This is a genomic window from Methylobacterium phyllosphaerae, from assembly GCF_001936175.1.
Classification (GTDB): domain Bacteria; phylum Pseudomonadota; class Alphaproteobacteria; order Rhizobiales; family Beijerinckiaceae; genus Methylobacterium; species Methylobacterium fujisawaense.
Genome location: NZ_CP015367.1, coordinates 1 through 56,742 on the forward strand (window position 1 = coordinate 1; position 56,742 = coordinate 56,742).

General features: G+C 69.1%; 52 protein-coding genes (1 of these 52 only partly in view). 24 read left to right on the forward strand and 28 right to left on the reverse strand.

Annotated elements, in window-relative coordinates; translation table 11 throughout:
- The 4 genes from MCBMB27_RS30375 to MCBMB27_RS00020 all read left to right on the forward strand — a co-directional run bounded on the left by MCBMB27_RS30375 (position 1) and on the right by MCBMB27_RS00020 (position 7,823).
- Positions 1–711: a P-loop NTPase family protein gene (locus MCBMB27_RS30375; protein WP_043350885.1), complete on the forward strand. Its 711-nt coding sequence runs from the start codon at positions 1–3 to the stop codon at positions 709–711.
- Between the two features lie 105 nt (positions 712–816).
- Entirely contained in the window at positions 817–3,195 is a 2,379-nt protein-coding gene (locus tag MCBMB27_RS00010) for an RNA degradosome polyphosphate kinase (protein WP_043383697.1), read from the forward strand.
- Between the two features lie 82 nt (positions 3,196–3,277).
- On the forward strand, positions 3,278–4,831 hold the full coding sequence (gene ppx / locus MCBMB27_RS00015) for an exopolyphosphatase (protein ID WP_043383698.1): 1,554 nt from the start codon (positions 3,278–3,280) through the stop codon (positions 4,829–4,831).
- Between the two features lie 532 nt (positions 4,832–5,363).
- Entirely contained in the window at positions 5,364–7,823 is a 2,460-nt protein-coding gene (locus MCBMB27_RS00020; RefSeq protein ID WP_236952853.1) for a methyl-accepting chemotaxis protein, read from the forward strand.
- Between the two features lie 110 nt (positions 7,824–7,933).
- Here MCBMB27_RS00020 and MCBMB27_RS00025 read toward each other — a convergent pair whose 3' ends face one another.
- Complete coding sequence (locus MCBMB27_RS00025; protein ID WP_075379590.1) at positions 7,934–9,376, reverse strand: acetamidase/formamidase family protein; 1,443 nt, start codon at positions 9,374–9,376, stop codon at positions 7,934–7,936.
- An 82-nt stretch (positions 9,377–9,458) separates the two neighbouring features.
- Positions 9,459–11,789 (reverse strand): NADP-dependent malic enzyme, encoded by a 2,331-nt coding sequence (locus MCBMB27_RS00030; RefSeq protein WP_075379591.1) that lies wholly within the window; start codon positions 11,787–11,789, stop codon positions 9,459–9,461.
- A 78-nt stretch (positions 11,790–11,867) separates the two neighbouring features.
- Here MCBMB27_RS00030 and MCBMB27_RS00035 point away from each other — a divergent pair, with 78 nt between their 5' ends.
- Positions 11,868–12,518 carry a CatB-related O-acetyltransferase gene (locus tag MCBMB27_RS00035; RefSeq protein ID WP_051044887.1) on the forward strand — a complete coding sequence of 217 codons (651 nt, stop codon included), beginning with the start codon at positions 11,868–11,870 and terminating at the stop codon, positions 12,516–12,518.
- The gene (locus tag MCBMB27_RS00040) at positions 12,515–12,766 is read left to right on the forward strand and encodes a DUF3297 family protein (protein ID WP_043353490.1); all 252 of its coding nucleotides are present in this window, start codon (positions 12,515–12,517) and stop codon (positions 12,764–12,766) included. The genes MCBMB27_RS00035 and MCBMB27_RS00040 overlap by 4 nt, the downstream gene beginning before the upstream one ends.
- Here the strand turns inward: MCBMB27_RS00040 and MCBMB27_RS00045 are convergent.
- From MCBMB27_RS00045 to aspS, 4 genes are read right to left on the reverse strand one after another with little or no spacing between them, the layout of a single operon-like run.
- Positions 12,736–13,068 carry a type II toxin-antitoxin system HicA family toxin gene (locus MCBMB27_RS00045; RefSeq protein ID WP_078946998.1) on the reverse strand — a complete coding sequence of 111 codons (333 nt, stop codon included), beginning with the start codon at positions 13,066–13,068 and terminating at the stop codon, positions 12,736–12,738. The two genes, MCBMB27_RS00040 and MCBMB27_RS00045, sit on opposite strands and share 31 nt — an antisense overlap.
- Positions 13,065–14,141, reverse strand: coding sequence for an acyltransferase family protein (locus MCBMB27_RS00050; protein WP_043755604.1), 1,077 nt, complete (start codon positions 14,139–14,141; stop codon positions 13,065–13,067). The genes MCBMB27_RS00045 and MCBMB27_RS00050 overlap by 4 nt, the downstream gene beginning before the upstream one ends.
- Positions 14,138–15,010, reverse strand: coding sequence for a glycosyltransferase family 2 protein (locus MCBMB27_RS00055; protein ID WP_075379592.1), 873 nt, complete (start codon positions 15,008–15,010; stop codon positions 14,138–14,140). Before MCBMB27_RS00055 ends, MCBMB27_RS00050 begins: the two co-directional genes overlap by 4 nt.
- Before the next feature lie 34 nt (positions 15,011–15,044).
- A complete protein-coding gene (aspS, locus tag MCBMB27_RS00060; protein ID WP_043760740.1) occupies positions 15,045–16,889 on the reverse strand; it encodes an aspartate--tRNA ligase in 1,845 nt (614 codons plus the stop codon).
- A gap of 144 nt (positions 16,890–17,033) precedes the next feature.
- Here aspS and MCBMB27_RS00065 point away from each other — a divergent pair, with 144 nt between their 5' ends.
- The 6 genes from MCBMB27_RS00065 (at position 17,034) to xoxJ (ending at position 23,212) form a co-directional block, all read left to right on the forward strand.
- On the forward strand, positions 17,034–17,432 hold the full coding sequence (locus MCBMB27_RS00065) for a hypothetical protein (protein ID WP_083683774.1): 399 nt from the start codon (positions 17,034–17,036) through the stop codon (positions 17,430–17,432).
- Positions 17,433–17,527: 95 nt separating this feature from the next.
- On the forward strand, positions 17,528–18,715 hold the full coding sequence (rnd, locus tag MCBMB27_RS00070) for a ribonuclease D (protein ID WP_075379593.1): 1,188 nt from the start codon (positions 17,528–17,530) through the stop codon (positions 18,713–18,715).
- A gap of 110 nt (positions 18,716–18,825) precedes the next feature.
- Complete coding sequence (locus tag MCBMB27_RS00075; protein ID WP_043356694.1) at positions 18,826–19,113, forward strand: hypothetical protein; 288 nt, start codon at positions 18,826–18,828, stop codon at positions 19,111–19,113.
- Positions 19,114–19,817: 704 nt separating this feature from the next.
- Complete coding sequence (gene xoxF1 / locus MCBMB27_RS00080) at positions 19,818–21,623, forward strand: lanthanide-dependent methanol dehydrogenase XoxF1 (RefSeq protein WP_043356691.1); 1,806 nt, start codon at positions 19,818–19,820, stop codon at positions 21,621–21,623.
- A gap of 132 nt (positions 21,624–21,755) precedes the next feature.
- Positions 21,756–22,367, forward strand: a complete 612-nt coding sequence (locus MCBMB27_RS00085; RefSeq protein ID WP_043383711.1) for a c-type cytochrome, methanol metabolism-related — start codon at positions 21,756–21,758, stop codon at positions 22,365–22,367.
- Positions 22,352–23,212 (forward strand): rare earth element methanol dehydrogenase accessory protein XoxJ, encoded by an 861-nt coding sequence (xoxJ, locus tag MCBMB27_RS00090; RefSeq protein ID WP_043356681.1) that lies wholly within the window; start codon positions 22,352–22,354, stop codon positions 23,210–23,212. Before MCBMB27_RS00085 ends, xoxJ begins: the two co-directional genes overlap by 16 nt.
- A gap of 46 nt (positions 23,213–23,258) precedes the next feature.
- Here the strand turns inward: xoxJ and folK are convergent, their stop codons facing one another.
- The 16 genes from folK to MCBMB27_RS00170 form a co-directional block, all read right to left on the reverse strand.
- Positions 23,259–23,729, reverse strand: a complete 471-nt coding sequence (gene folK / locus MCBMB27_RS00095) for a 2-amino-4-hydroxy-6-hydroxymethyldihydropteridine diphosphokinase (protein ID WP_075379594.1) — start codon at positions 23,727–23,729, stop codon at positions 23,259–23,261.
- Positions 23,726–24,103, reverse strand: coding sequence for a dihydroneopterin aldolase (gene folB, locus MCBMB27_RS00100; protein WP_075379595.1), 378 nt, complete (start codon positions 24,101–24,103; stop codon positions 23,726–23,728). Before folB ends, folK begins: the two co-directional genes overlap by 4 nt.
- Before the next feature lie 2 nt (positions 24,104–24,105).
- On the reverse strand, positions 24,106–24,942 hold the full coding sequence (gene folP / locus MCBMB27_RS00105; protein ID WP_075381835.1) for a dihydropteroate synthase: 837 nt from the start codon (positions 24,940–24,942) through the stop codon (positions 24,106–24,108).
- An 85-nt stretch (positions 24,943–25,027) separates the two neighbouring features.
- On the reverse strand, positions 25,028–25,390 hold the full coding sequence (locus tag MCBMB27_RS00110; protein ID WP_043383718.1) for a hypothetical protein: 363 nt from the start codon (positions 25,388–25,390) through the stop codon (positions 25,028–25,030).
- Positions 25,371–26,096 carry a hypothetical protein gene (locus MCBMB27_RS00115; RefSeq protein WP_043383720.1) on the reverse strand — a complete coding sequence of 242 codons (726 nt, stop codon included), beginning with the start codon at positions 26,094–26,096 and terminating at the stop codon, positions 25,371–25,373. The genes MCBMB27_RS00110 and MCBMB27_RS00115 overlap by 20 nt, the downstream gene beginning before the upstream one ends.
- The gene (gene pqqE / locus MCBMB27_RS00120) at positions 26,093–27,238 is read right to left on the reverse strand and encodes a pyrroloquinoline quinone biosynthesis protein PqqE (protein ID WP_053608688.1); all 1,146 of its coding nucleotides are present in this window, start codon (positions 27,236–27,238) and stop codon (positions 26,093–26,095) included. Before pqqE ends, MCBMB27_RS00115 begins: the two co-directional genes overlap by 4 nt.
- The gene (gene pqqC / locus MCBMB27_RS00125; protein WP_075379596.1) at positions 27,235–28,317 is read right to left on the reverse strand and encodes a pyrroloquinoline-quinone synthase PqqC; all 1,083 of its coding nucleotides are present in this window, start codon (positions 28,315–28,317) and stop codon (positions 27,235–27,237) included. Before pqqC ends, pqqE begins: the two co-directional genes overlap by 4 nt.
- Before the next feature lie 352 nt (positions 28,318–28,669).
- Entirely contained in the window at positions 28,670–29,569 is a 900-nt protein-coding gene (pqqB, locus tag MCBMB27_RS00130; protein WP_075379597.1) for a pyrroloquinoline quinone biosynthesis protein PqqB, read from the reverse strand.
- Positions 29,570–29,601: 32 nt separating this feature from the next.
- Positions 29,602–29,691, reverse strand: coding sequence for a pyrroloquinoline quinone precursor peptide PqqA (gene pqqA / locus MCBMB27_RS00135; protein WP_012317526.1), 90 nt, complete (start codon positions 29,689–29,691; stop codon positions 29,602–29,604).
- Between the two features lie 224 nt (positions 29,692–29,915).
- A complete protein-coding gene (locus tag MCBMB27_RS00140; protein WP_043357098.1) occupies positions 29,916–30,620 on the reverse strand; it encodes a response regulator transcription factor in 705 nt (234 codons plus the stop codon).
- Complete coding sequence (locus MCBMB27_RS00145) at positions 30,617–32,248, reverse strand: sensor histidine kinase (RefSeq protein WP_075379598.1); 1,632 nt, start codon at positions 32,246–32,248, stop codon at positions 30,617–30,619. Before MCBMB27_RS00145 ends, MCBMB27_RS00140 begins: the two co-directional genes overlap by 4 nt.
- A 66-nt stretch (positions 32,249–32,314) precedes the next feature.
- A complete protein-coding gene (locus MCBMB27_RS00150) occupies positions 32,315–32,521 on the reverse strand; it encodes a hypothetical protein (protein WP_043357102.1) in 207 nt (68 codons plus the stop codon).
- 84 nt (positions 32,522–32,605) lie between these two features.
- Positions 32,606–33,400, reverse strand: a complete 795-nt coding sequence (locus MCBMB27_RS00155; RefSeq protein WP_053608691.1) for a formylmethanofuran dehydrogenase subunit C — start codon at positions 33,398–33,400, stop codon at positions 32,606–32,608.
- Positions 33,401–33,403: 3 nt separating this feature from the next.
- Positions 33,404–34,351 carry a formylmethanofuran--tetrahydromethanopterin N-formyltransferase gene (gene fhcD, locus MCBMB27_RS00160; RefSeq protein ID WP_075379599.1) on the reverse strand — a complete coding sequence of 316 codons (948 nt, stop codon included), beginning with the start codon at positions 34,349–34,351 and terminating at the stop codon, positions 33,404–33,406.
- A 27-nt stretch (positions 34,352–34,378) separates the two neighbouring features.
- Complete coding sequence (locus MCBMB27_RS00165; RefSeq protein WP_053608692.1) at positions 34,379–36,025, reverse strand: formylmethanofuran dehydrogenase subunit A; 1,647 nt, start codon at positions 36,023–36,025, stop codon at positions 34,379–34,381.
- Positions 36,019–37,089 (reverse strand): molybdopterin-binding domain-containing protein, encoded by a 1,071-nt coding sequence (locus tag MCBMB27_RS00170; RefSeq protein WP_043357109.1) that lies wholly within the window; start codon positions 37,087–37,089, stop codon positions 36,019–36,021. Before MCBMB27_RS00170 ends, MCBMB27_RS00165 begins: the two co-directional genes overlap by 7 nt.
- 469 nt (positions 37,090–37,558) lie before the next feature.
- Here MCBMB27_RS00170 and MCBMB27_RS00175 point away from each other — a divergent pair, with 469 nt between their 5' ends.
- The 8 genes from MCBMB27_RS00175 to MCBMB27_RS00210 all read left to right on the forward strand — a co-directional run bounded on the left by MCBMB27_RS00175 (position 37,559) and on the right by MCBMB27_RS00210 (position 44,979).
- Positions 37,559–38,536, forward strand: a complete 978-nt coding sequence (locus tag MCBMB27_RS00175) for a beta-ribofuranosylaminobenzene 5'-phosphate synthase family protein (RefSeq protein WP_075379600.1) — start codon at positions 37,559–37,561, stop codon at positions 38,534–38,536.
- An 86-nt stretch (positions 38,537–38,622) separates the two neighbouring features.
- Positions 38,623–39,516, forward strand: a complete 894-nt coding sequence (locus MCBMB27_RS00180; protein WP_043357114.1) for an NAD(P)-dependent methylenetetrahydromethanopterin dehydrogenase — start codon at positions 38,623–38,625, stop codon at positions 39,514–39,516.
- A 21-nt stretch (positions 39,517–39,537) separates the two neighbouring features.
- Complete coding sequence (locus MCBMB27_RS00185; protein WP_053608695.1) at positions 39,538–40,689, forward strand: ATP-grasp domain-containing protein; 1,152 nt, start codon at positions 39,538–39,540, stop codon at positions 40,687–40,689.
- Positions 40,686–41,660 carry a methenyltetrahydromethanopterin cyclohydrolase gene (mch, locus tag MCBMB27_RS00190; RefSeq protein WP_043383730.1) on the forward strand — a complete coding sequence of 325 codons (975 nt, stop codon included), beginning with the start codon at positions 40,686–40,688 and terminating at the stop codon, positions 41,658–41,660. The genes MCBMB27_RS00185 and mch overlap by 4 nt, the downstream gene beginning before the upstream one ends.
- 111 nt (positions 41,661–41,771) lie before the next feature.
- On the forward strand, positions 41,772–42,680 hold the full coding sequence (locus tag MCBMB27_RS00195; protein WP_053608696.1) for an ATP-grasp domain-containing protein: 909 nt from the start codon (positions 41,772–41,774) through the stop codon (positions 42,678–42,680).
- Positions 42,677–43,525 carry a triphosphoribosyl-dephospho-CoA synthase gene (locus MCBMB27_RS00200; RefSeq protein ID WP_075379601.1) on the forward strand — a complete coding sequence of 283 codons (849 nt, stop codon included), beginning with the start codon at positions 42,677–42,679 and terminating at the stop codon, positions 43,523–43,525. Before MCBMB27_RS00195 ends, MCBMB27_RS00200 begins: the two co-directional genes overlap by 4 nt.
- A gap of 238 nt (positions 43,526–43,763) precedes the next feature.
- A complete protein-coding gene (fae, locus tag MCBMB27_RS00205) occupies positions 43,764–44,276 on the forward strand; it encodes a 5,6,7,8-tetrahydromethanopterin hydro-lyase (protein WP_043353182.1) in 513 nt (170 codons plus the stop codon).
- Between the two features lie 373 nt (positions 44,277–44,649).
- Positions 44,650–44,979, forward strand: coding sequence for a hypothetical protein (locus MCBMB27_RS00210; protein WP_236952855.1), 330 nt, complete (start codon positions 44,650–44,652; stop codon positions 44,977–44,979).
- Positions 44,980–45,085: 106 nt separating this feature from the next.
- On the opposite strand, the gene groL is transcribed toward MCBMB27_RS00210, so the two are convergent.
- Both groL and groES read right to left on the reverse strand, forming a co-directional pair.
- Positions 45,086–46,726 carry a chaperonin GroEL gene (gene groL, locus MCBMB27_RS00215; RefSeq protein WP_043755635.1) on the reverse strand — a complete coding sequence of 547 codons (1,641 nt, stop codon included), beginning with the start codon at positions 46,724–46,726 and terminating at the stop codon, positions 45,086–45,088.
- A 74-nt stretch (positions 46,727–46,800) separates the two neighbouring features.
- Positions 46,801–47,091, reverse strand: a complete 291-nt coding sequence (gene groES / locus MCBMB27_RS00220) for a co-chaperone GroES (RefSeq protein WP_010682002.1) — start codon at positions 47,089–47,091, stop codon at positions 46,801–46,803.
- 213 nt (positions 47,092–47,304) lie between these two features.
- On the opposite strand from groES, the gene MCBMB27_RS00225 reads away from it, so the two are divergent.
- Complete coding sequence (locus MCBMB27_RS00225) at positions 47,305–48,291, forward strand: CorA family divalent cation transporter (protein WP_043351732.1); 987 nt, start codon at positions 47,305–47,307, stop codon at positions 48,289–48,291.
- A 206-nt stretch (positions 48,292–48,497) separates the two neighbouring features.
- Complete coding sequence (locus MCBMB27_RS00230) at positions 48,498–49,958, forward strand: methyl-accepting chemotaxis protein (protein WP_075379602.1); 1,461 nt, start codon at positions 48,498–48,500, stop codon at positions 49,956–49,958.
- Between the two features lie 116 nt (positions 49,959–50,074).
- Here MCBMB27_RS00230 and pdeM read toward each other — a convergent pair whose 3' ends face one another.
- The 3 genes from pdeM to MCBMB27_RS00245 form a co-directional block, all read right to left on the reverse strand.
- Entirely contained in the window at positions 50,075–50,788 is a 714-nt protein-coding gene (pdeM, locus tag MCBMB27_RS00235; RefSeq protein ID WP_075379603.1) for a ligase-associated DNA damage response endonuclease PdeM, read from the reverse strand.
- A 41-nt stretch (positions 50,789–50,829) separates the two neighbouring features.
- The gene (locus MCBMB27_RS00240; RefSeq protein WP_043755642.1) at positions 50,830–53,427 is read right to left on the reverse strand and encodes a ligase-associated DNA damage response DEXH box helicase; all 2,598 of its coding nucleotides are present in this window, start codon (positions 53,425–53,427) and stop codon (positions 50,830–50,832) included.
- A gap of 122 nt (positions 53,428–53,549) precedes the next feature.
- Positions 53,550–54,506: an alpha/beta hydrolase gene (locus MCBMB27_RS00245; protein WP_043383200.1), complete on the reverse strand. Its 957-nt coding sequence runs from the start codon at positions 54,504–54,506 to the stop codon at positions 53,550–53,552.
- A gap of 287 nt (positions 54,507–54,793) precedes the next feature.
- On the opposite strand from MCBMB27_RS00245, the gene MCBMB27_RS00250 reads away from it, so the two are divergent.
- Entirely contained in the window at positions 54,794–55,147 is a 354-nt protein-coding gene (locus tag MCBMB27_RS00250; RefSeq protein ID WP_043351744.1) for a DUF6460 domain-containing protein, read from the forward strand.
- A gap of 130 nt (positions 55,148–55,277) precedes the next feature.
- Positions 55,278–56,636, forward strand: a complete 1,359-nt coding sequence (locus MCBMB27_RS00255) for an MATE family efflux transporter (protein WP_236952856.1) — start codon at positions 55,278–55,280, stop codon at positions 56,634–56,636.
- Positions 56,637–56,670: 34 nt separating this feature from the next.
- Here the strand turns inward: MCBMB27_RS00255 and MCBMB27_RS00260 are convergent, their stop codons facing one another.
- Positions 56,671–56,742, reverse strand: the end of a protein-coding gene (locus MCBMB27_RS00260) for a hypothetical protein (protein WP_075379605.1). Its footprint extends 270 nt past the window's final position; only the last 72 of its 342 coding nucleotides appear in the window; the start codon falls outside the window, past its right edge — the gene reads right to left on this strand; it ends in the stop codon at positions 56,671–56,673.

Genomic DNA, 56,742 nt, shown 5'->3' on the forward strand with positions numbered 1-56,742 from the left:
ATGCGCGAGAACGCACCACCCCGACAATTGGCCTTCGACCTGCCCCTCGACCCCCGCTATGGGCGCGAGGATTTCCTCGTGGGACCGGCCAACGAGGCCGCCTACGCGCTGATCGAGGCTTGGCCGGACTGGCCGGACAGTGTCCTGGTCCTCACCGGTCCCTCGGGCAGCGGCAAGAGCCATCTCGCGGCGATCTGGGCAGAGCGCGCCCATGCCTGGACCCTCCCAGCTGCCGAGCTGGGGGCCGACGCGATCCAGCACCTCATCTCGAATGGCGCTCTGGTCATCGAGGATATCGACCGGACGGAACGGCTCGACGAAGCGGCGCTGTTCCATCTGCTCAACCGGGCGCGGGAGCGCGCCTGCCCGATCCTGCTGACGAGCGGCACCGGGATCGACGCCCTCGGCCTCGCCACGCCGGACCTGCGCTCGCGGCTCCGGCTGGCGCCGCGCATCGCCATCGAGGCGCCGGACGACGCCCTGCTGCGGGCGGTCCTGGTCAAGCTGTTCGTGGACCGTCAGCTAGTGGTCGATCTCGGGGTAATCGATTCGCTGGCCCTGCGCATCGACCGGTCGCTGGGCCGCGCCCGGGACGTCGTCGCCGAGCTCGACCGCGACGCCCTCGGGCGCGGACGCCGGATCAGCCGGCCGCTCGCGCTGGCCGTCCTGCGGCGCATGGGACTGGACGACGAGCCCGATCCGGCCGGCTGAACGCGGAATGCGGCGGCCGTCACGAAACTGTCGTGAAGGCCGCCGGTCTAGGGTGATACACGCTCCGCCGCCGCGAGGAGCGACGCGTAGAGACAGGGATCGGGGATGGAATCGACGCAGAAGCCCGTGGACCGCGACGCCGCCGACGAGGCAGCCGAGCCCCGTCGGCGCGCGGCGGCCAATCCGACGACGCGGCGCGCGCCCGCGACCCGGCGCACGCAGACCGACTCGATCGCCGCCGGGGCCGCTCCGGCAGCCGCCGCCGACGCCAGTGACGAGTGGCCGGCAGCCGCGGCTCCGGCGGAGCCCGTTGCCGGCGCGGCCCGCGAGCCGGTGCTGGAGGCCGGGCGGTCCCTCCGCCACTCGCCGGAGCGCTTCGTGAACCGCGAGCTGTCCTGGCTGCAGTTCAACCGGCGCGTTCTGGAGGAGGCGTCGAACCCGAATCATCCGCTGCTGGAGCGCCTCCGCTTCCTGTCGATCTCGGCCAACAACCTCGACGAGTTCTTCATGGTCCGCGTGGCCGGCCTGATCGATCAGGTGCGGGCCGGGATCACGGTCCCGTCGCAGGACGGCCTGTCGCCGTCCGAGCAGCTGGCCCGGATCGGCGTGGAGGTCTCGCGCCTCGCCGCCGACCAGCAGGCCCGCTGGCGTGAACTGCGCGCGGAGCTGCACGCCGCCGACATCGACATCGTCGAGCCCGCCGCCCTCTCGGCCGATCAGGCGGCGTGGCTGGAGGAGTATTTCCTCAACCACGTCTTCCCGGTCCTGACGCCGCTCGCGATCGATCCGGCCCACCCGTTCCCGTTCATCCCGAATCTCGGCACCACCATCGCGCTGATGCTGGTGCGTCCCAAAGACGGCCGGCTGCTGCGCGCCCTCATCCGCCTGCCCGGCGTGATCGACCGCTTCGTGCGCCTGCCGGTGAGCGACAGCGAGACCGCGGCGCGGCTGATCACGATCGAGCAGGTGATCGGGATGTTCACCGGGCGGCTCTTCCCGGGCTACCTCGTCAAGGGCAGCGGCGCATTCCGCGTCGTCCGCGACTCCGATCTGGAAATCGAGGAGGAGGCGGAGGACCTCGTCCTGCATTTCGAGACGGCCCTGAAGCAGCGGCGCCGGGGCGTCGTGATCCGGCTCGAGGTCGAGGCGGGCATGTCGGAGGATCTGCGCAGCTTCGTCGCCGACGAGCTGGAGATCGCCGCGGACGCGATCTTCATCGTGGAGGGCATGCTCGCCCTGAACGAGCTGTCCCAGGTGGTCGGGATCGACCGGCCGGACCTGAAGTTCAAGCCCTACAATCCCCGATTCCCGGAGCGCATCCGCGAGAGCGGCGGCGATGTCTTCGCGGCGATCCGACAGAAGGATTTCATCGTCCACCACCCCTACGAATCCTTCGATTCGGTGGTGCAGTTCCTCGCGCAGGCCGCCCGTGACCCGAACGTGGTCGCGATCAAGCAGACGCTCTACCGGACCTCGTCCAACTCGCCGATCGTCGCGGCGCTCGCCGAAGCCGCGGAGCTGGGCAAGTCCGTCACCGCGCTGGTGGAACTGAAGGCGCGCTTCGACGAGGAAGCGAATATTCGCTGGGCGCGCAACCTTGAGAAGGCCGGCGCGCAGGTGGTCTTCGGCTTCGTGGAGCTGAAGACCCACGCCAAGCTGTCGCTGGTGGTCCGTCGGGAGGGCGACAAGCTGGTCACCTACTGCCACGTGGGCACCGGCAACTACCACCCGATCACCGCACGGGTCTACACGGACCTGTCCTTCTTCACGGCGGACCCCGCCATCGCGCGGGACGTGTCGCGCATCTTCAACTTCATCACCGGCTACGCCGAGCCCGCGGAGCTGGAGCGGATGGCGGTCTCGCCATTGACGCTGAAGAATCGCCTCCTCGAGCACATCGACGCGGAGGTCGCCCATGCGAAGGCGGGTCGCCCGGCGGCGATCTGGATCAAGTGCAACTCGCTGGTCGACAGCCAGATCATCGACGCGCTCTACGACGCCTCGGAAGCCGGGGTTCAGATCGACTGCGTGGTCCGCGGCATCTGCTGCCTGCGGCCCGGCATCCCGGGCCTGTCGGAGACGATCCGGGTGAAGTCGATCGTCGGGCGCTTTCTGGAGCACGGGCGCATCTACGCCTTCGGCAACGGCGTCGGGCTGCCGCACCCGAAGGCCACGGTCTACATCTCCTCCGCCGACCTGATGAGCCGGAACCTCGACCGCCGCGTGGAGGCGCTGCTGCCGATCACCAATCCGACGGTGCATCAGCAGGTGCTCGATCAGATCATGCTGGCCAACCTGCTCGACAACCGTCAGAGCTGGCGCCTGCTGGCTTCGGGCGGCTGCGAGCGGATCCAGCCGGCCGATGGCGAGGAGCCGTTCAATGCCCACAAGTACTTCATGACCAACCCCAGCCTCTCGGGACGCGGGAAGGCCTCGAAGAAGTCGAGCCCGCGCGCCCTGAGCCGGCGCGCGCAGCGCAGCTGAGTTTCGCCGCGCAGCGACACTGGGCTAAACCTCCCGCACGGCGCGCCGGCAGGCGCACCGGGCTCATGAAGGACTCGGACGCTTGGGCAGCCCTCGTGCCAACCTCACCCTCGCGCATGATGCGGAGACGATCGGCAGCGCCGCGCATCAGCCGGTGGCAATCATCGATATCGGCTCCAATTCGGTGCGGCTCGTCGCCTATGACGGCCTGACGCGGGCACCGACGCCGCTCTACAACGAGAAAGTGCTGTGCGGTCTGGGCCGCAACGTCCTGACGACCGGTCGGCTGAACGAGGAGGCGGTGACCCGGGCGCTCGCCGCCCTCGCGCGGTTTCGGGTGCTGTGCGAGACGATGCGCGTGGGCCAAGTGTTCGTGCTCGCCACGGCGGCGGCCCGGGACGCCGAGAACGGTCCGGATTTCCTGCGCGCCGCGGAGGCGGCCTGCGGCCAGGAGATCCAGCTGCTCTCCGGACGGCGCGAGGCAGAATTGTCGGCGCTCGGCGTCGTCTCGGGCTTCCACGCGCCGAACGGGGTCGTGGGCGACATGGGCGGCGGCTCCCTCGAACTCGTGGACGTTCGCGGGACCGTGGTCGGTCAAGGGGTGACCATGCCCCTCGGCGGCCTAGCCCTCCAGGATCTGTCCGGCGGCTCGCTCAAGAAAGCATCGAAGATCGTCCGCGAGTATATGCGCAAGGCCGCGCCGCAGCTCGAGACCCTGCGCGGGCGGACCTTCTACGCGGTCGGCGGCACCTGGCGGGCGATCGCGCGGCTTCACCAGGCGGCCCGCGGCTACCCCGTCCACGTGATGCATGGCTACGCGGTGGAGCCGAGCGACGAGCTGAGTTTCCTGCAGGTCGTCGAGCAGACGGATGTGGCGCTGCTGCAGGACGTCGACGCGATCTCGGAAGCACGGCGCCCGCTGCTCGCCTACGGCGCCGTCGTGTTGGAGGAGATCATCCGGGTCGGACGCCCGCGGGAGGTGGCGATCTCGGCATCGGGGGTCCGCGAGGGCCTGCTGTTCGAGCAGCTCGACCGCGACACCCGGCTGCTCGATCCGCTTCTGGCCTCGGCTTCGGAGTTCAATGTTCTCCGGGCGCGCTCGCCACGCCACGGGGAAGAGTTGATCGCCTGGACGGACCAGTTCGTCGCGACGCTCGACGGTCACGAGACCGCCGACGAGCGCCGTCTGCGCCATGCGGGCTGCCTGCTGTCGGATGTCGGCTGGCGGGCACATCCCGATTATCGCGACGAGCAGAGCATCGCGGTGATCCAGAACGCGGCGTTCGTCGGTGTCGACCATCCGGGGCGGGCCTATCTCGCCCTGGCGGTATCGCTGCGGCATACCGGGCTCGCCCCGGAAAAGGCGAACCCGATGCTCCGGAGTGTGGCCGGTCCGCGCCTGTTCGAACGGGCCCGTCTGCTGGGCGCGTTGCTCCGCGTCGCCTTCCCGATCTCCGCCGGCATGGACGGTGCCCTCGGGCGGGCCCCGCTGGCCGTCGAAGACGGCCGCGTGGTGCTGCGGCTGCCCCATGCCTGGGAGGCCTTGAGCGGCGACCGCCTGTTGAACCGCGTTCGCGGTCTCGGACGCATCATCGGCCTCGACGGGCGCGTCGAGATTACGGGCGGATCCTTCTGATCTGATCCAGGCCGGGACCGGACGGAGCGACAGCGCACCTACGAGTCCGCCGCCGCAGGTCGGGTGAGCGACGCGGCGGATTCTTCGCCCTCGGGAATGCGGCGCGTCGCGTTCCTGCGCGCCCTCGTCGCGAACGCGCGATACGCCTCACCGCGACCCAGGCCTCGCAGGCAGCAGTTCCGAAGATAGGCAGACCGGCGCAGGCCGGTTCTCGGACGCGATGGGCATTCCCCCTTAGAACGAGCACGACACAGCGAAGCATTGCGCTAGATATCGCATCTCTTGAGATTTCATTTTTTCGTTTTCAATTTCTATAGGGACAGAATTACTCATAAGGCCGCTTAATAACAGTCGTAATTATCGATACGACCTCGTCAAACCAAGAACGATTCATTTTTAGCGCGTGCAATCGGCAGATTATTCCGCTAAGAGGCTGGAATAAATTTCTCCCAGAACGATCTTGGAATAAATCGGCATGAATTTGCTCGGCAAATTTTCAATTAGAGCAATGATGCTCACGATCATAATTGTAATGGCCGTTATGCTTCTGGGCTATTCGGGAGATAATCTGGTCTCTGCACACCTGACGGCGCAGCAGGCCCGGGAAGCTGTCAGTCTGTCCCGCGCGAGCCGGCACCTGCTCAAGACGATTCTTCCAGTACGGCTCGAACGGGGCTCCTCTCTTACCCTCGGCGGTGAGGACGTCGCCGACAATGACAGCCTCGCCGCCATCGCCACGAACCGCGAGGCGATGATCACAAACCTCAAGGTCGTCCTGGACCTGCTGCGGGACCAGAACGTGCCCGCCGTGACTGCAACACTCAACCGTCTCCATGCGGCTCAGGAGGCCGTGAACGCGCTCCGTCCCCGCGTGGATGCCGCCCTGCGTGTCCCGAAGGCGCAGCGAGACCCCACGCTGCTGCCGATGGTCCTCACCGCCTTTCAGGAACTTCTCGACGCGCTGACGGCGACCACGGACGCCGTGGATGCGGCGATCCCGCGCTCCGACGCGATCCTGCAGCGCTATCTCGTCCTCAAGCGGTCCGCCTGGACGACCCGCGTCGCAATCGGGAACGTCGCCCTGCGGGTCCAGACATCGTTGGCCGCCGGAACCTCTTGGTCGCTTCCCGAGACGGTGGCCGCGGCCGAGGAGCGGGCTCAGGTCCGGACAGCCTGGCTGAACACGAGCGAGGCTGCCGCCGACCTGTCGGAGACCGCGCGCGCGGCGTTCGAGAAAGCCAAGCACAACAATTTCGAGGGTGAGGCCGCCGCCGGGGCCAAAACGATCTTCGATGCCCTGAGCCAGCAGCGGCCCGCGCCCTACACGTTCCAGCAAGTGCGGCGACGGAACACCGCCGAGCAGATGACCATCGTCAATCTCGCCGATTCGGCCCTGGACGAGATGGTCGCCCGCGCCGAGACCCTTTCGGACTTGGCACGCCACGGTGTTCTGCGCAATGCCGCAGCCCTCCTGGCGGCCGCGCTGCTCGTCGTCCTGGGGCTCATTGCCCTGGTCGGGGGCGTGCTGCGGCCACTCCGGATCGTCGCCGGCGCGATGCGGTCGCTGACTACCGGCGAAACGACGGTCGATCTTCCCGTGGCCGCGTATCGGAACGAGTTCGCCCCGATCATGGCGGCCGTGCAAGCGTTCCGGGACAACCTGACCCGCACCCGCGAATTGGAGGTCGAGGCCGAGCGGGCGCGCCTGGATGCCGATGACCAGCGGCGGGAGAGCCTGCGCCAGATGGCCCAGCGCTTCGAGCAGGCGGTCGGCGGCATGATCGGCCAGGTCGGGACGTCAGCCTCCGCACTGCAGGTGACGGCGCAGACGATGACCGCGACCGCCACGCAGACGGCCGGACAATCGGCAACGGTCGCGGCCGCCGCCGAGCGGGCGTCCAAGAACGTCAACACCGTCGCGGTCGCCGCCGAGGAACTGGGTGCATCCGTGCAGGAGATCGGGCGTCAGGCCGATGGTTCGGCGGAGCTCGCGCAGGTGGCTGCGGCCGAGGCCGATCGGACCGCGGCGCGCGTGCGAGAGTTGAGCAGCGCCGTGGACAAAATCGGCGACGTCGTGGGGCTCATCTCATCGATCGCCGAGCAGACCAATCTGCTGGCCCTCAACGCCACGATCGAGGCCGCCCGCGCCGGCACCGCCGGTCGGGGCTTCGCGGTCGTGGCCTCCGAGGTCAAGGCACTGGCTGAGCAGACGGCCAAGGCCACGGCGGAAATCTCCGGCCAGATCGCGGCGGTCCAGGCGTCCACCGGTCAGGCGGTCGAAGCCATCGGGGCGATTACCGCCCGGATCCAAGAGATCAACGGCGTGGCGACCTCGATCGCGGCGGCCGTGGAAGAGCAGGGCGCGGCGACCCAGGAGATCGTGCGCAACGTCGGGCAAGCCGCCGTCGGAACCGGGGAGGTCACCAGCAATATCACCGGCGTCGCTCAGGCGGCGGAGAGCACCGGACAGGCCGCGAGTCAGGTTCTCGATGCGGCCTCCGTCCTGTCGAATCAGTCCGAGCACCTGACCGCCGAGGTCGGACGATTCCTGGCCAGCGTCCGCGTGTCCTACGCCGTTTCGGCCGCGCAGGTCAGGCTGGTGCAGGACAGCTTCGCGAAGGTGCAATCGCTGGGCGACACCGCCTCGGACTTGTTCTACGGGCGCCTCTTCGAGACCGCCCCCCAGGTCCGCTCGCTCTTCCCGAACGATATGAGCGCGCAGAAGCGGAAGCTGATGGCCATGCTGGCCCTGACGGTGGCGAACCTGGATAAGCCGGAAGCTTTGGTCGCGACGGTGCGCGACCTCGGGGATCGGCACGTCGGCTACGGCGCCCTGCAGGCTCATTACGAGCCCGTCGGCGCCGCGCTGCTGTGGACCCTGGAACAGGGTCTGGGCTCGGACTTCACGCCGGAGATCCGACAGGCATGGTCCGAGACTTATCGGGTCATCACCGGTCTGATGACCATGGCCGGAACCGCGAAGGCCGCATGAGCCGGTTTCCCTGCGCAGGCTCGATCGACATCGGCCTCTCCGCGCGCATGATCGCCCGGAGATGACCTGGAGAAGCGCGACGCCGTCCGTGATCGGGGCGTCGCCGCATCTCAGGCGACCCGATCGGAGAAGATCGCCTTCTTGACCACGGCGTGGACGCCCCAATTGCCGTCCACGACCTGCGTGATCCCGAAATCGACCGCCACCGACATCAGCGAGATGGCCTCGTCCTCGGTGAGCCCCTTCGCGTGCATCAGGAACTGGCGCATCTTCCGGAAGGCGTCGCGCATGGCGAGGTCGATGGAGGATTTCTGAAAGATCGCAGTCTGTGCGTCCGGGCCGAGATCGCGCAGGTAGTTCGGGTAGCTGAAGCCCGACAGCACCCAGTCTTCCCGGGTTTCGATCATCGGGAAATCGAGCGCTTCGAGCGGCGTTCCGGGCAGGTCGGCCTTCTTGTGCAGGATGAACTGAAAGGTGCCGGTGAGCGAGCACTCGATCGCGGTGCCGCACAATTCGGAATCGCCCTGGCTGGCATGGGGGTCCCCCACAGAGAACAGGGCGCCCGGCACCGCCACAGGAAAGTACAGCGTCGCGCCCTTGCCGATCCGCCAATTGTCGATGTTGCCGCCGGTATAGCTCGGCGGGATCGTGTTGACCCGGTCGGCCTCGGCCGGCGCGACGCCCATGGTGCCGAAGTGCGGACGGATCGGTACCCGGATGCCCTTGAGAACCTCGTAGGTTTTCTGCGTCTTGGAATGATCGACCGGCAGGCCGGGATAGTCGATGGTCGGGTGTGAGACGCCGAACGGATCGGTGAACCCGGGCCAGCGGAAGCTGTAGACCGCCCGGGCCCAGTCGCGCTCGCCGGTGGCGTCGACCTCGTAGATCGTGACGACCTCGCGCGGTTTATCGCCGGTGATCAGGTCGTTGTAATGATAGCCCCACCAGGCTGCCGCGTTGCTGCCGAAGGCGAGACCCTTGTATTTGGGATTGGCGCAGGGGCGGGGCGCCACGTCGAGGATCCGCACTTCCAACACGTCGCCGGGCTCGGCGCCGCGCATCGCCACCGGGCCGGTGCAGATATGGACGCCCTGACCGCCGCCGGGGCCGATCTTCGCGTCGAGGGCGCCGGCACCACGGGGCGAGACGCCCATCTTGTCCTTGGTCCAGAGATAGACGCTCTCGGCGCCCGGATCGCCCTGGATCATCCGCTCGGCATCGTCGCTCGCCTGATGGGTGAGCGTCTCGATGGTGACGAAGTCCCCTGAGCCGATCTCGACCTTCGGCTTGAGGCTGCGGCTGAAGAAGCCCCAATGGACGGTCTCGGCATTCGCCGGCAGGTGATAATGCGCGGTGGCGGCGATCTTGGCCCCGCTCGCCTGGGCCAGGGCCGGGCTCACCAGCGAGGGGCCGCCGGCCGCGAAGGCCGCGGCGGCGCCGGTCGCCGCGAAGCTGCTCTTCAGGAACGCGCGCCGTTCCGGTTCCAGATCCCGCCGGAACCGGCGGCGATGCTCCTCGAAGGCGTGGCAGGTTGGATCGTCGCCCGCGCACATAGCGTCTTCTCCCGTTGGTTTCGTAACCGCGGGAGCGGTAAGCAAATCGACGGCCACGCTCGCGGCCGTCGACCGGCGTTCCTCATTCGGAGATCATGCCGACGCCGCTCTCTTCGACCCTGGCCAAAACGGCCTCGTCCGCCTGAGCCTCGACGACGGCCGCAGCCGTGACGTTGACGATGCCGCGCGCGGTCACCGAGGGCGTCAGGATGTGGGCGGGCTTGGCCGGCCCGATCAGCAGGGGGCCGACCGGCAGGGCATCCGCCAGCACCTTGGCGAATTGGAACGCGATGTTGGCCGCGTCGAGATTCGGGAAGATCAGCACATTGGCCGCGCCCTTCAGCCGCGACCCCGGAAGCACGCGCTCCCGGACCATCTCGCTCAGCGCCGAATCCGCCTGCATCTCGCCGTCGACCTGAAGCTCCGGGTCGCGCCGCTGCAGGAGCGCGAGGGCGTCGCGCATCTTCATCGCGGAGGGCGAATCCGACTGGCCGAAATCGGAATGGCTCAGGAGCGCGATCTTCGGGGTCATCCCGAAGCGGCTGACATGGCTGGCACAGGCCTGCGCCACGTCGGCGATCTCCTCGGCGGTGGGGTTCTGGCGGACATGGGTGTCGGCCAGGAAGTAGGCGCCGTTATGGGTCACCACGAGGCTCATCGCCGCGCATTGCTCCACGCCCGGCGCGAGCCCGATCACGTCGCGGATGATGCGCAGCCGGGTCTCGAACCGACCCTCCAGGCCGCAGATCAGCGCGTCGGCCTCGCCCCGGCGCACCGCGATGGCGCCGATCACGGTGTTGTTGGTGCGCACCAGCGTGCGGGCCGCGTCCGGCGTGATGCCGCGCCGGCCCGCGACCTCGAGATAGGTCTGTACGTAGGCGCGGTAGCGGGGATCGTCCTCGGGATCGATCAGCTCGAAGTCGCGGCCGTGCTCGATCGACAGGCCGAAGCGCTTCAGCCGGGTCTCGACCACCCGCGGACGGCCGACCAGGATCGGCCGCGCGACCTTGTCCTCGACGATCGCCTGGACGGCGCGGAGCACCCGCTCGTCCTCGCCCTCGGCGTAGATCACGCGCTTGGGCTCGACCTTCGCCTTCGAGAAGAGCGGCTTCATGATCAGGCCCGACCGGTGCACGAACCGGTCGAGGCTGTCGACATAGGCATCGAAATCCGCGAGCGGCCGGCCGGCCACGCCCGAATCCATGGCCGCCTTGGCGACCGCCGGGGCGATGCGCAGGATCAGCCGCGGGTCGAAGGGGCTCGGGATCAGGGATTTCGGCCCGAACGGCCGAGCCTCGCCGCCATAGGCGCGGGCGACCACATCGGAGGTGGTCTCGTGGGCCAGACCCGCGATCGCCTTCACGGCGGCCTTCTTCATCTCCTCGTTGATCTTGTGGGCGCCGACATCCAGCGCGCCGCGGAAGATGTAGGGGAAGCAGAGGACGTTGTTGACCTGGTTCGGGAAATCCGACCGCCCGGTGCAGATCATCGCGTCCGGCCGCTCCTTCTCGGCCAGATCCGGCATGATTTCCGGATAGGGATTGGCGAGCGCCATGATCAGCGGCTTCTCGGCCATCTCCTTCAGGTATTCGGGCTTCAGCACGCCGCCGGCCGAGAGGCCGATGAACACGTCGGCACCCGGGATCACCTCGGCGAGCGTGCGCTTGTCGGTCTCCTGGGCGTAGATGTCCTTCCAGCGGTCCATCAGCTCCGGGCGGCCCTTGTAGACCACGCCCTTGATGTCGGTGACCGTGATGTTCTCGCGGGTCGCGCCGAGCGAGACGAGCAGGTTCAGGCAGGCCAGGGCCGCCGCGCCCGCGCCGGAGGTGACGATCCGGACGTCCGACAGGTTCTTGCCGGCGAGTTCCAGGCCGTTGAGGACGGCGGCCGCCACGATGATCGCGGTGCCGTGCTGGTCGTCGTGGAAGACCGGGATGTTCATCCGGGCCCGGCACTGCTCCTCGACCTCGAAGCATTCGGGAGCCTTGATGTCCTCGAGGTTGATGCCGCCGAAGGTCGGCTCAAGGGCACAGACCACATCGACGAGCTTGGACACGTCCTTCTGGTCGACCTCGATGTCGAAGACGTCGATGCCGGCGAATTTCTTGAACAGGACGGCCTTGCCCTCCATCACGGGCTTCGAGGCGAGCGGACCGATATCGCCCAGGCCCAGCACGGCCGTGCCGTTGGAGAGCACCGCCACGAGGTTCTGGCGGATCGTGAGGGTCGCGGCCTCCTGGGGATCGTCGTGGATCGCCATGCAGGCGGCGGCGACGCCCGGAGAATAGGCCAGGGCGAGGTCGCGCTGGTTGCCCAGCGGCTTGGTTGCCTGGATCTCCAGCTTCCCGGGCTTGGGCAGGCGGTGGTAGACGAGCGCCCCGGCCTTGAGGTCCTCGGACATGTTATCGGCCATCGCCCACGCTCCCGCTCACCTTTTTCACCGAGGACGACGCGGTCGCGCCTCGCACGGGCTCGCGTCTTGACCGGTCTGTTGCACCGGCTGCGCAGGGGGCGCAACCCGCACAACGAGACGCGGCTCCACCTCGCCAAACTGGCGAGGACCTACGGCTTCTCCATAGGCGCCTATTCGTATGGGCGTCCAAAAGTCCGCTTCCCGGAGAGCGGGCGGCGGCTGACGATCGGCCGGTATTGTTCCATCGCCGACAAGGTCGAGATCCTTCTCGGCGGCGACCACCGGCTCGACTGGGCGTCGACCTATCCATTTGCGGCCATGCGCGGGCTGTTCCCGGATGCCCGGGCGCCCGAGGATTACCATGCCTCCCGGGGCGACGTGGTGATCGGGCACGATGTCTGGCTCGGGTCCGGCTGCATGATCCTGTCCGGCGTCACGGTCGGGCACGGGGCCGTGGTGGCGGCACGGGCCGTCGTGACGCGCGACGTGCCGCCCTACGCCATCGTGGCGGGCAACCCGGCGCGGGTGGTGCGGCACCGGTTCGACGCGGCCACGGTGGCGGCGCTCGTGGCGGCGGCGTGGTGGGATCGGCCGCACGACACGGTCACCCGGCTGGTGCCGCTGCTGCAGAGCGGCCGGATCGCGGATCTGCTCGCGGCGTTGCGCGTCAGCGCGGATTCCCGTACCGGCGGGGCCCAAATCGACGACGACCCGAGACCTGGACGATGACCGACACGCCTCCCGACCGCCTCGCCGCCAACCCCAACAGCCCGTTCTACGACGAGAAGGCGCTGGAGCGCGGAGTCGGTGTCCGATTCAAAGGGGTCGAGAAGACCAACGTCGAGGAATATTGCGTGAGCGAGGGCTGGGTCCGGCTCTCGGCCGGCAAGACCCTCGACCGGGCCGGCAACCCGATGACCGTGAAGCTGAAGGGTACGGTGGAGCCTTATTTCCGGGACCCGTCCGCGGAGGCCTGATCGCCCTTCCTGGCAAGAGCGCCCTGGAAGTTGCGCACGGCCTCTGCGACGAGAATCCGAAGTCGCTCCGGGGAGCGCGGTCCGTCGATGATGAGGCTTGCGAGAATATCGGTGCGGCGGGACCGTTGCTTGGCAGTGCGCGGGTGGTTCGACACGCGCAGGTGCCACGGGCCATCGGGCCGCTTCAGATACAGGCTGTCGCCGCGTTCGTTCCGGGCGACGACCGTGAAGCCGTTGGCCTCCAGCATCCGCGCCGCGAGGTCCAGCGCCTTCAGCGGCGAGAGAGGCCCGTCGGCGCTCACGATCCGGCGGGCTCGATCGTGCCGAGGCGACGCCGCCCCAGCGCCCGCACCTTGAGCGCCAGGGCCGGCCGCTCGATTCCGTACCAAGACACGGCGGCGACCGGTACGGTCAGGGCGAGGGCGGGGGCCAGCAATGCGGCTCCCGAGACGTCCGGCCACAGGGCATGCAGGCTCTGCTGGATCGGCCAGCCGTAGAGATAGATCCCGTAGGACAGGTCGGCCGGCGGATCGAACGGTCCACGCGCCAACGGGCCGAGGGCGAGCCAGACCACGCCGTAAGCCTCGGCCAGGAACAGCAGGGCCGGATAGGCCGGTGTCCGCGCGAGGACGAACGCGCCGAAGGCCAGGCAGGCGAGGGCGGCGGCCGAGACCCGCAGGCGGGCGCGCCACAGATAGAGCCCGGCCCCGGCCGCGAAGATCATCGGCAGGCGCAGTGCCGTCTCGGTGCCCTTGGGCAGGTCGAGGCCCCGCAGGGCGCCCATGACGACCAGCGCCAGCGCCAGGCCCACGACAATGATCAGGGCCGACCAGCGCCGCCGGAGCAGACCGCACAGGGCGGCGACGAGAACGCCGAGATAGCACAGCACCTCGTATTTCAGCGTCCAGACCGTTCCGAGGGGCGCCCGGTACGGGTTGCTCTCGAAGACGCCGGGGAGGGCGGCGTTGCTCTTGAAGGTCGTCAGCGTCCCACGGATGAACGACCACAGGCCGGGGTCGCCCAGATACGCGGAGACGGGCAGGCGGGTCATGGCCGCGCCGAGCCCCAGCGATACGACCAGCGTCGCCGCCACGAGTCCCGGCAGGATCCGCAGGGTCCGGGCGATGGCGTAGTCGCGGATGCCGCGGCGGTCGCAGCTCATGGTGACGAGGAAACCCGACACGGCGAAGAAGCCGTTCACCGCGTGCTCCCCGAGCGTGTAGCCGGTCAGACGGGCGAGAGGCTCGTCGCCGGCCGCGCCGGTCGCGACGCTGAACGCGTGGGACACGACGACCGCCAGGGCCAGCATCAGCCGCAGGCCGGTGAAGCCGTTGCGCTGGGCTTCGAGTGCGGCCGCGATCGTCGAGGCGCTCATTCGGTCAGGCCCTCTTGGGCCAGGGCGTCGCGGCCGCGCAGGAAGGCGAGGGCGCCCGCGGCCGAGCCGCCGTAGCGCTCCAAGCCCGACCGGCGCAGAACCAGCGCCGACAGCAGCGCCTTCGGGACGTTGGTCATCAGGGTGGCGCGGCTCGGGTCGGGAAGGCCGTACTTGCGGCTGACATAGGCGCGCGACCAAGCCTGATGCCAGCGCGATCGGAACACGCGGCCCGGCTCCGGCGCCGAGGACCGGCCGCGACCGTGCAGCGCTTCGGCACCATGGACATGGATCAGCGCTCGGCCGCGATCGGCGACGCGCCGGCAGAGATCATCGTCCTCGTAGAACAGGAAGATGTTCTCGTCGAAGCCGCCGAGATCCAGGAACAGGGCGCGCGGCATCATCAGGCAGGCCCCGGAGAGGAACGGTGCGCAGGCATCGCCCTGGGGCGGCGCGGGCCGGCCGCCGGGATTAGCGAGATAGGGCGCCAGCAGCGAGCGTGCCTGGAAGAAGAAGCGCCCATCGGATTCGACGAGGCGCGGGGCCAGAAGGCCCGCATCGGGCCACATCCGGGCGGCCTCCAGCAGGGCATCCACCGCCCCCGGACGCAGGACCACGTCCGGGTTGACGATCAGGATGTGCTCCGCCGTCTCGGCGGCCCGGACGCCCCTGTTGTTGGCGCGGCCGTAACCCTCGTTGCGGGCGTTGCGGATCACCTGCGCGCCGGCGGCTTCCGCGACCGCCGCGGAGGCGTCGCGGCTGGCATTGTCGACCACGATCGCCGGGACGTGCTGACCGGCGAGCGCGGCGAGGCAGCCGGGCAGCACCGCGGCGCTGTCGTGGGCGACGACGATCGCGACGAGGCTCGGCACCGCGCGGCCGGTCCGAGGCCGGTCTAAGCGGACCTCAGGCCTTCTTCTCGGGCAGGTTGAGGCGGATGTGCAGCTCGCGCAGCTGCTTCGGGGTCGCCTCGGAGGGCGCACCCATCATCAGGTCCTCGGCGCGCTGGTTCATCGGGAACAGCACCACCTCACGGATGTTCGGCTCGTTGCACAGGAGCATGACGATGCGGTCCACACCCGGCGCGATGCCGCCGTGCGGCGGGGCGCCCATGCGGAGCGCATTCAGCATGCCGCCGAACTTCTGCTCCAGCACCTCGTGGCCGTAGCCGGCGATGGCGAAGGCCTTCTCCATCACGTCCGGGCGATGGTTGCGGATCGCGCCCGAGGACAGCTCCACGCCGTTGCAGACGATGTCGTACTGGAAGGCCTTGATCCCGAGGATCCGCTTGGTGTTCGCGCCGTTCTCATCCTCGCTGGCGAGGGCGTCGAGGTCGAGCGCCAGGAACTCCTCGCGGTCGATGTTCGGCATCGAGAACGGGTTGTGGGAGAAGTCGATCCGCTTCTCCTCCTCGCTCCACTCGTACATCGGGAAGTCGGTGATCCAGCAGAACGCGTACTGGTCCTTGTCGCAGAGGCCCAGCTCGTCGCCGATGCGGATGCGCGCCTTGCCGGCAAGGCCGGCGGCCTTGGCCTCGGGACCGGCGGAGAAGAACACCGCGTCGCCGGCCTTCGCGCCCGCCCGCTCGGCGATCAGCGCCTGAACCTCGGCCGGGATGAACTTGGCGATCGGCCCCTTGCCGGAGAGCTGGCCGTTCTCCTCCTCGAACACGACGTAGCCGAGGCCCGGCGCGCCCTCGGAGCGGGCCCAGTCGTTGAGCCTGTCGAAGAACGAGCGCGACTGCGCCGCCGCGCCAGTCGCCGGAATCGCCCGGACCGCGCCGCCGGAGGCGATCACGCCCTTGAACGCCTTGAACGCCACGTCATCGCGGGCGAACAGGTCGGTGACGTCGGCGATGATCAGCGGGTTGCGCAGGTCCGGCTTGTCGACGCCGTATTTCAGCATCGAATCCGCGTAGGTGATGCGCGGGAATTCCTTCGTGACGCGCTTGCCGTCGGCGAACTCCTCGAACACCCCGCGCAGGACCGGCTCCACCGCCTGGAACACGTCCTCCTGGGTGACGAAGCTCATCTCGATGTCGAGCTGGTAGAACTCGCCCGGCGAGCGGTCGGCGCGGGCGTCCTCGTCGCGGAAGCAGGGCGCGATCTGGAAATAGCGGTCGAAGCCCGCGATCATCGTCAGCTGCTTGAACTGCTGCGGCGCCTGCGGGAGGGCGTAGAACTTGCCGGGATGGACCCGCGACGGCACGAGGTAGTCGCGGGCGCCCTCGGGCGAGGAGGCGGTCAGGATCGGGGTCTGGAACTCGAAGAAGCCGCCGTCGCGCATCCGGCGGCGGAGCGAATCGATGATCGCGCCACGCTTCATGATGTTGGCGTGGAGCTTCTCCCGGCGCAGGTCGAGGAAGCGGTACCGCAGCCGCGTCTCCTCGGGGTATTCGAGGTCTCCGAAGACCGGCAGGGGCAGCTCGCCCGCCGGGCCGAGCACCTCGAGGTCGTCGATGTAGACCTCGACCGCGCCGGTCGGCAGCTCGGCATTCTCGGTGCCGGCCGGGCGCGTGCGGACGCGGCCGTCGATCCGCACGACCCATTCCGAGCGCACCGCCTCGGCGGCCTTGAAGGCCGGGGAATCGGAATCGATCACGCACTGCGTCAGGCCGTAATGGTCCCGCAGATCCACGAACAGCACGCCCCCGTGGTCGCGGATGCGGTGGCACCAGCCGGAGAGGCGGACACTCTGCCCGACGTCGGACGGGCGGAGCGCCCCGCAGGTGTGGGAACGGTAACGGTGCATGATGGGCTTCTTCTGAGGGAAGGCCGGCACCATTCACGCAAGGCCCCCCAAGTCAAGCGCGCGGCAAGCAGGACCGCTCCGAAAGCCGCGCCGCAATCGCCGTGCGGCCTACCGGGCGGACCCTCGAATCCCCATATGATGTCCATGACCGACAACGTTTTTTTCGCGCCGGAGCGACCCGCGAGGCCCGCGCCCGGAAGCGCTCCTGCCGGGTGGCGGACCCTGCCCCTCGCAGGCCATTTCGACCTCGTCTACGAGGACGCGGCCGGCGCCTGGAGCAACCGCTCCCTCGACGCGCGCGAACTCAGGCTCGGTCCGGGCCGGACACTGCTCGGCGGCATCGACGCGCGACGCGGCGGCTATCGCGGGTTCCGGGTCGACCGGATCCGCCGGCTCGTCGATGGGGCGACCGGTGAGCGTATCGAGACCGGGATCCTCGACCGTCTGCTCGGGCGCGCGGAGGCGCAGCGACGGGCCGACGCCCTGCGGATCCGCCGGCAGACGCGGCTGCGCCGAAAGGCGGCTGTGGGGTCTCCGGCGTGACGAACGTCGCGCGGCGGTAACGGAACGCGCGCGAAAGATGGGGACCCGAGCGGGTGCGTCTCCCCATGTCGACTGCGGTTGCGTATAGCCGATGCATGGACCTGATCACCACCACTGACGCGCTGCGCCAGATCTGCACACGTCTCGCCGAGCAACCCTTCGTGACCGTCGACACGGAGTTCATGCGCGAGACGACGTACTATCCGAAACTCTGCCTGATCCAGATGGCGGCCCCGGACGGCACAGGCGTCTTGGTCGATCCGCTGGCGCCGGGGCTCGACCTCGAACCCTTCATCGCGCTCATGGCCGACGAGCGTACGGTCAAGGTGTTCCATTCCGCCCGGCAGGATCTGGAGATTATCTGGCTGATCGGCGGGATCCTGCCGCATCCGTTCTTCGATACGCAGGTCGCCGCCATGGTCTGCGGCTACGGCGATTCCGTCTCGTACGAGCAGCTCGTCAACGACGTCGCCAAGGCCAAGATCGACAAGTCTTCGCGGTTCACCGACTGGTCGCGGCGACCGCTCTCCGAGGCGCAGTTGAGCTACGCGCTGTCGGACGTCACCCACCTCGTGAAGATCTACGAGGTTCTCGTGGCCGAGCTGCTGCGCACCGACCGGGGCGCGTGGCTCGACGAGGAAATGGCAGTGCTGACCTCGCCCGAGACGTACCGTGCCGATCCCGCCCAGGCGTGGCGGCGGCTCTCCGGGCGGATGCGCAAGCCGCGGGAAATCGCCGTGCTGATGGAAGTGGCCGCGTGGCGCGAGAGCGAGGCGCAGGCGCGCAACGTTCCGCGCGGGCGGATCCTGAAGGACGAAGCGGTCATCGATATCGCATCCGCGGCGCCTCGGAACGCCGAGGCGCTCGGGCGGCTGCGGACGATCCCGGCGGGATTCGAGCGGTCCCGGACCGGGGCCGACATCGTCGCTGCCGTGGAGCGCGGCCTCGCTCGCGACACCAGCGCCGTCCGGATGCCCGAGCGGGTGCGGCGGAGCGGGGGCAACGGGGCCATCGTCGAGTTGCTGAAAGTGCTGCTCAAAGCGGTCTGCGAGACGGAGGGCGTCGCGCCCAAGATCATCGCGACGGTCGACGACCTGGAGGCGATCGCCGATGACGATACCGCCGAGGTTCCGGCCCTCCAGGGCTGGCGGCGGACCCTGTTCGGGGACAAGGCCCTGGCTCTGAAGCAGGGGCGTCTGGCGCTCTCCGTCGAGGCCGGCCGCATCGTGGTGCGCCCGCCCCAGGGTGACACCGCGCCGGACGGCGTCGAGCGGGCCGGATGACAGCGCCGAGCCGGCAACGGGACAAATGACGCGCTCGGGCGTGACTCGCAGAAGGGCCGGGATTAAATGGCAATCGGATTGCCGCTTAGTCCCGCCCTTGCGCCCCGCGTATGTTCGAATCCAACGAGATCCTGAAGACGCTGACGGGGCGCGGTCTCGTATCGGCGGAGGGCTGTGAACCGGCCCGCGTCCGCTACCGGCTCGTGGTCGAGCGGCGCGAAGGCGGCATCGTCGCGTACGGCAACCTCTACGGCAGTTCAGCAGGCCTCCGGCCGATATGGCTCGAGCCGGATGCCCAGCTCAGGCTCTCCAACGGCCGCCGGCTCAACATCTCCGTGACGGATCTGGTCGGCGACGTCGCCGAGTTCGAGAGCACGGGACCGGTCGGCGCGCTCTGACGCCCCGCCCAGCACAGCACTTCTGAGAGTTAGGCGCCCGGCGGCCTCGGGCTGGCCGAAAACCGATCGTTCCGGACCCGGGACGATTCGGCAATTTGTCGCGCCTGACGCAGACTGCGACGAACGGGATCCGCGAAAAATTCGGATGCGGCGACTGGGCGCAGACGGGCAAACCGGGAAAATTCGGCAATGAACGGGCGTCGGACCATTCTGCAGTGCAGTTGACTCGCCGACGTCCCGCGCGTTCCTTTCGACCCGCTATGCGGCCAGACCAAGCGGGCGACGCATGCAGACACCCAGCAAAGCTTGTTCGTTTGCAAGATCCGCATGGGAGGCGCCGACGTCTCCGTCAGTTCTGCCTCAAAGAACGGCAAGCTCCTTGTGCATCGCAGCATTTCTTTTCGCAAACGCATGACATCGCCCGTGCCTTTGTCATGCGAAGAGAAGCTTTCACCGTGTGACCACAGCCCTCGAACGGCGAGTTGACGGCGCTCAAAAATCTCTTAAGGTCCGTTCAAGCCTCGGTTTCGAGGGAGCCGCCTCAGGGATGGCGGTTCCTGGCTAGGGGATCAGTAGATCTCCTCGAAGTCCACTATGCCCGCTACCGAGGCGTCCATCCCTGTCGCAAACAGTCAGGTCGGAGTCCGCGTGACGCCGTTATCGCTGCGCGTCGCAAATACTCTCAAGACTTGTCGGAGGAACCCATGAGAGCGGTACATCTCCTTGCGCTCGGCGCAGGTGTCGCGGCCGTCGCCGCGCCGGCGCTGGCCAATGAAAGCGTCATGAAGGGCATCGCCAACCCGGCGGAACAGGTTCTTCAGACGGTTGATTACGCGAATACGCGTTATTCGAAGCTCGACCAGATCAACGCCAAGAACGTCAAGGATCTCCAGGTCGCCTGGACGTTCTCGACCGGCGTTCTGCGCGGCCACGAGGGCTCGCCGCTCGTCGTCGGCAACATCATGTACGTGCACACGCCGTTCCCGAACATCGTGTACGCCCTCGACCTCGACCACGAGGCGAAGATCATCTGGAAGTACGAGCCGAAGCAGGATCCGTCCGTGATCCCGGTCATGTGCTGTGACACGGTCAACCGTGGCCTGGCCTACGCCGACGGCGCCATCCTCCTGCACCAGGCCGACACCACCCTCGTGTCGCTCGACGCCAAGACCGGCAAGGTCAACTGGTCGGTCGTGAACGGCGATCCGAAGAAGGGCGAGACCAACACCGCCACGGTTCTGCCCGTGAAGGACAAGGTCATCGTCGGCATCTCCGGCGGCGAGTTCGGCGTGCAATGCCACGTCACCGCCTACGACCTGAAGACCGGCAAGAAGGTGTGGCGCGGCTACTCCGAGGGCCCGGACGATCAGATGATCGTGGACCCGGAGAAGACCACGTCGCTCGGCAAGCCGATCGGCAAGGACTCCTCGCTGAAGACCTGGGAAGGCGATCAGTGGAAGACCGGCGGCGGCTGCACCTGGGGCTGGTTCTCGTACGACCCGAAGCTCGACCTGATGTACTACGGCTCGGGCAACCCCTCGACCTGGAACCCCAAGCAGCGTCCGGGCGACAACAAGTGGTCCATGACCATCTGGGCGCGTAACCCGGATACCGGCATGGCCAAGTGGGTCTACCAGATGACCCCGCACGACGAGTGGGACTACGACGGCATCAACGAGATGATCCTCACGGATCAGAAGGTTGACGGCAAGGACCAGCCGCTTCTGACCCACTTCGACCGTAACGGCTTCGGCTACACGCTGAACCGCGAGACCGGCGCCCTGCTCGTCGCCGAGAAGTTCGACCCGGCCGTCAACTGGGCGTCCAAGGTCGACATGGACAAGGGCTCGAAGAACTACGGCCGTCCGCTGGTCGTGTCGAAGTACTCGACCGAGCAGAACGGTGAGGACACCAACTCCAAGGGCATCTGCCCGGCGGCGCTGGGCACCAAGGATCAGCAGCCTGCGGCCTTCTCGCCGAAGACCAACCTGTTCTACGTGCCCACCAACCACGTCTGCATGGACTACGAGCCGTTCCGGGTGACCTACACCCCGGGCCAGCCCTACGTCGGTGCGACCCTCTCGATGTACCCGGCCCCGAACTCGCACGGCGGCATGGGCAACTTCATCGCGTGGGATGGCGTCAACGGCAAGATCAAGTGGTCCAACCCCGAGCAGTTCTCGGTGTGGTCCGGTGCTCTGGCCACCGCTGGCGACGTCGTGTTCTACGGCACGCTTGAGGGCTACCTGAAGGCGGTCGACGACAAGACCGGCAAGGAGCTGTTCAAGTTCAAGACCCCGTCGGGCATCATCGGTAACGTGATGACCTACCAGCACAAGGGCAAGCAGTACGTGGGCGTCCTGTCGGGCGTCGGCGGCTGGGCTGGCATCGGCCTCGCGGCCGGCCTGACCGACCCGAACGCCGGCCTCGGCGCGGTGGGTGGCTACGCGGCTCTGTCGCAGTACACCAACCTCGGCGGCCAGCTGACGGTCTTCGCCCTGCCGAACTAATCGGCCGCAGGGTTAGACGTGAAAAACGATGCCGGCGCGGGTTCCCGCGCCGGCATCCTTGTGATTAGACTTTCTCGCAAGAGGCTGCGGCTCGAGGGAGACGAAGAGCCTCGATCCAGGGAGACACATGCGTTGCTCAACCTCAGCAAGATCGTAACGCGGCCGGTTATCGCCGCCCTCGCCCTAGCGACCGTCTCGACGGTTGCCGTACATGCTGAGGATGCCAAGCCCGCCGACCCCAAGCTCGCCAATTCCTTGAACGCGAACGACAAGACCGCCGAGCAGGATCCCAAGCTGCTGAAGCAGGATGCTGCGACGAAGGTCGAGGACGGCAAGTATTTCGATGCCGACGGCCACCCGACGTTCCACGTGACCCAGGACGGCAAGATGCTCGACTGGTACACCTACTCGGGCTACCGCCGCTATCACGCCGAGTGCCACGTCTGCCACGGTCCGGACGGCATGGGTTCGACCTACGCGCCGGCGCTGAAGGATTCGCTGAAGCACCTCTCCTACGAGGAGTTCATCGGCATCCTGGCGGGCGGCAAGCAGGAGGTGAACTCCGCCGAGCAGAAGGTGATGCCGGCCTTCGGCGACAACAAGAACGTCATGTGCTACTCGGACGACCTGTACGTCTACCTCAAGGCGCGCGCCGCCGGGGCGATCGGGCGTATCCGTCCGTCGGATCATGAGGACAAGCCCGACACGGCCAAGAAGGCCGAGAAGGAATGCATGGGCGGCTGATGTCGTCTCTTGCCCGGATCGCCGTCCTCTGCGCCCTGACATTCACCGGGGCGCAGGGGGCTCTCGCCCAGCATCTGCCGGATACGGTCACCACGGACGTGCTGCGCGTCTGCGGGGATCCGGGCAACATGCCGTTCTCCGAACGCAAGGAGGACGGCTTCGAGAACAAGATCGCGGCGATCATCGCCGACGAATTGAAGATCAAGGTCCGCTACTACTGGCTGACCCAGGGTCCCGGCTTCGTGCGCAACACGCTCGGGACCGGCCTCTGCGATCTGATCATGGGTCAGGCCTTCGGCAGCGACCTCGTCCAGACCACCAATCCCTATTATCGGTCTGCCTATACGCTGGTCACGCGCAAGGGTGAGTACGAGGGCGTGACCGCCCTCGACGATCCGCGCCTGAAAGGCAAGAGCATCGGCGTGATCGCCGGGACGCCGCCGGTCAACCGCATGGGAGATCTCGGCCTCGTCTCGACCATGAAGGCCTACGCCCCCTATCAGCTCGACCCGGCCCGCAAGCATCAGACGGTTGCCGCCGAGATCATCGCGGCGCTGGCCGCCAAGGAGATCGACGCGGCCGTGCTGTGGGGGCCTGCGGCGGGCTGGCTCGCCAAGCAATCGGGCGTTGCGATGAATGTCGTGCCCCTGCTCAAGGAGCCGGAGCGGCCGCCGATGGCCTACCGGATCGCCATGGGCGTGCGGATCGGCGAGAACGATTGGAAGCGCTCGCTGAACACCGTCCTGCGCAAGCGTAAGGCCGATATCGACGCGGTCCTGCGCGCCTACGACGTGCCGCTCCTCGAAGAGGATGACAACAAGCTCGCGGAGCCGGCCGAGCGCTGATGCACCGTTGCGGGTCGCCGCTCGACGGCGACCCGGCCGGGTCGGCTCAGACGCGCGCGATGCCGGTCCGGTCGAGCTTCGCCAAGGCATCCACCACGCGCTCGCCGCCGATCACGAGGTCGGGTGCGATCTCGGCCAACGGCACCAGCACGAAGGCCCGTTCACGGACATAGCGGTGCGGCAGAACGAGACGCGCGTCGTCGACGGCGGCGCCCTCGTAGGCCAGGACGTCGATGTCGATCACCCGCGGCCCCCATCGCTCCTCGCGGACCCGGCCGAGATCGTGCTCCACGCGGAGGCAGGCGTCGAGCAGGCCGTGCGGATCGAGATTCGTTTCCACCGCCACGGCCCCGTTGAGGAACCAAGGCTGATCGGTCTTGCCCCAGGGCGGCGTGCGGTAGTCGGAGGACCGCGTGACGAGGGTGATACCCGGATCCGCCGCGAGGCCCGCGACCGCGCGGTCGAGCATCGCGGCCATGTCGCCGACATTGCTGCCGATACCGAGATAGGCCCTCATCGGCCGGCTCCGCGACGACGCATGATCTCGATGCTGACACTGTCCAGAATGGCGGGAACGGGAGCGCTCGGCTTGTCGACGCGGACCGTGACGGCGTCGATCAGCGTGAAACGCGCCAGGATCTCCGCGGCGATGGCTTCGGCCAGGGCTTCGATCAGGTTGAATCGATGCTCGGTGGCGCTCGCGACCGCCACCGCGGTGAGATCGGCGTAGCTCACCGTGCCGGCCACATCATCCGAGCGGCCCGCCGCGCCGAGGTCGAGCTGCGCTTCGAGGGAAATGTAGAAGCGCTGGCCCAGCACGGCCTCTTCGGCCAGCACGCCGTGTCGGCCGAACACCGCGATGCGGGTGACGCGGATCAGGTCGCCGGCCATGCTCAGCGCGCCTCCGGCCGCATCACGGCATCGACGACGCGCATCGCATCGACATGCGCCGCAACGTCATGCACGCGCACGATGTCGGCACCGAGCGTCGCCGCGACGGCGTGGGCCGCGAGGGAGCCGGTTAGACGGTCCGCCGGCCGGGTCTCGCGATCATGCAGGCGTCCGAGAAGCGACTTGCGGGACACACCGACCAGGACCGGAAACCCGAGGGCGCGGATCTCGGGCAGCCGCCGCAGCGCCTCGAGATGCTGGTTCCAGCTCTTGCCGAAGCCGACACCCGGGTCGAGCACGATCTCGGAATCGGCGAGGCCGGCGCGATGGGCGATGGTGAGGGACCGCTCGAAGAAAGCGAGCATGTCGGCCACGATGTCGAGATCCGGGTCGATCGTCTCCCGGTTGTGCATGATGATGACGGGCGCGCCGTGCGCCGCCGCCACGGAGGCGATGTCGGGCTCACGCTGGAGCCCCCAGACGTCATTCACGATCCGGGCACCGGCCTCCAGCGCGAGGCGGGCCGTGGACGCCTTGTAGGTGTCGATGGAGATCGGCACCGGCAGACGGGGCGCGATTGCCCGGATCACCGGCAGGACGCGCGCCTGCTCCTCCTCGGCCGGGACCGGAACGTGACCGGGCCGGGTGGACTCCCCACCAATGTCGAGTATCGCCGCGCCTTCTGCAACGAGGCGCTCGGCCTGGGCCACGGCTTCGGCCTCCCCGGCGAACAACCCACCGTCCGAGAAGGAATCGGGCGTGACGTTGAGGATGCCCATGACCAGCGTGCGGCCGCCCAGAGCAGGCAGCAGAGCGGACAGGCTGGAGGAGGGTGTCACGGTGCGGGTCCCGTTCACGAGCGCGGTTCGGGAGCCGGTGTGCGCGAATCGCGAGGCCGGCGCAACGCCGGCCTCGCCTCGCAACTCAGCCGTGATAGCAGCGAATCTCGGCTTCGGCCTGGGCGCGGCGCAGGTCCGCCACCTTGTCGTCGAAGATCTTGGTCGACTTGAACTCGTTCGCCCGGTTGCCGATGCCCTGCCGCATCGACAGGATGGTGCTCGCCTGGACGTACTTGTCGTACGGCAGGATCGCGGCGAGCTGGTCGAGCGAGCAGGAGCATTTCTGCAGGCTCTCGCGAGTCTGGCCGTTGGCGGCCATGCAGCCGAACACGTAATCGACCCGCGCGTCGGTCGGGTAATCGTTCTCCTCGGCGGCCCAGCCGGCCAAGCCCGACAGCGTCAGGGCGAGGGCAGCCAGGGCGCCCCGTTCAGCCAGCCTTCTGATCATAGTTCAGCTTCTCCTCAAGCAACTCACCGCCATCCGCGCTCTTCGACGACGCCTCGATCGAGACGATCTCACCCGGGACGGACGGGGCAGTGACGAAGGTATAGGTCATGTCGTCCAGGCCGCGCATGCGCTGCGCCATGGAGTCACCCTGAAAGGGCTTCGTTACCACGCGCCAGCCGTCGACTTCGCGGCCGCCGACCGTCACCTTCGTCGGCGTCACGGTCGCCTTCTCACGCAGACCCTTGCGGATGGCGAGCTTGAGGTAGCGCGGATTGGCCTCCAACACCTTGGCCAAGCCACGCAGGTGGTTCTCCAGGAACAGGGAGACGATGGGGTTACCCGCCATGTCCTCGAACGGGCCGGCCGGCACACGGTTCAGCCCGGAAAACATCACGACGCTGATATCCCGGCCTTCCGCGCTCTTTCCGGGCTCGACCTTCAGCTGGACCGTGTCTTCCAGCGGCGCCCCGAACGGCCCCTTCGCGATGCCCGAACGGCGCAGATAATCATAGGTCAGCGTCGACCCCGGCGCCGCATTCTTCATATGCGGCTGGTCGAACAGCAGATCCGCGGCGGACGGCGCAGCGGCCGCGTTGGCCTGGGTCACGATGGCGGGCTTCGACGCATCCTCGGCGAGGGCCGGCAGCACGGCCAGCCCGAGCGCGACGGACGTCGTAGCAAGACCCTTTACGACAAGACCTCTCACGAGTGGACTTCCTCCTTGAGCGGCGACCGAACGTTGCTGCCGATCGTCCGATAAATGTAATCCGGCGGGTTTTCCGCAGCTTCCTCCGCGGCAAGGGCCCGCACCTTGGCGTGGAGCGGGGAGAGCGAGCAGGCAGGATCGGTGGCGGCCGCGTCCCCGGCGAGGGCCAGGGCCTGACAGCGGCAACCGCCCCAGTCCTTCTCGCGCCGGTCGCAGGAGCGACAGGGCTCCTTCATCCAGTCGGTGCCGCGATAGGCGGTGAAGGCGGGCGAGTCGCGCCAGATCTCGCCCAGCGTGTGATCGTTGACGTTCCAGAATTCCAGCCCCGGGATCGTCTCCGCCGCGTGGCAGGGGAGGACCTTGCCCTGGGGCGTCACGTTCATCAGCTTGCGGCCCCAGCCGCCCGCGCAGGCCTTGGGATATTTCGCATAATAGTCCGGCACGACGAGGTCGATGACGAGCTGGCCCTTCAGGCGCTCCCGGGCTGCCTCGACGATCCGGATCGACTCGTCCACCTGCGCCTTGTCGGGCATCAGCGCCGCGCGGTTGACGTAGGCCCAGCCGTAATACTGCGTGTGCGCCACCTCGAGCCGCTTGGCGCCCATCTTCACCGCGAGGTCGATGAAGCCCGCCACCTCGTGGATGTTGCCGCGGTGAATCACCGAATTCAGCGTCAGGGGCAGGCCGAGTTCGACAACCTTGGCGGCGAACTCGAACTTCTGCGGCTGGGCGTTCTTGAGGCCGCCGATCTTCTCGGCATTCTGCGCGTCGACGCCCTGCACTGAGAGCTGCACGTGGTCGAGCCCGACATCGTAGAGCGCCTGGAGCTTCGCGAGCGCCCCGCCGACGCCGGAGGTGATCAGGTTCGAGTAGAGGCCGAGATCGGCGCAGGTCTTGGTGATCTCGACGATGTCGTTGCGTGCCGTCGGCTCGCCGCCGGACAGGTGCACGTGCAGGACGCCGAGGGCCGCGGCCTCCCCGAGCACGCGCTGCCACGTCTGCGTGTCGAGCTCGCCCGACCGGCGGTCGAGTTCCAGCGGATTCGAGCAATAGGGGCAGCGCAGCGGGCAGCGATGGGTCAGCTCAGCGAGCAGACCCACCGGGGCCGGCGCATCGGGCCGGTTCGGCGTCAGCGCATTCATCGCTCAAGAACCCGTTTCTCCGCGAGGCCGTCGAGCATCACCAGGATGTCGGCCTCAATGGCCCGCGGCTCGGCCGCGTACGTCTTTCCGAGCTCGTCCGCGATGTCGGCGACGCTGCGCGCGCCGTCCACGAGCTTGAGCACCGCGACGGCGTTGTCGTCGAGATCGAAGGTGCGCTCGGGGGCGAGCAGAACCCACTTGCCGCGGGTTTCGTCGTTGCGCAGCCGGACGCCGCGCGGCAGCCGCGGACGGTCGCCGGCCGCCATCTTCCGGTTCCCGCCCACCCGGGCCGGAGATGCCTCGTTCACGAGGCCTTCGCCCGGTTGCCACGCGTCCGGGGGGACCATCCCGGGGGAAACGTAGGCGAAGTACAGGGCGTCGAGCTGCGTCCAAAGGACGTTGCACTTGAATGTCAGCGCCGCCATGGCCTTCCGCTGCAGCTCCGGCGTGGTCGCGTGCTGCTTGACGTAGTCCAGGGCGAAATCGGCATCCCGCGGCGCCTGGGTGAGACGCTTGTCGAAATACGCCAGCGTCTCCTTGGTGATGAAGTCGTAGTTCTTCAGCATCCCGGCGACACGCTCCGAGATGATCGTCGGCGAGAACATCTCGGTCAGCGACGAGGCGATCGCCTCCAGGAGCGTCTGCTCGGTGACGAAGTGCACATAGGCCTCGACCGAGAACTTCGTGGCCGAGAGAATGCCGCGGGTCGATAGGACGTAGTCGCGGTCGAAGCCGACGCCCTCGGCGAGCTTGAGCCACCGCTCGATACCGCCGTCACCCTCGTGGTCGCCGTCATGGTCGACGATGCGCTGGCGCCAGATCCGCCGCAGCGCCGCGTCGGTCATGCGCGCCAGCACGGCGGCATCCTTCACCGGAATCATCGCCTGATAGTAGTAGCGGTTCAAGGCCCAGGCCCGGACCTGATCCTTCGACAGCTTGCCGTCATGGAGCAGGCGGTGGAACGGATGCAGGTTGTGGTAGCGGCGCGCGCCGATGTCGCGCAGGGCGGCTTCCAGCTCCGCGGGGCTCAGGAGACGCTGGCTGTCGGCGGTGTCGGGGGTCGGGAAGACTGCGTTCATGGCGTTTCCGGCGTCCGTCCTCGGGTCGCGTTTCCTGTGCGGTCGTTCCGCCCTCGGCAACGGGGCGAATGCCGTGCTTCAACGACAATATAGTGCCGGCGGCTTCCAGGCCCAACCGGATGACCCGGACGCGTGCCCCATTCGCGCGGCCAGCGCCTGCGACACAGGGCGCGTACGAAACCCGTCCGGTCTCTCGGTCGCCGAGGCACCTCACCTGATGCGACGGAGACTCAAGGCCCGACCTCAGCCTGGGGCGCGGCGATGCCGCGACGGAGTCCTCCTCGGACGCCTCAGGATGAGGATGCGGAAGGGGTCGACCGGTTTCTACGTGCGCTCCACTGTCGTCACAGCCTCAAAGCGACAGGCTCAGGCCGTCATGGGCTACGGTCCAGCCGGCGGCCTCGACATCCGCCCGTTCCGGAGAGCCTTCGACCAGGACCGGATTGGTGTTGTTGATGTGCACGAAGATGCGGCGCCCGATCTCGACGGAACCCAGGGCGTCGATCGAGCCGTTCTCACCGCGCATCGGCACATGGCCCATGCGCCAACCGGTCTTGGTGCCGACGCCCGCCCGGATCATGTCGTCGTCGTGCAGGACGGTGCCGTCGAACAGCAGCGCGTCCACGCCGGCGATGCGGGCGCGCAGCCCGTCCGTCACCCGGGCACAGCCGGGGATGTAGGCGAGGCGCCGGCCACCAGCCTCGATCAATGCGCCGACCGTGGTCTCGGTCTCGGCGCCGATCTCCAGGGTCTCGTCCTCGAGCCAGAGCGGAACCTTGCCGGGAACGGGGAAAAGGGTGACCGACAGGCCGGGCAGGGGCACGAAACGCTGATCCATCCCGATCGGCTGGCGGGCGACCACGCCCTCGGCCATCACGTCGAACACGCGGTTGGCATTCACCGATTCGAGGATGCCGCGGGTGCCGTAGAGCGTGTAGGGCTGGCCTTCGCGGAGGGTCAGGAGACCCGCAACGTGGTCGACATCCCCGTTCGTCAGCAGCACCGCCTTGATCGGCGAATGGCGCAGGCCCTCGCGCGGGTGCATCTGCGCATTGTCGAAGAGCTGTTGCCGGATGTCCGGCGAGGCATTGATGAGCAGCCAATCAGACCCGTCGGCGGAGACCGCGATACTCGACTGAGTCCGGGGGCGTACCCGGTCCGGTTCGGACCGTGCCAGCGAACAGATGGGGCAGCGGCAATTCCACTGGGGAAGGCCGCCGCCAGCCGCAGAACCGAGGATCACGACGCGCATGTGCGGCTCCCGAGATCCCCGGTCCGTAAAACTCAGTTGAAGGTGTCGATCTCGGCCGACTCGTAGCTCGTCACTTCCATGCCGACGCAGATCTCGGACACGATCGGGGCAGCCCACTTCATGGTGTTTCTCCTCAGGCGATATCTTCACCGAGCGTCACGCGGATCCTAAGAGGACCCTAAGACACTGATGGCGCTCTCATTTCTGGCGCGGGAGAGGTATCGACGATTCAGGCGCGGGCTTCAAGCACTAAGTTGCCGGATCCTCCCAAATTTTTCGTGAGAGACTTCCTAAACGCCCGGAAACCATCACGAAACGCGCCGCCCTGCGACTAAAGTACAGTGGCTCACTGTCGAAAGTCGGGACCGCGCAGTTCGAGCATGAATCCCTTGCCACGCACCGTGACCAGGCCGGGACCGCCGTAGCGGACGAAATCCGCCATCTTCGAGCGCAGATAGCCGATATAGACGTCGACCACGTTGAGCGAGAGGCCACCCTGGCTGGCCCAGAGCCGGTCGAAGATATCGGCTCGGGAGACCGGCTTGCCGATGTTCTCCATCAACATGCCGAGCAGGTCGGCCTCGCGGGGGGTGAGGCGGGCGCTGGCCTCGCCGCAGCTGGCCTGCCGGGTCTCGAGGTCCAGCATCAGCTTGCCGACGGTGATGCGCGACCGCGGTGCCTCCGCCTGCTCGCGCCGCATCAGATGGGTCCGCAGGCGGGCGACCAGCTCGTCGAACTCGAAGGGTTTGATGATGTAGTCGTCGGCGCCGAGCGCCAGCCCTTCGGCCCGGTCACGAATCTCGTCCCGGGCGGAGAGGAACAGGATCGCCCCGGGAAAGCCGCCCTCCCGCAGGGAGCGGCAGACGTCGTGCCCCGACCCGTCCGGGAGGTTGATGTCGAGGAGCACGGCGCCGGGGGCCGGATCGTGCGCGGCCTTGAGCGCCTCGTCCACGCAGGCTGCCGTCCCGACTTCGAATCCCTCGGCTTCCAGGCCCCGAGCCAGAAGGCCGCGGATGTCGATGTCGTCCTCGACGATCAGGATCCGCGTCATGCGGCCGACTCCTTCACCTGCCCGCCGGTCGCGCCGTCGACCGGCCCCGCATCCCATGCCGGATCGAGGGCCGGGATGTCCAGGGTCACGCGGGCGCCGCGCCCGTCGGGCCCGGCACCGAGCCGAATCGTGCCGCCATGCTGCTCGACGATCCAGCGCGCCAGGGCGAGGCCGATGCCGAATCCGGTCTCGTCGGGACCCGCCCCCGATCCACGCCTGAAGCGTTCGAACAGGTCGGCTTCGGATGCACTGAAGCCCGGACCGTCGTCCGTGACGGTGATCCGCCCGACGGGTCCCGGGCCCGCCGCCAAGGCGACCTCGACGCGGGTGAGGCCGGCGGCATGACGCAGGGCGTTGTCCACGAGGCTCTCGACGGTCTGGCGGATCCATTCGCGGTCGGCGAGGCACTCGACGTCCCGGGTGCCGGGATCGAGGCCGAGGCCGACGCGACGGCGGGCCGCTTCGGAGCTCATGTTGTCCACCGCCTCCGCGAGGAGCTGAGCGAGTCCCAGACGGCGCTTGTCGAACTCGATCTCGCCGGATTCCGAGCGCGCAACCCGCAGCAGGTCCTCGACCCGCAGCTTGAGACGCTGCGCCCGCTTCTTGATCGTCGCGAAAACCGGATTCGAGTCGGCGCCCCGGGATGCGCCGCGCAGGGCGAGGTCGCACTCGCCCAGGATGACCGTGAGGGGGGTGCGCAGTTCGTGGCTGACATCGGCGAAGAAGCGGCGCCGGGATTGGTCGACGGCTTCGAGGCGGGCGTTGGCGGCCCGAAGATCGGCCGTGCGTGCCGCCACGGTATCCTCCAGCGCCGCCCGGTCGGCCGCAACCCGCGATTCCCGCCGGGCGAGGCGGGCGGCCATGCGGTTGACGTTGGTCATCAGCAGGCCGAGTTCGTCGCGCGTGGCGACGGAGAGCCGGGTGTCGAGGGCGCCGTGGCCGATGGCGCTCGCGGCCCTGCGGACCTCCTCGATCCGCGCCAGAGTCGGCCGGGTGACGCCGCGGTAGAGGATCGCCAGCAGCACGAGAGCCGCCGCCACCGCGGCGGCGGCGGCCAGACGCAGGCGCTCCGACAGCGCCCGGGCCTGCTCGGAGCCGAGGGCCATGCTGCGCCGTTCGGCCTCGATCAGGAAGGACAGGGGCTGGCCGGTCATGGCCCCGAAGCCGTTGAGCGCCCCCTTGATGGCGTCTTGGCGCCGCTCCGGATCGGTCTGGCGGCTGATCAGCGACACCTGCCGGTCCAGGACGGCGCGGGCCGCGCGCAGCTGGGCCATGGGGCGCGTACGGGCGGCGTACTGCATCCGGTCGGCCGGGTCGTCGCTCGGCGGGAAGCTCTTGGCGAGCGCCTCATCCACGGTGGTCAGGGCGCGGTCGGCATTGTCTCGGGCGATCGCCATCGCCTCGGGCTGGCCGTCGGGATTGCCGACGGTCTCCACGGCCGCCATGCCGAACTGCGTGAGGCGGCCCGACAGCTCGGCCAGAAGTTCCAGGCGACGCTGGGCCTCGAGGGTGCGGTCGACGGTCCGTTCCGCCGCCCCGATCGCCGCCAGCGCGGCCGCGGCCGCCAGCATCACGACGATGGCGGTGCCCCCGAGCAACAGGGCGAAGCGGACCTTCAGCGAGCGCATCGTGGTCGTCCCGCCGTCAATGCGGGACCGAGCATGTCACCGTCCGGCCGCTGAACCAAGGTGCCGTCACAGATCCTTCGGCAGGCTGCCCTTGGCGGCGCAGCGCCAGCGTTCCACGTGCCATTCGGGATGCGCGGCCTGCCAGGTCGCCAGCGCACTCTGCGAGTTGCGCAGGCAGACGAACGGGCTCGCTTTCTCGAACGACATCTCGATCCGGTCCTCGCGGCAGGTCGAGGGTTGGGCGACGAGGCAGATCGACAGCAGCAGCAACATGGGCGCGTCCCCGGGTTGCCGGCCTCGATCGGGCCGGCTTGGCGGAGAGCATAGGACGCGTCCACGCCCCTTGCCCAGGCGGCGTCAGGCCGCGACCCAGATCTCGCCCTTGGCGATGGTGGCGAGGTCGCCCGAGTAGCGACGCAGCGGCTTGGCGAGCAGGTCGGCATGCTCGGCGCTGAGGCCGCGCAGCGCCTTCGCCAGGAGCCGGAGGAACACGAGATCGTGCGTCCCCGTCTCCACAAAGGTCGAAGCCATCCGGCCGTGCGCACCCAGGAGAAGCGTTCCGCGGCGCATGCCGAGACCGGGGTGATCGCCCACCGCGAGGGCCGCCAGGGTTCCGGCGATCATGCGCGATCCCGCGAAGGCCCCCGCGCGTCCGGCCACGATCGTCCCGCGCCGCATCCGGTCGCCGAGATGGGCACCCGCCGTGCCGCGAATGATCAGGGTCGCACCGTCGAGCCCGGCCTTGGCGGCATAGACCGCACCGCCGGCGTAATCTCCGGCATCGCCCTCGATGGTGATCGTGCCGCCGGTGGCGCCGGAGGCCGCATAGGGCCCGGCATGGCCTGTGACGGTGACGCGGCCGCCCGCCATGCCGGCGCCGAGGCGCTGGCCGACATCGCCGGTGACCCGGATCGTGCCCGCCGACAGGGAGGCGCCGACCCGGTCGAGGCGCTCGTGGCCGCCCTCGAGTGTCAGGGTGTCGGAGCCGTCCAACGAGACGGCGAAGCAGTCGCCGAGGCGCACGCCGGTCCGGGTGGTCCCGATCTCCAGGCGCTCGGCTTCGCCCTGCGACAGGCGGCTCAGAGCCGCGGGGTTGATGTTGAGGAAGTCCAGGCGCTCCGGCGGAGCCGCACGCAGGGTGAGGGTGCTCACGGCTCAGCCCTCCGTCTTGGCGTCGTCGCGCGCGATCAGGTCGCGCAGATGGTAGTGGTGGCGGCCGAGATTGCCGCCGTAATTTCCGGCCGTGACCGCGATCAGCCCGTGCTTGCCGCCGATCTCGGTGGCCGCGTAGAGGCCGGCGCGCATCGAGTCGGACACGCCCTGCGAGGTCAGGGCGTCGATCACGATTTCCAGCACCACGCCGCATTCGGCCGGGAGCGCCGAGCCGGCGCGCCCCTTGAGGGTCGGGCAGTAGGCGTCGTTGGTCGAGGCCATCATGCCCTTGGTCCGGCCGCCGACCTTGGAGCCGGAGCGGACGATGCCGCCGGGGAACGGCAGGATCGCGCCCGGCACCGCCTTGGCGGCCTCCACGGCGATCTCGGCGACCTTCAGCGTCTCGGCGTGGTTGCGACCGAGGAACAGCAGGTTGCCGCCACCGACCGCGCCGTCCACGGCCCGGACCGTGTCCTCGCAGAGGAACTCGCCGTCCATCACCGGGATGCGCCAGTAGCGCCGGGCCTTGCCGGTGGCGTCGGGCAGGCGCTTGGCCACCGCGAAGCCGTCACCGAAATAGCGGATCGCGCCGCCGAGCTTGATCTTGGTCGGCCCGTCGACGCCGGCGTAGCAGGCGGTGCCCGGGCAGGTGAGGATGCACTGGCCGACCCGCTTGATCAGCTGGTCCTTGAGGCCGTTCGGCTCGAAGCCGAACAGCAGGATGCGCACGCCCGGCCGCCCGTCGGGAGTCTCCTCCGGCGACAGCTCGGCGTCGATGCCCGCCTCAGCGCCGCAGCCGATCACCGAGGTGGCGAAGCCCGTCATCGTGGTGGCGGCGATCATCGCCCACTTGGCGGTGTCGTTCGTGACGATGATGGCGGTGCCGGCCACATCGAACGCCTCCGCGAAGGTGTCGATGACCGGGATGCCGTTGAGGGAGAGGTCAGACATCGTTCTTCCCGCGGCTCGCCCCTCTGATCACACCCGGCATGGCACCGCCTCGAAATTGTCCGGACCGTCGCCGAAGGCCGCGTCGGGCACGGCGAAGCTGTCGAGGCCCTCGCCGAACCGCTCCGTCAGGTAGGTGTCGGCGCGCTTCGCCATGGCCTTGTCGGACTCGACCGTCAGCGACAGCGTCCGGCCGGCCCGCCATTCCACCACCTCGCCGTCCTCGACGATCGGCACGCCGTCCTTGAGGACGAGCTTGGCGGCGGTGAACATCGCGGTTCGGTCGGTGTCGTCCCGGTAGACCGCCACGTCCGCCCGGGCACCGGCCCGCAGATGGCCGCGGTCGTCCAGCCCCAGCAGCTTGGCCGGACCCGACCGGGTCAGCTGCGCGATTTCCGAGAGCGTGTACTCGCGCTCCAGGCCAGGAAGGCCGGAGCGCTCGCCCACGATCTTGGGCAGCGTCGCGATCTCGCGGTCACGCTCCGACTTGTCCATCAGCAGGTGGATGATGCGCGGGTACTGGGTGAACGGGCCACCGTTCGGGTGGTCGGTCGTCAGGATCGTCCGCTCCGGATCGGTGGAGAGCAGCATGATCTCCAGGCCGATCGCCCATTGCAGCGAGCTGGTCGGGCCCCGGGGCCGGTACAGGAACGGCACCACGCCGCCGCCTTCGGCGTCGCCCGCGTTCAGCACCCACTTCTTCGGCTTCGCGCCCTTCCGGCCCGCGAACTGGCGGAGGATGTCGAGGGACACCGTCACCGTCTGGCCGAACACCACCTGCCCGATGTCGAGGGTGGCGTTCGGATTGTCGGCGATCGCCTGCGCGATGCGCTCGGCGGCCGAGCGGAAACCGCCGGTGCCGGGATTGGCCGGATCGACCGCGCCGTAGGCGTAGAACTGCGCGTGGGCGAAGTGGATGCGCCGGCCCTCCGCTGCATCCAGGGTCGCCATGAAGCTGTCGTCCGCTCCGGGCAGGCCCAGGTTGTTGCAGTGGACGTGCAGCGGGTGCGGGACGCCGATCTCCTCGACCGCGTCGAGGAGCGAGCCCATGATCTGCCGGGTCGAGAGCCCGTAGCAGGGGATCTCGTCGTCCAGCGACAGGCGCAGCGCCCCGTCCTTGAAGGCGGAGGCGCCGCCCGCGTTGATGCACTTCACCCCGAGGCCGCGGGACTGGGCGACCGACAGGGCGACGAGGTCGCGCACGGCGTTGCCGCCCTGGCGCTCGCGCAGCATCTCCAGAAGCTGGTCGTCGTTGCCCATCACCGTGAGGGCGCCGCGGTCGAGCAGCGGGATGTCGGCGAGCTCGAGCTGCGTGCCCAGGGCGTGGGTCGGCGGCATCGCCGGCTCGACGGCCGTGGTGTAGCCCATCCGCGCGTAGGTCGAGCCGATCCAGGCCGCGGCCCCGCCCGCATGGGCGAAGGGATGGCCGTCGGGGGCCGCCTCGCTGACGTAGAGGTCGGGCAGGAGCAGCCGCGAGGTGATCACGTTGCCGCCGGCGATGTGCGAATGCACCTCGACGCCGCCGGCCATCACCACGCAGCCCGCCGCATCGATCACGGCGTCGGGCTCGCGGCCCGGCGGATCGATGATGCGGCCATCCTCGATCCAGACGTCACCGACAGAATCGCGGGACGCGGTCGGATCGACGACGCGCCCGCCCCGGATCACGCTCAGCATGCGGAATCACTCCTCGACGCGGCCTGCAGCGTGGCCAGACGCTCCTTGAGGGCGGCCAGCACCGACGCGGCCGACGGCAGATCCGACGGCGCAGTGGCCGGCCAGAAGGTCAGGGCGGCGCGTTGCTCGTTCCACAGGACGCCGCCGTGGTCGCGGCCAGGCTGGCCGACCGAGATCACCACCTCGGCAGCCTGCGCCTCGCCTTCCGCGACCAGAGCCACGGACGGCACCGCGGACAGCCAGTCCGGGCGCGCCACCGGGACGGCACCGAGCCAGAGAACGGCGTCGGCCTCGCCGGCAGCGACCTGCCGGGCGGCGTCGAAGCGCCAGGGATCATGCTCGGGGACGCGGCGCCCGAAGCCGCTGCGGGGCGCCTGTCCGGTCGTCCAGGCCGAGACCGGCACGACGGCCCGGTCCTGCCCGGCCGCACCGACCGCCAGGGTGAAGCAGCGTGTGGTCTCGCTCAGCTCCATGGCGAGGCCCTGGAGCATCTCGACACCGAACTCGCCGAGTTCGGCCGGATCGTAGAGCAGCACGCCGTACTGCGCGGCGGCGAGCCGGGACGCGATCTGACCCGGCAAGGCGTCACCGGCGAGATGCCCGCGGGCATAGGCCCGCAGCTCGGCCACGGCCTCCGGCAGCCCACCATCGGCGGGCCAGGCCAGCGCCGCACCGGCGTTCGCACCCACCGCCAGGAGGGCCCTGTCGGATCCGGCGGCGCGCCCACGGGTGGGCTTGGCGTCGATCAGGCGTTTCATGAGCGGCGCCTGCCAGGGGGCGGCACCGACGACGAGAACCGTGTCGGCGCGTCCGACGGCCTCGGCAGGCGTCGTCGTGAGTGCACCGACCCGGCTCAGCGCTCCGAGCTCGGCATAGGTCCCGGCCGCGCCGGCGGTATCGACCGAGGCGCCGATGCGCCCCGCGAGATCATAGGCTGCGCGGATCGCAGCCACGTCGGCGCTGAGGCCGGCGATCACCGGCGCGCGCGCCTTGGCGAGCAGGGATGCGGCCGCCTCGACGGCGGTGCCCGCGTCCGTCGCGCCACCCTTCACCCAGGCTGCCATGCTCCCTCTCGCAACGTTCTTGCTTGGTTTCGGAGCGGGCGACGGCCGTAAGACCGGACGAAGCAGGTGCGCCTCAGCATGAGGGTTCCCCACCGAATCGGAATGGCGCATCCGCCCGGCATGTCCGGGCAGCGGCAAACTCGGCGCGCCGTCGCAACCCCTAGGTTTGCATTCATCCGCGCACCGCGGCAAGGGGGGTCCGGCGGCGATCCGCATCGCAAGGTGGATCGCCAGGGTGTTTGCAAGGTGGTTCGCAAGGTGGATTGCGCGGATGGGCCGGTGCCGCCCCGCGATCCTGCGGACACCTTGTGCGGACAGGCCGAGCGACCGCGGAACCTGAACCGGAACCGAGCGCCGGAATTGCCGTGACGGCGGTGCGATCCAGGCCTGTCCAAGTTGCCTGGCCCCGGGCCACGTGTGAAAAGCGCGCCGCGCATGCGCCGGGCCTGCGGGATTCGAGGGACGTGTGTTGGGCGAGGTCCCTGAAAGGAACGAGGTGGCAGCGGACGGTGCCGTGCGGGTCGAGGCCCCGGCACGGCTGCATTTCGGATTCCTGGACCTGCACGGCGGTCTCGGCCGCCGGTTCGGCAGCATCGGGCTCGCCATCGACGCGCCGTCCCTCGCCCTGAGCGCCCGTCGGGCAGCGCGGCCTTCCGTGGAGGGCCCCGAAGCCGACCGCGTGCGCGGCTATGTCCGTGCCGCCGCCGCCCATCTCGGGCGCGGCGAGGATGTGGCGGTGACGGTGGAGCGGGTCATCCCGGCCCATGCCGGTTTCGGTTCGGGCACGCAGCTCGCCCTCGCGGTGGCGGCAGCCATGGCACGGCTCAGCGGCGAGCCCTTCGCGCCGGACGCCTTCGCGGCAACCCTGGACCGGGGCAACCGGTCCGGCGTGGGCCTGCGCGCCTTCACGGAGGGCGGCCTGATCGTCGATGGCGGCCGCGGTGCGGACGGGGGCCCGCCTCCGGTCATCGCGCGTCTGCCCTATCCCGAGGCCTGGCGGATCGTCCTGATCCTCGATCCGGGCATGGCGGGCGTGCACGGGACGCGCGAGGTCGAGGCGTTCCGCGATCTGCCGCGCTTTCCCGAGGCCCAGGCGGCGGAGATCTGCCGGATCGCGCTGATGCAGGTCCTGCCCGCGGTCGCCCTGGCCGAGCCCCAGGGCTTCGGTGCCGGCATCACCCGAATTCAGACACTGATCGGCGACCATTTCGCGCCCCATCAGGGGGGCCGCTACGCCAGCGCCGCGGTGGCGGAGGCGCTGGCGAGCATCGCCGCGCAGGGCGTGCCGGGCTACGGGCAGTCCTCCTGGGGGCCGACCGGCTTCGCCCTGATGGCGTCCGAGGCCGAGGCCCGCGCCCTGGTGGCCGGCCTCGACCGCGGCGGCCCGCTCCGGTTCGTCATCGCCCGGGGCCGCAACAGTGGCGCTTCGGTAACCGGTCCGGCGTGAGCCGCCCACCCCGGGCTTGACCCGGGGCACCGCTCCGGGTTTGGACGGTGGACAGGCGCATCTGTCGCGCGCCGCATGAGGATTCCATGGCCCGCTCGATCCTCCACATGCTGACGCCGCTCCGGCACATGAGCCCGTTCGACGTGAACATGGCCGTGGATGCCGGGTTCGAGACGGTGGTGACCTACACCGAGGTCAGCCTCGCCGACGTGGTCTCGCTGACCCAGGATTCGATCTTCTCGCGGTCGCCGGCCGACGGGACGCGGACGGGCATCTTCATCGGCGGCAAGAACGCCGAGGACGCCCTCGACATGGTCGACCGCGCCAAGAAGGCCTTCGTGCCGCCCTTCGTGAACCACGTCTTCGCAGATCCGGCCGGCTCGTTCACCACCGGCGCGGCCATGGTGGCCCAGGTCTCCCGCGCCCTGCGGCAGAAGTTCAACACCGACCTCACCGGCAAGCGCATCGTGATCTTCGGCGGCGCCGGCGTCGTCGCCTACGTGGCCGCGGTGATCGGCGCCCTGCAGGGCGCCACCACCGTTCTGGTCGGGCACGACGGCGAGGAGCGGGTCTCGAAGATCGCCTTCACGATGAAGTGGCGCTTCGGCATCGAGGTCGGCGCTGTCGACGGCACGACCCCCGAGGATCGCCGCGCCGCCATCCGCGACGCCGACGTCATCCTCTCCGCCGGGCCGGCGGGCATCCCGATCCTCACCGCGGAGGACCTGAAGTCGGCGCCGAAGCTGCTCGTCGCGTCGGACGTCAACGCCGTGCCGCCTGCCGGCATCGCGGGGATCGACGTGAACGCGGTCGATGTCGCCCTGCCCACCGGCAAGGGCGTCGGCATCGGCGCGCTGGCAGTCGGCAACGTGAAGTACCAGACGCAGCGGCGCCTGTTCGACCGGATGCTCGCCTCCGACACGCCGCTCTGCCTCGATTTCCGCGACGCCTACGCGCTCGCGGTGGAGATCGCCGGCTAGTCCGATACGAGCCGGCCCCGGATGGCGGATGCGGTCCTGATCGCCGCCCAGGCCGGGCGCGCCCTGGCCGAGGCGGCGCGGCGTGCCGGGCTTCGTCCTTACGTAGCCGATCTGTTCGGGGACGCGGATACGCTCGCCGCCGCCGAGGCCTACCGGCCGCTGCCCGGCCGCTTCGGAACCGCGCCGGCCGTGGACGCGACGGTGGCCGCGCTCGACCATCTGGCCGGAGCCGCCGGCCGCCCGATCGGGCTCATTCTGGGCAGTGGCTTCGAGGACGCGCCGGACTTGATCGGGCGCCTCGCCGCGCGGCACCGGCTGATCGGCGCGTCGGCCGAGACCGTCTCGACCCTCAAGGCGCCCCTGGCCTTCGCGGCCCTCTGCACACGCCTCGGCGTGCCGCATCCCGCGGTGGCAACCGACCCGCCGCCGGATCCGCGGGCGTGGCTGCTCAAGCGCGCGGGCGGCAGCGGCGGCAACCACATCCGGGCTGCGACCCGGTCGCCGGCACCGCAGGGCCACTACTTCCAGCAACGCGTACCGGGCCGGCCGCACGCCCTGAACTTCCTCGCCGACGGCCGGACGATCCGCATCCTCGCCGTCACCGAGCAATGGTGCTCGCCGTCGCCGATCCGTCCCTTCCGCTATGCCGGGGCCCTGGCCCGCGGTGCCGGGGAAGCCCCGGCGCTCCCCGTTGCGCTCGTGGACGCCATCGCCGCCGGCACCGAGCGGATCGTCGCCGCGACCGGCTTGCGGGGGCTCGCCAGCGCCGACCTGCTGGTCGAGGGTTCGGCGTGGTGGCTCACCGAGATCAATCCCCGGCCCGGCGCGACGCTGGACATCCTCGACCGGCGCGGGATTCCGCTGCTTCCCGCCCATATCGCGGCCAGCCTCGGCACGATGCCGGACCCCGGGCCGCATCCGGCGGATGCGGCGGCCGCGCAGATCTGTTACGCGGACCGGGAGCTTGCGCCTGTTCCGGACCTCGAGTGGCCGGACTGCGTGCGCGACCGTCCGTGCCCCGGCTCGGTGGTCCGCCGCGACGCGCCGCTCTGCACGGTGCTGGCCGAAGGCGCGGACCGGGCGGAGGTGCTCGCCCTGTTGGAAACGCACACGGCGCGCCTGCGGGCCGTCTGCGCGGCGAAGAAAACTCACCCCGAGGAAGCCCTGTCATGAGTGCCAGCCAATCCTATCCCAGCATCAACGCGCTCGCGGCGCCCCTCGTCGAGCGGCTCGTGGCGGATGCCGCGACGCTGCGGCTCTCCGTGACGCAGGCGGCCGGCGGCGCCCGGATGGTCGATGCCGGCGCGCAGGCGAGGGGGTCGATCGAAGCCGGGCGGCGCATCGCCGAGATCTGCCTCGGCGGCCTCGGCACCGTCACGATCGCGCCGACCGGACCGATCGCCTCCTGGCCCTATTCGGTGACGGTCCACGCCGCCGACCCGGTCCTCGCCTGTCTGGGGAGCCAGTATGCGGGCTGGAGCCTCGCGGACGAGACCGGTGATTCCGGCTTCTTCGCCCTGGGCTCGGGGCCCGGCCGGGCGGTGGCGGCCGTCGAGGACCTGTACCAGGAACTCGGCTTCCGCGACTCCGCCACGAAGACCGCCCTCGTGCTGGAAGCCGCGGGCGGGCCGCCCGAGAGCGTCGTCGCCAAGGTCGCCGAGGCCTCCGGCCTGAAGCCCGAGGACCTGACCTTCATCTTCGCGCCGACCCAGAGCCTCGCCGGCTCCACCCAGGTCGTGGCCCGCGTCCTCGAGGTTGCCCTCCACAAGGCCCACACGGTCGGCTTCGACCTGCACGCCATCGTGGACGGGATCGGCTCGGCGCCGCTGTCGCCCCCGCACCCGGACTTCATCAAGGCGATGGGCCGCACCAACGACGCGATCATCTACGGCGGACGCGTGCAGCTCTTCGTGGATGCCGACGATGCCGATGCCAAGCAGCTCGCCGAACAGCTGCCCTCGACGACGTCGAGCGACCACGGCGCGCCCTTCGCCGACATCTTCGGCCGGGTGAACGGCGACTTCTACAAGATCGACGGCGCCCTGTTCTCGCCGGCCGAGGCGATCGTCACGTCGGTGCGCACCGGCGTCACCTACCGCGGCGGCCGTCTGGAGCCGACGCTGGTCGACGCGTCCTTCGCCTGAAGCACGCCGGCTCCCTCTCTCCTGCGGGAGAGGGTGCCCCAACCGGATCCGGACGGCGACATCTTCCTGGCCCCCCCGCAGGCGGGTGGCAACGTGACGATCAGGACCCCCATGCGCATCGGGCTCGCGGCCGATAACGGCACCTGGCACAAGAACCGCCTCCTGGCGGCCCTGCGCGCGAGCGGCGTGGAGCCGGTCCTGTTCTCCCTGGCGGACGTCGCCGTGGTCACGGGCGGCAGCGAGCCCCTGCGCGTGCCGGGCTTCCCGGACGCGCTGCCGGACGGCGTGCTGATGCGGACCATCGCGGGCGGCACCTTCGAGGCGACGACGATGCGGCTCGGGGTGCTGCACGCCCTTGTCGCGTCTGGTGTCACCGTCTGGAACGCCCCGAGCGCGATCGAGCGCTCGGTGGACAAGGCCGCCACGTCCCTGCTCATCGACCGGGCCGGGCTTCCGACGCCGGAGACCTGGGTCTTCTCGAAGCGCGAGGCGGCGGCGTCCCTGGTCGTCGCCGAGGCACGGCCGGGCGCGCCCCTGGTGCTGAAGCCGCTGTTCGGGTCGCAAGGCGAGGGACTAGCCCTCATCGAGCGCCCGGAAGACCTTCCCGACGAGGAGGCAGTGGCGCGGGTCTACTATCTCCAGCGCTACGTTCCCCGCCGGGACGGATTGTGGCGCGATTACCGGGTGTTCGTCTGCGACGGACGGGCCATCGCCGGCATGATCCGCGAGGGCGACGGCTGGATCACCAACGTCCACCGGGGCGGCCGGCCGCTCCCCTGGGCGATGCCGCGCGCCGCCGCCGAGCTGGCCGAGGCGGCCGCCGCCGCGGTCGGCGTCGATTATTCCGGCATCGACCTCGTCGAAGACGGGCAGGGCGGGTTCTCGGTCCTGGAGGTCAATTCCATGCCGGCCTGGTCGGGCCTCCAGACCGTGTGCGAGACCGATATCGCCGCCGCGGTGGTGCGCGGCTTCCTCGCCGCGGCCCGCGGCGCCAGCCGTCCCCGGCTCGTGGTGGCATGAGCGGACCCGGCACGAGCGGCCTCGACGCGGCGCTGATCGGCACGCTCTACCGGGCGGCCTGCCTCGCGGAGCTCGACGCTCTCAAGCCCGGCAATGTCCACGCCTACGCGCCCGGCCATCGCATGGTGCTGGCGGATTTCGTCACCAGCGCCGATGTCTCGGCGCCGGCCCTGGCCCGGGCGGGCACCGGCCTGGGCATGCGGATCCGCGACGGCGTCGCCGCCACGATGGCGGCGGTAGGCCAGAACACCAATCTCGGCATCCTGCTGCTCTGCGCCCCCCTGGCCGTCGCGGCCGAGCGGGGCCTGACCGTCGCGTCGGCGCTCGAGACGCTGAACGCCACGGATGCGGACGCCGTCTTCGCGGCCATCCGCCTCGCCAATCCGGGCGGCCTCGGCCAAGCCGAGCACCACGACGTCGCCCTCGCGGCGCCCGCCGCCCTGTACGATGCGATGGCGGAGGCCGCCAACCGGGACCGGATCGCCCGCGCCTACGTGACGGACTTCGCGGACGTGCCGGCGATCGGGCTCGCGGCCCTGGCCGAGGCCCGCGCCGGGGGGCTCGACCCCACATGGTGTACGACCGCGATTCATCTCGCCTTTCTCCAGGCGGTTCCCGACAGCCATGTCGTCCGCAAGCACGGCGCCGCGGCGGCCGAACGCATCCGCCGGGAGGCCGAGGCCCTTCGCGCCGGGATCGACCTCGCCGCACGGCCGGTCGACGCGCTGCTGGCCTTCGACGCGTCGTTGAAGGCGCGGGCCATCAATCCTGGCACGAGCGCCGATTTTACGGTCGCGACGCTGTTCTGGGACGCCCTTGCGGCTGCCGGCGCACGGCTGGTCTGACCCGGGTGCACGATCCGGGGATCACGGCACCGGACAGATGGAAATTCCTTCGTGTCAGAGCCTTGCGCGGGTTGTGAGCCGCTGGGCCCCGCTGTAGGGTCCGCCGCGCTGTCCGGCCCAACCGGCTCGGCTCATCCGGCTCGGCCGGCATGGTCGGGCGCCGATAACAAGGATGGCTTCCCGGCCGCGGCACCGCCCGGCGCGCGGCTCTATTTCGGAATCCAGGGAGAGACACCGAATGGCGAAGATCACCAAGGTTCAGGTCGGCGAAGCGCTCGTCGGCGAGGGCAACGAGGTCGCCCACATCGATCTCATCATCGGACCGCGCGGCTCGCCCGCCGAGACGGCTTTCTGCAACGGCCTCGTGAACAACAAGCACGGCTTCACCAGCCTGCTCGCGGTCATCGCGCCGAACCTGCCGTGCAAGCCGAACACCCTGATGTTCAACAAGGTCACCATCAACGACGCCCGTCAGGCCGTCCAGATGTTCGGCCCGGCCCAGCACGGCGTTGCCAAGGCCGTGCAGGACGCGGTGGCCGAGGGCATCATCCCGGCGGACGAGGCCGACGACCTGTACATCCTGGTCGGCGTGTTCATCCACTGGGAGGCGGCCGACGACGCCAAGATCCAGAAGTACAACTACGAGGCGACCAAGCTGTCGATCCAGCGCGCCGTCAACGGTGAGCCGAAGGCTTCGACGGTCACCGAGCAGCGCAACTCGGCGCAGCACCCCTTCGCCGCCAACGCTTAGATCGGGGACGGTCCTGGGCAGAGCGAGCCTCCGCCCGCACCGCGGGGCCTGCTCCAGCGACTGGCTTCGATCTTCCTTGGCCGATAGGTAAGCCTTTGAACGGGACGGCGTGAGCCGTCCCGTTTTTCGTTTGTCGCCCGCCACTCGAAACGCCGCGAGACGGGGCTTCGGGCGCCGGCTCGCTGGACGCGTCATGGTCGGCGCGCGCGACCGCGGACGCGCGGACTGAGCCCGAGACGTCGACCTCCCCTCGACCGCTGTGCGCCGTCGCGGCAGGGTGAGGCGCGGTCGCACCGGTGACGCGGCGGCGCCGCCGACGTCGAGGCTCCGCCGTTGATGTGGAAGAACTCCATCGCGGCGCGCGGATACTCTGTTGTCGCGGCCGCGCCAATCAGAGTCGCAAGGTCAGGTCATGCCAACAGCCGCCGAAGAATCCGCAGCCCTGCGCGATGATTGGATGCACGGCGGCCATCTGGTCCTCGCCGCGGATCCCGATCCGTCGGATCACGCGGCGATCCATGCCTGGATCCTCGACGTCATCGAGGGCGGCGGCGGAGACCCCGATCACGACGGTATCCGCGACCTGATCTACCACAGCCTGAACTTCGACATCCCTTTCCAGGCGACCGAGCGTGTCCGGCAATCCTTGATTGCCACCGTGCGAGCCCGCCTTCAGGCCCCGGCGTCGCGTCAAGGCCGCTGAGCCCGACCGGACTCCGCCGCGCGCGCCGAGCAGCCACGGCAGCGCCAAAAGAAAAGGGGCCGCCTCTCGGCGACCCCCTTCCTCCGTCATGCGCGGTGGCGTGGACTTAGAAGTCCATGCCGCCCATGCCGCCGCCCGGCATCGCCGGAGCAGGGCTGTCCTTCTTCGGAGCGTCAGCGACCATCGCCTCAGTGGTCACCAGCAGGCCGGCGACCGAGGCCGCGTCCTGCAGGGCGGTACGCACCACCTTGGCCGGGTCGACGATGCCGGCCTGGATCATGTCGACGTACTCTTCGGTCTGGGCGTTGAAGCCGTAGGTCTCGGAGTCCGCCTTGTCGGTGATCTTGCCGACCACGATCGAGCCCTCGACGCCCGCGTTCTGGGCGATCTGACGGATCGGGGCCTCAAGGGCCTTCAGCACGATCTTGATGCCGGCCTGGACGTCCGGAATGTCGGACTTCAGGGCAGCGACCGCCTTCTTAGCGCGCAGGAGCGCGGTGCCGCCGCCGGGGACGATGCCTTCCTCGACCGCCGCGCGGGTGGCGTTGAGGGCGTCGTCGACGCGGTCCTTCTTCTCCTTGACCTCGACCTCGGTCGCGCCGCCGACGCGGATCACCGCGACGCCGCCCGCAAGCTTGGCCAGACGCTCCTGGAGCTTCTCGCGGTCGTAGTCCGAGGTGGTCTCCTCGATCTGCGCCTTGATCTGGCTGATCCGGCCCTCGATGTCGGCCTTCTCGCCGACGCCGTCGATGATCGTGGTGTTCTCCTTCTCGATCCGCACGCGCTTGGCGCGGCCGAGCATCGGGAGCGTCACGTTCTCGAGCTTGATGCCGAGGTCCTCGGCGATCATCTGGCCCTTGGTCAGGATCGCGATGTCCTCGAGCATCGCCTTGCGGCGGTCACCGAAGCCCGGCGCCTTCACGGCCGCGACCTTCAGGCCGCCGCGCAGCTTGTTCACCACCAGGGTGGCGAGCGCCTCGCCCTCGATGTCCTCGGCGATGATCAGGAGCGGCTTGCCGGTCTGGACCACAGCCTCGAGCACCGGCAGCATGGCCTGGAGCGAGGAGAGCTTCTTCTCGTGGATGAGGATGTAGGGATCCTCGAGCTCGGCGACCATCTTCTCCGCATTCGTGATGAAGTACGGGGACAGGTAGCCGCGGTCGAACTGCATGCCTTCGACGACGTCGAGCTCGGTCTCGGCGGTCTTGGCCTCCTCGACGGTGATGACGCCCTCGTTGCCCACCTTCTGCATGGCGTGGGCGATCATCTCGCCGATCTCCTTGTCGCCGTTGGCGGAGATCGTGCCGACCTGGGCGACCTCGTCGGAGGTCGAGACCTTCTTGGCGCGGGCGATGATGTCCTTCACCGCAGCCTGGGTGGCGAGGTCGATGCCGCGCTTCAGGTCCATCGGGTTGATGCCGGCGGCGACGTACTTGGCGCCCTCCCGGACGATGGCCTGGGCCAGCACGGTCGCGGTGGTGGTGCCGTCACCCGCGATGTCGTTGGTCTTCGAGGCCACTTCGCGCACCATCTGGGCGCCCATGTTCTCGAAGCGGTCGGCGAGCTCGATCTCCTTGGCGACGGTGACGCCGTCCTTGGTGATGCGCGGGGCGCCGAAGCTCTTCTCGATCACGACGTTGCGGCCCTTCGGGCCGAGCGTCACCTTCACCGCGTCTGCGAGGATGTCGACGCCGCGCAGCATCTTATCGCGGGCGTCGGCGGAGAAACGAACGTCTTTCGCTGCCATTGTGTGCCTCTTATCTGGTTGGTTTGCGCCCCAAGACTGTGGAAAGTCTCAAAGGGCGGTGAGGGGTGATCCGATCAGACGGCGACGACGCCCATGATGTCGGATTCCTTCATGATCAGGAGGTCCTGACCGTCGATCTTGACCTCGGTGCCGGACCACTTGCCGAACAGGACGCGGTCGCCGGCCTTGACGTCGAGCGGGTTGACGCGGCCCTGCTCGTCGCGGGCGCCGGGACCGACGGCGACGATCTCGCCTTCCTGCGGCTTCTCCTTGGCGGTGTCCGGGATGATGATGCCGCCCTTGGTCTTCTCCTCGCTCTCGATGCGACGGACGACCACGCGGTCGTGCAGCGGACGGAACTTCATGAGCTGCCCTCTTGCTTCAGGTCTGGAGTTGGCGTTGATGCGGCCGGCGGGACCGCTCGCGAACTCGACTGTTAGCACTCTGTCTCGGCGAGTGCCAAAGACGGCGGCGAGATAGGCTCGCTGCGGTTCCGAGTCAAGGCTGTCGCACCCCCGCGCGACGGTGCGATGACGCGCCGGCGGCCTTCCTTCTCGCCCCATGGATAATGCGCCGTCATGTTGAGCCTGCACGGACCCGAAGGCCCGGTGGCGTTGCAACCCGGCAGCCCGATCGCGCGCCATACGGTATGGCTCGACCTGAACGACCCGAGCCCGGAGGAAGCCAAAGCGGTCGAGGCCGCGACCGGTCTGCGCGTGCCGTCCCGGGCGGCGCTGTCGGAGGTCGAGACGTCGAGTCGCCTGCGCCGGGTGAAGGGCGGCCTGTCGCTCTCGACGCCGATGATCACCTTCGAGCAGAGCGCGTCGCAGGTGAAGCCGCTGGGCTTCCTGCTGACCAAGGACCACTTCGTCACGATCCGCTTTCACGACCTGCGCGCCTTCGACTCCTCCGCGAAGCGCATCGCGGAGGGCGATGGCAGCACGACCCCGAGCGAGATCTTCCTCGTCGTCCTGGAGGAGCTGGTCGACAGCCTCGCGGACGCCCTGGAGGACATGGGATCGGAACTCGACACGCTCTCGACCCGGATCTTCGACTTCGACGTCCGGGGTGCCGAGCGGCGGCGGCTGGAGAGCCCGCCGCCCCGGCGCCGCGACCTCGCCCTGCGCCGGATCCTGCGGGGCATCAGCAACCGCGGAAAGGTGCTGGGGAAGATCCGCGCCAGCCTGCTCGGGCTCGAACGGATCGTGCCGTTCGTCGCCGCAGCCTGCGACGGCATCGGCCTGCCGGAGGACGCGCGCTTCGAGACGATCAAGCGGGATATCGAATCCCTCGACGAGTTCGAGACGCGCCTCGCTGAGAACGTGCAGTTCCTGCTCGACGCGGCCCTCGGCCTCATCACCATCGAACAGAACAACGTCTTCCGGGTGCTCACCGTCGTCTCGGTGGTCGGCGTCCCGCCAACCTTGATCGCGTCGATCTACGGCATGAACTTCAAGCACATGCCGGAGCTGGACTGGACTCTCGGCTATCCCTACGCGCTCGGCCTGATCCTTTTCAGCGCCATAGCGCCTATAGTATACTTTCGAATGCGCGGTTGGTTCTAATATTCAGACCGTATTAACAGCACAAAAAGCGTATCGCCAAGTTTTAATAGCGCGGAAATCGTCTACCCCGACCTCGAAGGCACTCCGTCATCGCGATCAAAAGTCTTCGATTGCCTGCCGCCAAACGGAGACCAGCATAACGCAGCAAGAAAGAGTTCATTAACGCTGCGATGCGATACCCGCGGGCGAGGAATGCGAGTGTCGAAGTGTTCAACCGTACGACTTTCAACGAAGCCCAGGCCAAGATTGATGCCCTGGATCGTTCGCTCGCGATCATCGAGTTTTCGATGGACGGAAACGTCGTCCATGCGAACAAGAATTTCTTGAAGCTGATGAAGTATGATCTGCCGGATATTCAGAACCGGCACCACCGTCTCTTCGTGGATAGGGCTTATGCCGAGACCGCGGAGTATACGGAATTCTGGGACAAGCTGAAGGTCGGCCAGTACGTCACCGGCGAGTTCCTCCGCCTGGACAAGGACGGCAACTCGGTCTGGCTGGAGGCGACATACAATCCCGTCCTCGACGCCCGTGGCCGGCCCGTGAAGGTGGTCAAGTTCGCCTCGGACATCTCCGCCAAGAAGAAGGAGATCAACCGGCTCCTGACCATGATCGACAACGTTCCGGTGGCCGTCATGACGGCCGACCTCAAGAACGACTTCAAGATCGACTATATGAACGCCACCTCGCGCCGGACCCTCGGGACGATCGACCATCATCTGCCGGTGAAAGTCGACGACATGCTCGGCCGGTCGTTCGACATCTTCCACAAGAATCCGAGCCACCAGCGCACCATGCTGGCGGATGCGAGCCGGCTGCCGCACTCCACCAAGATCAAGGTCGGACCCGAGACCCTGAACCTGCGCGTCACGGCCGTGAACGACGAGAAGGGTCAGTATCTCGGGCCGATGCTGACATGGGCCGTGGTCACCGCGCAGGTGAACATGGAGACCGACGTCAAGCGGGTGGTCGAGGCGGTGGGCTCGGCCATCCAGGAGATGCAGAACTCGGCCGAAGGGCTGATGCAGTCCGCCGAATCCGCACGGCACAAGGCCTCGTCGGTCGCGGCGAATTCCGAGCAGATGAACGGCGCGATCCAGGAGATTTCCGGTCAGGTCGGGCGCGTCTCGGAGCGCGCGCAGCAGATCGCCGCGCAGGCCGGGACCACGGACGCGACCATGCGCCAGCTCGCCGAGAATGCCCGCAAGGTCGACGCGGTGGTCAGCATGATCAAGTCGATCGCCGACCAGACCAATCTCCTGGCGCTAAATGCGACCATCGAGGCGGCGCGGGCGGGGGCCGCCGGCCGCGGCTTCGCGGTGGTGGCCTCCGAGGTCAAGGCGCTCGCAGAGCAGACCGCCAAGGCGACCGGCGAGATCACACAGCAGGTCTCAGCGATCCAGAGCGCCACCGGCGAGGCGGTGGGAGCGATCGAGATGATCACCGCGGCGGTGGGCGAGTTGTCCAAGCTGACCCTGGCGATGGCGAGCGCCGTCGAGGAGCAGGCGGTCTCCACCCACGAGATGGCGGGCAATATCGGCGGTGTTTCCGAGGCCGCCAATGCTACCGGTCAGCTCGCCCGGGCCGTCCAGGATGTCGCCGAGAGCCTCGCGGGCCACTCGGCAAGCCTGTCGGACAGCGTGACCCGGTTCATGAAGACGGCCTGAGGCCGGATCAGACCGGGCGCCTCGCCGCGGCGCCGTCCTGGCGAACAGAGCGAGGCGATCCCGTCGGCGCGGCGCATCGAAACGACGCGCGAATTTGCGCGGGATGACGGGCGCGCTCAGTCCCGGGCGAGCTGCGCCCGGCCGATGGCGAAGACCCGACCGTCGCCGAGGAGGTGAGCGGTGAATCCCTTCGGGAACAAGCCCTCGATGGCCTTGTCGCGCACGTTCAGCCCGCCCGCATAGGCGCCGAAGGCCGGCATTAGCAGCCGCGTGCCATCCGTGACGAAGCAGCGGCGGCGGACGGCCCGCCCCCGCATCGCCACCTTCCCGCAGGGATGGAGATGGCCGGCGATCTCGCCGGGAACGGGCTCCGGGCTCGGCTCGTGGCGCAGGACGAGGCCGCCGAGGGTCAGCGCGTCGGCGTAGCGCCCGCCGACGCCTTCGTTCACGGCCGCATCGTGGTTGCCGGCGATCCAGACCCAGTCCCGGCCCTCCTGCAGCGCCGCCACCAAGGCGCGGTCGCCCGGCTCCATGCGCTCGGGGCCGCGGGCGTCGTGGAAAGAATCGCCCAGTGCGACCACGCGGGCGGGCTCGTGACGCGCCACCGCCTCGTGGAGGCAGGCCAGCGTCTCGCGGGTGTCGTAGGGCGGCAAAAATTGGCCGGATCGGGCCGCGTAGGACGAGCCCTTCTCCAGGTGGAGGTCGGACACGATCAGCGTCCGGTGCTCCGGCAGCCAGAGGCCGCCGCAGAGATCGAGCACCAGGGTCTCGCCCGCGAGCATCAGGGTGGGGTGCTTGTGGGTCTTCTCGAGTCTCAGGCCGGCCGCCAAGATCGCATCCTCGGTGTCGTCGGGGGAGGGCGGATCGACGGTCAGGACAGAGCCTCTTGGAGAAGCTCCGCCTCGGCCTCGGCCAGGATCTCGTCGGCGCCCTCGCCGTAGACCCGCTCGCGCCCGATCTCGAGCATCACGGATACGGAGAGCGGCGAGACCCGGTCGAGAGACCTGTGGATGATTCGCCCCTGGATGCGCTCTAGCATCATGCCGAGGCGCCTCACGTCGAGGAGTCCGGTTGCCGCATCCTGCCGCGCAGCCCGCAGCAGGAGGTGGTCGGGCTGGTGCTTGCGCAGCACGTCGTAGATCAGATCGGTCGAGATCGTGACCTGCCGGCCGGATTTCTTCTGCCCCGGATGATGACGCTCGATCAGGCCGGCGATGACGGCGCATTGCCGGAAGGTGCGCTTCATCATGGCCGATTCGTCGAGCCACGCCTCCAGATCGTCGCCGAGCATGTCGACCGCGAAGAGGTCGCCGATGAAGTCGGGATCGCGGGCGGCGCGTTCGGAAACGTCGCGGGTCGTCCAGATCGCGATGCCGTAATCGTTGGCCGCGAAGCCCAGCGGCCGCAGGCCGTCGCGCTCCAGCCGGCGGGTGAGCAGCATGCCGAGCGTCTGGTGCGCGAGGCGGCCCTCGAATGGGAAGGCGGTCAGATAGTAGCGCTTGCCCCGCGGGAACGTCTCTACGAGCAGATCGCGCTCACCCGGCAGGACCGAGCGGCGGCGCTGCTGGACCAGATACTCGCCGATCTGCTTGGGCAGGCGATCCCACGCGAACGGGTCGGCGATGAGTGCCCGGACCCGGGCGGCGAGGAAGGTCGAGAGCGGGAATTTCGCGCCCGCGTAGGACGGGATCGCCGGGTCGGTGCCGGGCGGGGCGCGGGTCACGAGGCACTCGTCCTCGGCGAGGCCCTCGAAGCGGAGGGTCTCGCCCGCGAACAGGAAGGTGTCGCCGACGGTCAGCGTCTCGGCGAACTCATCCTCGATCTCGCCGAGCACCCGGCCGGATTTCGGCAGGACCGTGCCGGGCTTGCCGCGCAGCGTCCGGCCCAGACGAACCCTGACCCGCGCCGCCTCCACGATGGTGCCGACATTCATCCGATAGGCCTGCGCGGTGCGGGCGTCGCGCACGCGCCAGAGCCCGTCCGGGCCGCGCAGGATCTTGGCGAAGCGTTCGTAGGCGCGCAGCGCGTAGCCCCCGGTGGCGACGTAATCGACCACCTGCTCGAAAGCTTCCCAGGTGAGCCCGGCATAAGGCACCGCCGAGACGATCTCGTCGTAGAGATCGACCGGGTCGAAGGCGTCGGCGCAGGCCATGCCGAGCACGTGCTGGGCGAGGACGTCGAGGGCGCCCTGGCGGGCATCGGGGGTGTCCTGCGCGGCTTCCTCGACGGCGTCGAGCGCCGCCTGGCACTCCAGCATCTCGAAGCGATTGCCCGGAACGAGATAGGCCTTCGAGGGCTCGTCCATGCGATGGTTGGCCCGGCCGATCCGCTGCATGATCCGGCTCGCACCCTTCGGCGCACCGACATTGACCACGAGATCGACGTCGCCCCAGTCGATGCCGAGATCGAGGGTCGCGGTGCAGACGATCGCCCGCAGCTGACCCGCCGCCATGGCGGCCTCGACCCGGCGGCGCTGCTGCGCGTCCAGCGAGCCGTGGTGGATCGCGATCGGCAGCGCGTCCTCGTTGAGCCGCCACAGCTCCTGGAAGGTGTACTCCGCCTGGAGCCGGGTGTTCACGAAGACCAGCGTGGTCCGGTGCTCCTTGATGAGCTCGTAGATGGCCGGCATCGAGTGCCACGCGGTGTGGCCGGAGATCGGCAGCGCCCGGCCGAGATCGAGCATGCGCAGATCCGCCTTCGCGCCGCCCGCCACCGTGACGAGATCGGCCATGGGGGGCGCGACCTGCCCCCTCTCCCGAGCGGGAGAGGGCTGGGGTGAGGGACGAGGAGTCTCGGGATCAGGCACGTCGGCGCCGGGCGTCGCGGTCGAGCCAGGTTCTGTGAGTTCTCGTTCTTCACCCTCTCCCGCTCGGGAGAGGGGACCCACGCCCGGTCCCACAACCGTGTCGGCCGTTTCGTCGTGCAAAGTGGGAGGCGCACCCGCAGACGGGGGGAAGGGAAGCGGCCCCTGCGGCACCAGATATTTCCGCAGCTCATCCGGCTCGCGCACCGTCGCGGACAGCCCGATCGCCGCGAGCCCCGGGCTCAGGCGATGCAGACGCGCCAGCGCCAGCGACAGCAGGTCGCCGCGCTTGGACGTCACCAGCGCGTGCAACTCGTCCAGCACCACGCACCGCAATCCGGAGAAAAACTCGGCCGCCTCGCGGTGGGCGATCAGCAGCGCCAGCTGCTCGGGCGTGGTCAGCAGGATGTCGGGCGGACGGCTGATCTGACGGGTGCGCTTGTGCGCAGGGGTATCGCCGGTGCGGGTCTCGACGCGCACAGGCAACCCCATCTCGGCGATCGGCGCGTCGAGGTTTCGGGCGATGTCCACCGCCAGCGCCTTGAGCGGCGAGACGTAGAGGGTGTGGAGCCCCGCCGGCTTCAGCTTCTGCGTCCCGCGCTCAGCGAGGGCGACGAGGCTGGGCAGGAAGCCGGCCAGCGTCTTGCCGGCCCCGGTCGGCGCCACGAGGAGGGCCGAACGGCCGGCGCCGGCGATCCGCAGGAGATCGAGCTGGTGCGGCCTGGGCGCCCAGCCGCGGGCCGCGAACCAGGCCTGGAACCGCTCCGGAAGGACCTCGGACAGGTCGCTCAGGCGAGCGCCATCAGGAAACGGTCGATCAGTTCCAGGGCCCTCTCGCTCATCGGGCTCGGATAGCGGGCGAACACGTGACACCCGCCGGGATAGACCGCCGTGTGGCCGCCATTGCCGGCCGCCGCCCAGCGCGCCGACATGTACAGCGTGTCGTCGAGGAGGGGATCGGCAGTGCCGATGGTGAACAGGGCCGGCGGCAGCCCCTTCAAGTCGGCATAGATCGGCGACACGTCCGGCCGACGCCGGTCGATGCCCTCGCGGACATAGCCGTCGGCGAACTTGGTCAGGTCGCGGGTGTTCACGACGAGCCGCTCCTCGCCCCAGTTCCGGACCGATGGGGTGAGGCCGAGGTCGAAGAAGCCGGCATTCAGGTTGGCGCCCCGGAAGGCCCGCGGCAGGTTGTGCTTGTCGCGCAGCCGCAGCAGCACCATCACGGCGAGGTGCGCGCCCACCGACTCGCCCCCGATCGTCAGGGCGTGAATGCCGAACTCGACCTTGCCGGGGCCGGCCAGCCAGAGGGCCGCGGCCTCGCAATCGTGCAGCGCCGCCGGATAGGGATGCTCCGGGGCGAGCCGGTACTCCACCGAGAGGGCGACGAAGCCGCAGGTGTCGGCGATCCGCTCCAGCCAGGGATCCTGCTCGTCGGCGGAGCCCCAGACCCAGCCGCCGCGATGGATGTGCAGATAGGCGCCGCGCAGCTTCGTACCGGGCTTGGGCCGGACCACGCGGAGCTTGAGAGGACCACCGGGCCCGTCGATCGTCAGCCACTCCGCCCGGGCGCTGTGCGGCATGGCCGGCGCCGCCTTGGTGCCCAGGCGGCGGCGCTCGCGGACTTCGGCGATCGGCAGCGACCAGGGATCGGGCAGGGCGGCATGCGCCGCCACGATCTCGGCATTGATCCGGATCGTCTCAGGATCGATTGTCGCCGGGTCGAACAAGGCGTGGTCGATCATCGTGCGTATGGTCCCGTCGGCACTCGAGCCTCTCACAACACTCCCATATCCCGGGAGTTCTCCCTTTGGTCGAGGGGGCGCTGCGACAACCCGGCGTCGTGCCCCACCCCGTCCTGCATCTTGGCCCTGCATCTTGGCGTGCGCGTCGCCGCTTGCCATCTGCACGGCGCAGGAGAAACCCGCCAACGCCCGATCCGCGTTCCGGTTTCGACGCGGTGTGGTGCGCCGGCCACGGTTCCGCCCGCTTCGTCGCCGATCCGAAGGCCCTGAGGCTTCACGAGGACGCAATGCTCGTCGATCACGACCGGCGCCGGCAAGGCTATCAGCAGGGCGCGCCGCCGAACGCCCCCTACGGGGCGGAGACCTACCGGTCACGACCCTCGGCGCTCCGGCGCTTCCTCGGCGGCTCGCCCGCCGGCGTGTTCCTGCGCCTGCTGTTCCTGTCGGTGCTGGTCGGCGCCTTCATGTCGATGCTCGGCCTCACGCCCGGGCGGCTGTTCTGGCACGTCTATGATTCGGCGCGGGCGCTGATCGATGTCGGGCTCGCCTCGCTCCACGATTTCGGCGGCTGGATCCTCGCCGGGGCGATCGTGGTCGTGCCGCTCTGGCTGATCGCGCGCCTCTTCGCCGTCTCGCGCTGACCGAATCCGAGGCCGACCGGCACGGTCAGGCCCGTCATCCCGGCGCCGCGGAGCGGAGCCTGGGAGCCTGACCCGCCGATGCCCTCCTCCGGCTTTGCGCGGACGGCGCAGCTTACCAGCGTGAGGCCTGATGCACGCCGCCAGCCCCGGCCGCCCGACGAACCGCCGCGTCCTGGCTCTGGCGCTGCCGATGACGGTCGCCAACGTCACGACGCCGATGCTCGGCTTCGTCGGGGCGGCGGTGATCGGCCGGCTCGGCGACGCGGCGCTGCTCGGCGCCATCGCCCTCGGCGCGGTGATCTTCGACGCGATCTTCTGGTCGTTCGGGGCGCTTCGCATGGCGACCGCCGGCCTGACCGCGCAGGCGGTCGGCGGACAAGACGAGCCGGAGGTCGACCGCATCCTCGCACGGGCGCTGGCGGCGGGCGCCCTGATCGGCCTGGTCCTGGTGGTCCTGCAGGAACCGCTCGCCCAGCTCGCCTTCCGGATCAGCGGGGCGAGCGAGGCCGTGATTGCGGGCCTTGCGACCTATTTCCACATCCGCATCCTGTCCGCGCCCTTCGTGCTGGCGAGCTACGGCGTGCTCGGCTCGGTCCTGGGGCGCGGGCGCACCGATCTCGGCCTGCTGCTGCAGGTCGCGATCAACCTGACCAATGTCGCGCTGACGCTCACCCTGGTCCTGGGCTTCGGCCTCGGGCTCGCCGGGGCGGCGCTGGCGACGCTGGGCGCCGAGGCGCTCGGGCTCGGCCTCGGGCTGGTCCTCCTGGCGCGCCTCGGCGCGCGGCCGTTCCGGGTGCCGCTGCGCGATCTCCGCGACGCCACGGCGCTTCGCCGGACGGTCAGCGTCAACGGCGACGTGATCCTGCGGACGCTCGCCCTGATCACCGGCATCGTGCTGTTCTCGGCGCTGGGCGCCCGGCAGGGCGACGTGGTGCTGGCGGCGAACTCGGTCCTGTGGAATCTCTTCCTGATCGGCGGGTTCTTCCTCGACGGCTTCGCCACGGCGGCCGAGACCCTCTGCGGCCAGGCGGTGGGCGCCCGGGACGCGGACGCGTTCGATGCGGCCGCCACCCTGTGCCTGCGCTGGTGCCTCGGCTTCGGGCTCGCGGTCAGCCTGCTGTCGCTGGCGGGCGGCGCGGCCTTCATCGATACCGTAACGACGAACGGGCCGGTGCGCGAGGCGGCGCGCTCCTACCTCGTCCTCGCGGCCCTGGCGCCGCTCGCCGCCGCTGCGCCCTTCGCGTATGACGGGATCTACATCGGCGCGACCTGGACCCGGGCGATGCGCAACCTGATGGCGTGCGCGCTCGCCGCCTATTGCGCGATCCTCGTGCTGGTCGAGAGCCTGGGCCTCGGCAATACCGGGCTGTGGCTCGCCTTCGCGGGCTTCCTGGGCGCCCGGGGCCTCGGACAGGCGATCGCCTTCCCGGGCCTCGCCCGGGACACGTTCCGGGAACCTGCGTCCTCCGCACGCGAACAGGCGGCCTAGGCGGATTCTGCGTCCGTGCGAGGCGAGCGGCCTGCTAGCGCGGATCCTTCCAGATGGTGGGCTGGGCGGACGGCGCGGCGCGGGCGACGGTGCCCGTGGTGCGCGG

Coding starts and splice junctions, on each gene's coding strand:
- MCBMB27_RS30375 (WP_043350885.1), top strand. CDS start 1: ATGCGCGAGAACGCACCACCCCGACAATTGGCCTTCGACCTGCCCCTC.
- MCBMB27_RS00010 (WP_043383697.1), top strand. CDS start 817: ATGGAATCGACGCAGAAGCCCGTGGACCGCGACGCCGCCGACGAGGCA.
- MCBMB27_RS00020 (WP_236952853.1), top strand. CDS start 5,364: ATGGCCGTTATGCTTCTGGGCTATTCGGGAGATAATCTGGTCTCTGCA.
- MCBMB27_RS00025 (WP_075379590.1), bottom strand. CDS start 9,376: ATGTGCGCGGGCGACGATCCAACCTGCCACGCCTTCGAGGAGCATCGC.
- MCBMB27_RS00030 (WP_075379591.1), bottom strand. CDS start 11,789: ATGGCCGATAACATGTCCGAGGACCTCAAGGCCGGGGCGCTCGTCTAC.
- MCBMB27_RS00040 (WP_043353490.1), top strand. CDS start 12,515: ATGACCGACACGCCTCCCGACCGCCTCGCCGCCAACCCCAACAGCCCG.
- MCBMB27_RS00050 (WP_043755604.1), bottom strand. CDS start 14,141: ATGAGCGCCTCGACGATCGCGGCCGCACTCGAAGCCCAGCGCAACGGC.
- aspS (WP_043760740.1), bottom strand. CDS start 16,889: ATGCACCGTTACCGTTCCCACACCTGCGGGGCGCTCCGCCCGTCCGAC.
- MCBMB27_RS00065 (WP_083683774.1), top strand. CDS start 17,034: ATGACCGACAACGTTTTTTTCGCGCCGGAGCGACCCGCGAGGCCCGCG.
- rnd (WP_075379593.1), top strand. CDS start 17,528: ATGGACCTGATCACCACCACTGACGCGCTGCGCCAGATCTGCACACGT.
- MCBMB27_RS00075 (WP_043356694.1), top strand. CDS start 18,826: ATGTTCGAATCCAACGAGATCCTGAAGACGCTGACGGGGCGCGGTCTC.
- xoxF1 (WP_043356691.1), top strand. CDS start 19,818: ATGAGAGCGGTACATCTCCTTGCGCTCGGCGCAGGTGTCGCGGCCGTC.
- xoxJ (WP_043356681.1), top strand. CDS start 22,352: ATGCATGGGCGGCTGATGTCGTCTCTTGCCCGGATCGCCGTCCTCTGC.
- folK (WP_075379594.1), bottom strand. CDS start 23,729: ATGAGGGCCTATCTCGGTATCGGCAGCAATGTCGGCGACATGGCCGCG.
- folB (WP_075379595.1), bottom strand. CDS start 24,103: ATGGCCGGCGACCTGATCCGCGTCACCCGCATCGCGGTGTTCGGCCGA.
- MCBMB27_RS00110 (WP_043383718.1), bottom strand. CDS start 25,390: ATGATCAGAAGGCTGGCTGAACGGGGCGCCCTGGCTGCCCTCGCCCTG.
- pqqE (WP_053608688.1), bottom strand. CDS start 27,238: ATGAATGCGCTGACGCCGAACCGGCCCGATGCGCCGGCCCCGGTGGGT.
- pqqC (WP_075379596.1), bottom strand. CDS start 28,317: ATGAACGCAGTCTTCCCGACCCCCGACACCGCCGACAGCCAGCGTCTC.
- pqqB (WP_075379597.1), bottom strand. CDS start 29,569: ATGCGCGTCGTGATCCTCGGTTCTGCGGCTGGCGGCGGCCTTCCCCAG.
- pqqA (WP_012317526.1), bottom strand. CDS start 29,691: ATGAAGTGGGCTGCCCCGATCGTGTCCGAGATCTGCGTCGGCATGGAA.
- MCBMB27_RS00140 (WP_043357098.1), bottom strand. CDS start 30,620: ATGACGCGGATCCTGATCGTCGAGGACGACATCGACATCCGCGGCCTT.
- MCBMB27_RS00145 (WP_075379598.1), bottom strand. CDS start 32,248: ATGCGCTCGCTGAAGGTCCGCTTCGCCCTGTTGCTCGGGGGCACCGCC.
- MCBMB27_RS00150 (WP_043357102.1), bottom strand. CDS start 32,521: ATGTTGCTGCTGCTGTCGATCTGCCTCGTCGCCCAACCCTCGACCTGC.
- fhcD (WP_075379599.1), bottom strand. CDS start 34,351: ATGTCTGACCTCTCCCTCAACGGCATCCCGGTCATCGACACCTTCGCG.
- MCBMB27_RS00165 (WP_053608692.1), bottom strand. CDS start 36,025: ATGCTGAGCGTGATCCGGGGCGGGCGCGTCGTCGATCCGACCGCGTCC.
- MCBMB27_RS00170 (WP_043357109.1), bottom strand. CDS start 37,089: ATGGCAGCCTGGGTGAAGGGTGGCGCGACGGACGCGGGCACCGCCGTC.
- MCBMB27_RS00180 (WP_043357114.1), top strand. CDS start 38,623: ATGGCCCGCTCGATCCTCCACATGCTGACGCCGCTCCGGCACATGAGC.
- MCBMB27_RS00185 (WP_053608695.1), top strand. CDS start 39,538: ATGGCGGATGCGGTCCTGATCGCCGCCCAGGCCGGGCGCGCCCTGGCC.
- mch (WP_043383730.1), top strand. CDS start 40,686: ATGAGTGCCAGCCAATCCTATCCCAGCATCAACGCGCTCGCGGCGCCC.
- MCBMB27_RS00195 (WP_053608696.1), top strand. CDS start 41,772: ATGCGCATCGGGCTCGCGGCCGATAACGGCACCTGGCACAAGAACCGC.
- MCBMB27_RS00200 (WP_075379601.1), top strand. CDS start 42,677: ATGAGCGGACCCGGCACGAGCGGCCTCGACGCGGCGCTGATCGGCACG.
- fae (WP_043353182.1), top strand. CDS start 43,764: ATGGCGAAGATCACCAAGGTTCAGGTCGGCGAAGCGCTCGTCGGCGAG.
- groL (WP_043755635.1), bottom strand. CDS start 46,726: ATGGCAGCGAAAGACGTTCGTTTCTCCGCCGACGCCCGCGATAAGATG.
- groES (WP_010682002.1), bottom strand. CDS start 47,091: ATGAAGTTCCGTCCGCTGCACGACCGCGTGGTCGTCCGTCGCATCGAG.
- MCBMB27_RS00225 (WP_043351732.1), top strand. CDS start 47,305: ATGTTGAGCCTGCACGGACCCGAAGGCCCGGTGGCGTTGCAACCCGGC.
- MCBMB27_RS00245 (WP_043383200.1), bottom strand. CDS start 54,506: ATGATCGACCACGCCTTGTTCGACCCGGCGACAATCGATCCTGAGACG.
- MCBMB27_RS00250 (WP_043351744.1), top strand. CDS start 54,794: ATGCTCGTCGATCACGACCGGCGCCGGCAAGGCTATCAGCAGGGCGCG.
- MCBMB27_RS00255 (WP_236952856.1), top strand. CDS start 55,278: ATGCACGCCGCCAGCCCCGGCCGCCCGACGAACCGCCGCGTCCTGGCT.